The following is a 57,671-nucleotide window of genomic DNA, read 5'->3' as shown; positions in this document are numbered from 1 at the left end:
TCGATGAGCGCATCCAGGCTGGGAAGGCCTAAGACACCAAGCATTTGCCGAATGTCATCAGAGTTAGGCCCAATATGCCTTTGTATAAAATTATTTAAATTATGCTTCCTTTGGTCTAAGATTTGGCGATCGCTAGACTTGGGAATAGGGGCTTGTACCACAAATTGCTCTCCCGATGGAACTATTTAATATTTTGCAATAAATATAAGGTATTGGGCATGGGAAATGGGGCATCAGGCATTTGTCAAGAGGAGCCAGTCACGTGCGGAGGTTCCCTCCGTTGAGTGAACTGGCGTTCAAGGGTCAAGGGTCATTAGTCATTGGTTATTACTTATTTCCCCCTTCTTTCCCCACACTCCCCACACTCCCTCATCCCCCTGCCCCTCTGCTTTCTACTCCCCTTCCACCTGGGCGCGATACTCGTCTGCACTCAAGGCATCCTCGATTTCATCGGGGTCATTGACGCGAACTTTGAGGAACCACGCTTCGCCGTATGGGTCTTCTGCTACTTGTTCTGGAGACTCAATTAATTCCTCATTGCGTTCAATAACTGTACCGGTGACGGGCGAATTCAAGTCTTCAACAGCTTTTACTGATTCAATCGAGCCAAAGGTATCACCTTTAGTAATAGCATCGCCAACTTCTGGCAATTCCAAAAATACAACATCACCTAATTGATCGACAGCAAACTCAGTAATGCCAATGGTCGCAATTTCACCTTCTATGCGCACATATTCATGAGTATCCAGGTATTTCAAATCCTGAGGATATTCAAAAGACATATTATTTTCCTCTCCACATCAAAAAGTTACTGCCTCAAGATTTATCCAAGGCACATCTGGTAATTAACCATACTGTAGATTAATTAATCGGCACAATAAATCAAGGGGTTGTCAAAAGTCCAGAGTCCATTTACTGTTGACTGCTGACTATTGACCTTAGTTAGTTACTCGATTCTTTGAGCGATAAAAAGGTCGTTTAACGACGGATGTTTGGTAAGCTTTACCGCGAATTTCCACTTCTAGTTGCTGACCAACAGAGGCTAGTCCAGAAGGGACGTAAGCTAAGGCAATAGGATAACCGAGAGTAGGTGATAGTGTACCGCTGGTAACTTCTCCTACTACTTTACCTGAAGATAATACTTGATACCCGTGACGGGCAATATTTCTGCCTGGCATTTGCAAACCTACTAGCCGACGCTGCAATCCCTCGGCTTTTTGCTGTTCTAAAACTGCACGCCCAATAAAATCACCTTTGGTATCTAAATGAACTAGCCAACCTAAACCCGCTTCTAAGGGGGTAGTGCTGTCGTCGATATCTTGACCGTAAAGTGCCATTGCTGCTTCTAATCTGAGGGTATCTCTAGCACCCAGACCGCAGGGAATTACACCAGCATCATAAAGACGTTGCCATAATTCTACGCCTACCTCTGGATCTACCATCACCTCAAATCCATCTTCGCCAGTGTAACCTGTGCGGGCGAGGAGGCCTGTTTTTCCTAGTACTGGCGCTTGGAGATGACCAAACGCTTTAATTGGTTGTAAATCTGCTTCTACAAAAGGCTGGAGATAATTAATGGCTTTTGGCCCTTGTACGGCAATTAAAACTTTGTCTTTTGATAAATCTTGAAATTCAACTGTATTTAGGTCAAGGTGTTGCAATAACCAAGCTTTATCTTTAGCTGTGGTTGCGGCATTGACAATAATCGCTACTTGTTGATTACCAGTGCTGTCTTCACCTTGGTAATAAACAATAATGTCGTCAATAATTCCGCCCTGAGGATTTAGCAATACTGTGTATTGTGCTTGACCGGGTTTTAAACGGTTTAAATCGGAGGGAACTAAAACCTGAAGCTGAGAGATCGGGTTTTGACCTTGGAGAGTAAATTTACCCATGTGGGAAATATCGAACATTCCTGCTGCATTTCTCACAGCTTCATGTTCCTTGCCAATACCAATAAACTGCACAGGCATTTCCCAACCACCAAAGCTGGTGAGGCGTGCCCTGAGTTCTACAGCTATTTGATATAAAGGAGTTCGCACCAAAGATTGGGCGATTTCTGATTCTTGATTAGCCACAGCTATTTTTGCTTTTGCGATCGCACTTCAACATCTATCCTACGAGATGAGGGAGTGTGGGGAAGGGAGAAATGCCAATGCCCTATTTCCAAGCCAGTGAGGTTTAATAATTAATGACAGAAGTGTTGAGATTTATTAAGAAAAAATTATGAAGTATGGAAAACTGCTAGCTAGCTTTGTCTTAGCTATGGTTCTTTTTTTGTTCCCCTTATCGGCGCAAGCTGCAAGTTCTTCCAGTATTACCCGTTCTGCTGGCGACGAACTTAAAGGTAAAGATTACTCTGGTCAAAATCTCATCGGCACTGAATTTACCAATGTTAATTTAGAAAACGCTAATTTTAGTAATGCTGACCTCCGCGGTGGCGTGTTTAACGGTACGGTTTTGCAGGGAGTTAATCTACACGGTGTCGATTTTAGTAATGGCATCGCCTATTTAGCAAAGTTTAGGGGTGCTAATTTAAGCGATGCTATCTTCACAGATGCCATGATGTTGCGTTCCACCTTTGATGATGTTGACATCACAGGCGCAGATTTTACCAATGCCGTCTTAGACGGGCCGCAGGTTAAGAAACTTTGCGCAAAAGCCACGGGCGTTAATCCTAAAACTGGCGTAGATACCCGCGAATCTTTAGGTTGTAAGTAAGAAATTATAAAGGCAGAGGGCAGAAGGCAGGAGGCAGAAGGAAAGACAAGACAAAACTTCCTCCTTGTCTCCCCACACTCCCCACACTCCCCACACTCCCTCATCCCCCCTGTTCCCCTCGCAACAGGGGTTTTTACTAAGTACTTTTTCCTACTAATGGGGTGGTTTCGAGGGAAACAATCACCCCAAAAACACAAAAAATCCTGAAATCTATATAAATTAATGGTTTCATATGTTCACATCAGGCTACTACACCTTAGAATGATTCATTGAAAAGTCGAGCCAATGGGATTTGCAGCCATTTTGAGTAAAAATGCTCCCAAAGGATGACTTTTGTATTGAAGCCAACAGAGATTTCCGTAAGGATGTATCAGGGTGCATCTATGAACGGATCTCAAGTAAACCTCAAGGAGTTTGATATGAACAAAGGCGAATTAGTTGATGCTGTAGCTGAAAAGGCTAGTGTAACCAAAAAGCAAGCAGACGCTGTTCTGACTGCGGCTTTGGAAACGATCATTGAAGCTGTTTCCTCTGGCGATAAGGTAACGCTGGTAGGATTTGGTTCTTTTGAATCACGGGAACGTAAAGCCCGTGAAGGTCGTAACCCCAAAACCAATGAGAAGATGGAAATTCCTGCTACCAAGGTTCCTGCGTTCTCTGCTGGTAAGTTGTTTAGGGAGAAGGTTGCACCCCCAAAATCGTAGGTTCTGCTTTTAGGAACCTTGATTTGATGCGGCAAAGAGCACACGGGGGCAATTTAGCTTGGGCAGCAGCACTGGCTGGCTGTCCCCCTGCTGCTATTCTGGATTTTTCTGCCAGTATTAGCCCTTTGGGGCCACCGAATAGCGCGATCGCGGCTATTCAATCCCAAATCGGTAATCTTAGGCACTATCCAGATCCTAATTACAGTGAACTGAGGCTCGCTCTCAGTCACTTCCATCAACTGCCGTTTGAGTGGATTCTGCCGGGCAATGGTTCAGCAGAATTACTTACTTTAGTTGGTCGGGAATTAGCAGAATTAGCCGCAACAGTTGTAATTACTCCAGCCTTTGGCGACTACTACCGGACTCTCTCGGCGTATAACGCTCAATTACTGGAGTTTCCTGTTGATTTGGAATTGGGTAATTTGTCATCTTTCCTTGACAATGCACAAAAGTTAAAGAAGTCAGGGCTACTCCTAAACAATCCCCATAACCCAACAGGAAAACTTTTTTTACGGGAATCGATTCTCCCCTACCTGGATCGATTTGCCTTGGTAGTGGTAGATGAAGCGTTTATGGACTTTTTGCCTCCCGATGAGGAACAAAGTCTGATTTCGCTAGTGCAGGAATATGACAATTTAGTAGTGTTGCGATCGCTTACAAAATTTTACAGTCTGCCTGGTCTGAGACTGGGATATGCGATCGCTCATCCTGACCGCCTATCTAGATGGCAGTTGTGGCGCGACCCCTGGCCTGTCAATACGTTGGCATCAGCGGCGGCGATAGCTGCACTTCAAGATAGGGAATTTCAAGAGCAAACCTGGTTATGGCTACCACCTGCAAGAACTCAACTCCTTCAGGGGTTGGCGGCAATTCCAGGATTAAAACCAGAAAACAGCGCTGCTAACTTTTTACTGGTAGAGTCAAAACAGTCTATTTTGCAGTTGCAGCAGCAATTACTGACGCACCACCAGATTTTAATTCGCGATTGCCTGAGTTTTAAAGAACTAGGCGATCGCTTTTTCCGGGTTGCTGTACGTACTCAAGCAGACAACCAAAGCTTACTCACAGCGCTACACTCAGTGATAAGTGCTGATTGATAAGTTTTGTGTCACTCGTTAGCGGCCAATTTATGTTTGATTTTTTATTGGCCGCTAACTGATGAACAATGACCAATAACCATTGACCAATGACAAATGACCATTGACTACGATGTTGTGATTATTGGTGGCAGTCTTGCTGGACGCTACGCAGCCTTAGTAGCAACCCAATTAGGAGCTAAAGTTGCCTTGGTGGAACCCAAAATTAACTATGGGTTTCTATATCACCATGCGATTAGCGAAATCAGCAACCTAGCGCAGCATCTACGCGATGTAGTTGGTCTAAATATTCATGCCTCACAGGTTGAAACCCCAGGCAAATCTCCCATATCTGTAGTATTGCCAGAGGCGATGCAATATGCTCAAGGCGTTGCCTCCAATGTGGAAGCACAGCATTCTGCCGCTAACCTAGCCGCTTTAGGAGTGGATGTCATTTTTGACAGCGGTCAATTTCAAGCTTCACCCCATTTAGCATTTGCCGTTAGCGATCGCCGACTACGGGCACGTAACTATTTGCTAGCTAGTAGTTCGCGTCCTACCATTCCCGACATCGATGGATTATCAGCCACAGGCTACCTTACCCTATCAAATATTTGGCAATTCCTCTTGTCCGGGCAAGGAAACCCCACTCCAAAATTACCTAAAAATTGGGTAATTCTTGGTGGCGTTCCTCAAAGCATAGAAATAGCTCAAACCTTAGCACGCTTAGGTTGCCATGTGACACTCATCGTTAAGCGTCCCCAAATATTACCCGATCTCGATCCAGAAATATCCCAGTTACTTCAGGCACAATTAGAAGTTGATGGCGTGCGTGTTATCACTCAAACACCAGTCACCCAGGTGATGCGAATTGAAGATAAAAAGTGGATTCAAGCAGGAGATAAAGCCATTGAAACCGATGAAATTTTAGTAGCAACTGGACAGCAGCCTAAGGTTGAATCCCTAAATTTAGCAGCAGTAGACGTGAAATGGTATCGGCGTCATCTAGTGGTGAATGAGAAATTACAAACCACTAATCCTCGCATTTATGCTTGTGGTGATGTGATTGGTGGCTATGACTTTGCCAATGTCGCTAATTATGAAGCGAGAATAGCGTTAAACAATGCCCTCTTTTTTTCAAAGTCGCGAGTTAATTATCGGTGCATACCTTTAGCAATATTTTCTCAGCCAATGTTAGCGCAAGTAGGTCTTACAGAAAACAAGGCCAAGCGCAAGTATAATCGTCATGAAGTTTTAGTAGTGCGACAATATTTTAAAACAGTAGCAGCAGCCCAAATTCGTAGCGAGACTACAGGCATTTGTAAATTAATATTGTTACGTAATGGCGAAATCTTAGGAGCCGAGATATTTGGCGAATCCGCAGGAGAATTAATTAATTTTATTGCTTTGGCAATGTCCCAAAATCTTAAAATACAACAGCTAGAAAACTTATCTCCTGTATATCCTAGTTTCTCAGAAATTTTAGAAAAATCTTTCAGAGAGTGGCATAAACAAAAATTGAATAGCAACCTTTCTAGACAAGAATTTCTAGAAAGTTTCTTCCAGTTCCGCCGCAATTGGAATATATAAACATCTAATTACAAATTACGAATTATTAATTAAAATCCATACTACTGCTGCTGTCACCAAGGGAACGCTGAGGTTATCTGTTCCATGAGGTGAAACTCCCTCAGCTAGCGTCGCCAAAGTCCCACTAACAACAGCAGCCAATAAAGCTTTATTAACTCCATAAGCTATTGCTAACGGACTCAGTAACGAATCAGGTAGTAAAAGTAACACCAAAAAAATCGCTGTCGTACTTGCGAGAAACATGGTTACTGAACCCTCCCAAGAACGGACAGAAGTTCCCACTTGGTATTTATGCTGACCAAAACGCCTCCCAACTAATGCTGCTAGGGCGTCTCCCCAAGTCATAGCCATCACTCCAGCTACAGCAATAGGGACATTATCTACTGGGCCAGAAGGTCGCCACAGCAGTGCAAACAGGAGTGTTACAGAAATCGCAAAATAGACCGTCCCTGGTGAACTATCCTCAGTATCCATTGCACCGACAATTCGGTAACGATAGAGTAAATAGTTAACTGCAATAAACGTAGCAAAAGGCACGATCCCAATTTCCCAGCGGTGAAAAAGCAGAAGTATACCAAATACCCACATTCCCGCACCTACATGGATAATCTTACGAGTAAGATTCGGCTGGACATGAAATACTCTACCTAGCGCTTCACCAAATAGAAGGAGAGCGATCGCATAACCATAAGATGCTGCCAATCCTATAAAATCGCTATAGCCGATCCAGTCATTACTCATTAGCCTGACGCCTTGATTCTATTTTGGTTAAGTAGAGAGTTTAATCAACAAAATACCCGATTACTTACAGGACTTACGCAACTGGCACAATGCGATCGTTAGTTCATAGTACATAGGTATTAATTAAATCTGATTTTGAAAGCTTTGCCTTCGTAATAGAAGTCGCTGTCTTGGAAGTACTATCGAAATATTCGTGAGAAAATAGGTAGAGGTTATATTAGATAAATTTCGCTAAGGGTAATGAGATTTACTAAGCTTAATTACTGCCAATATTTATTAAGTAGTCAAATTAATTATACAATTACCAATTTGGCAGAGCATTTAGAGAGTATTAGTCATGACGCAATTAACTATTATTTGAAAACCGAAAAATTAACACCTCGTTTACTATGGGATAACGTGAAAGAGGTCGTTGAGTCTGATGAAAATGGTTACATCATATTTGATGATAGCGTTTTAGATAAAAAGTATTCTGAAGAAATAGAAATAGTCAGAAGACAATATAGTGGTAATGAGCATGGTGTCCTGAAAGGCATTGGTGTAGTTAGCTGCGTGTATGTCAACCCTACACTTCAAAGATTTTGGGTCATAGATTATCGAATTTTTAATCCTGATGTCGATGGGAAAACCAAGATAGACCATGTGAAAGATATGCTCCAAAACCTTGTGTATCATAAGCTTTTACCATTTGATACTGTTTTGATGGATACATGGTATGCGGTACACAGTTTAATGCTATATATTGATAGCTTAGACAAAATTTATTATTGCCCTTTAAAAAATAATCGTTTAGTTGATGATACATTTGGTCAAGAAAAATATAAACGGATTGAATTATTAGAATGGAACCAAGAAGAATTAGACTGTGGTAAAATCATAAAAATTAAAGGATTCCCAGCTAATAAAAAAGTGAAACTATTCCGGGTTACTGTTTCTACCAACAGAACGGATTATGTCGCCACTAACGATTTATCTCAAAGTTCCACGGATGTTGTACAACAGGTGTGTAAAATTCGTTGGAAAATAGAGGAGTTTCACAGGGAAATTAAACAACTAACTGGCATTGAATCTTGCCAGTGTCGGAAAGCTAGACTCCAAAGAAATCATATTGCTTGTGCAATGTTGGTTTGGGTTAGGTTAAAGAATTTAGCCTATAGAACTGGCAAAACTATCTATCAAATCAAGCATAACTTGCTTTCTAATTATTTAATTCAGCAACTGAAGCGCCCAAGTATTTTTATGTGCTTGGTTTGATTTATATTGTCGCGTGTCAGGGCTTTGCCCTGCCTGCTATTTGTGCCAATTGCGTAAGTCCTAACTTACTCAAAATGCCTTATTGCCTGCTTAAAATGCCTTATTGATTACTTAGAACAGTATATTACTTACTCAAAATACCTTATCGCCTTCTCATTGTGGCGTTTTATGCAAACAAAATGGCTTATTAACTACTCAAAATTTCTTATGACTTACTTGTTGCAGTGAATCAAGCACTCATTATGGTGTTTTCCGCAAGTAAAATAGGTTATTGCTTACTCAAAATAGTTGATTATTTACTTATTTCAGTAAATCGCGCACTCATTGTGGTGTTTTCCGCAAGTCATATAGCAGTCATAAAGGAGTTACGAACAAAAAGATACCCGACTTCTTGAAAAAGTCGGGTATCTGAACCTCTCGATGTTTGCAGTAGCTGAATAACATTAGCCATTGAGGATTTGCACATTCTCTATTCCCTATTTCCTGTACCCTTATTACTTTTGCTTTTGGGATTTTTTTCTGTTAACGAAACACTGCCAATTCCTTGGAGAATTCCACGACCAATTAAGCCCAAACCGCGACCAATGACTTGGGTGAGAATGAAGACAATTCCACTACCAAAAATAGATAATAGCGATTGTATTCGAGGTGCGATCGCATCGCGAAATTCTAAGAGCAATGTCACCACCAACGGTAGATTTGATAGTTGCGCTAACTCCTGACCACGCGGTGCATAAATTGAAGTTTTCGCAATTCCACGCGGTGCAAACACAAATAGCTCATAGCGGCTTTCAAAAATTGCCTTTGGCTCATTTATATAATTATTTAAACGGTATTTCCAAGATAAATTATTTCTAAATCTTTCAATATCTCTCGTTGAAATCAATCTCCGATCGTAATAACTTTGCTTGATCGCTTCTAAATCTGCCAAGGAGTTAAGTAGCGGCTGCACTACTCCATTAGCTACTTGAATCAGCAAATTTTCTAAAATCATTAATGCTTGCGATCGCGCTTCCAAGCTACCTGCTGGATAAGATGTATTATCAACTTGTAAATCGGTTTGAAATAGTACGTGAGAAAATAGCTCTATTATTAAAGGGATTTTATTCAGAATTTCAGTTTGGACTATTTGATAGCTTTGCAGTAATAATTTAACAATTTCTATCTGGCGATCGCCCACTTGCAAGCGCGAGAATTTCCCAAAAAAATCTGTAATGGTGACTTGCCACAAATCGTGTAATATCGTGAATTTTAAATCAGATAATTGATTGATTGTAATTTGAGCAACCCGCAGTTCGTCTAATTGGTGAGCCAGTTTTTGCAGAATTAAGTAAAGTAATTCTCGCTTTTTATCTTCGCGTAGAATATCAATTTCTAAAGGAATATCTGTGACATTCTCTAGAGGTAATTGCAAATTAGTAATACAAGCTGCAAATAAATTAGATTGTAATGCCCTAGGGCTAAGTAAAGGTGGTGAATTTTGGAGTTGTGGCGAATCTAATGGAGCAATGGCACTGTTTTGAGCAGGAATTACCAAAGGTATTTGCACGGAAGATGACACAAATTGTTGCGGCTGTTCCTGTTGGCTTTCTTGTGGTAAAGTCAACGTTCGATTCAGCAGCCAACGCGCTGCTAATAGTTCTCGTCGCCGTCCAGCGAGAATTGCTTTATCCATTAGTGGTAGTCCAGGTACTTGCAATTGTGCTGTCACCGAGTTAAGGGTGGTTTCAATGTAAGTAATTCCTGACAAACGCAAATTATTTCTGAGCCTGGCGAAGGGGAGGGTTGAATGCTGAATGCTAATTTCTGAGTGCTGAGTTTCCTCCTCCCCAAACCAAGCAGAACCACCTTGCGCTACTTCTTGCATAGCCCTTACCAATTCAGAGACGGGAGTTCCTTTAGGACAGTAACCATTTACACCAGCTGCCTTTGCTGCTAAAAGTAACCCTGGTTCTGTCACGGAACTCAGAATTAGTACGGGTAGATGGGGGTATAAAGCTTTCAGTTGCCCGTAGAGTTGTAATCCTTGCTGTTGCAGCTTGGGAGAACGGTAATTCCCTAATTCCAAAACTACCAAATTTACTTGATTAGGGTCTTGTTTGGCTAGTTCTGCTAAAACTTGTAAAGCAGCGGTATCCGTTTCGACTTCCCCTACTATTAGCAAATTAGGAATTTCTGCCAATGCTACCCGCAGTCCTAAACGGAAGATCGGGTCTTGGTCGATTAACAATAATCTTAGAGGGCGATCGCTCATAGTTTGCTCGTAAACACAAACCCTATTCTTTCCCAACTAAACCACAACTTCGATACTCTTGATTGTGGCTTCTTTACGCAACCTCTTGAAAAATGGAGCATAATTGCCATAGGCAGCCATTAACCATGTAATTAAATGAACCTTCATATCCGGCATTGGTTAGCGGAAAATAGTATCGAAATACACAGGCTTCATGAATTGTCAGTCGGGCAAATGGCAGGAGTTGCCTACCGTATTGTTCAGGACATGGAAGTTAAAAGCCTGATGCCATTTGATATTTGTACCCTAACAGAGGTACTAGAACTTCCCCTCAAAGCAGTTTGGGAAGAAATTACTGCTATTGCTCATTTGACTGAAAATCTTTTGCGTAGTCTCAGCCAAAAAAAACCCCTAAAACGTAATGAGGGAACATGGCTGGCATTTCAAATTGCTTATCTTCATAGTTTGCAACAAGTTTTAGCGCAGGAAGTCGGCTTGCAAAAACCTTGGTTAGATCGAGCCACGATCTGGAATCAGGGTTCGCGAGAAAAAATAGAATCTCCACTGCAAGACGGCCACCTGCATGAGTTGCTGGATACTCTCAACCCAGTAAAACTGAGTGATACTCAAGCAGAACAAGCACTTTCTTTAGTAGCAGGTTCGTTACTCGTACAACAAATCAACAATGTAACCATAGCTTGGCTGATTGCGAATGGTGCAGAAGAATTTGAGGCGAAACTTTTAACGCAGCGTTTGTCACACGCACTTCCTGGTTATTTGTTGAAAGTCATTGCTGAAAATCCTGCTCCTCTAGCTCAACTGCAAAAATTTGTGCGTTTGGGAAATTTCTCCCCCTCTAATTCAATCGATTTAGAACCCGAACTCATAGAAAACGCTCCCAGCCCTACAATAGATGACAAAATTGATATTTGTAGAGAAATTTACCGAGCTAGTTTACTCAAAAACCTCAGTCAACCCTTATTTATAGAATCCTTTGCGCTTCCGGATATTTATGTTCCCCTCAAAGGTTTGCCCATAGAAGAAGAAAGTAGTTTTGAGCAAAGTCAAAAAATTGGCTCTTTAATTGATTTACAAACATGGGCGCAACAACAGTTAGCCGATTTAGAGACTATTGCTGTTATAGAATCGGAACCTGGTTGTGGTAAAACTAGTTTCTGTCAAATTTGGGCTGCAAAGATCGCGTGGGAACTTTATCCTAATTGGATGCCGATTATCATTCGGCTGCGAGATATCAAATACAACACAAGTTTAGTAGCAACTCTCAATTCAGCTTTTGGGCTAGATTTACAGCTAAATTTTGCTACTTGGTTAAAGCAAGATTATCCTCGCTGTCTGTTGCTGCTTGATGGTTTAGATGAACTCCCACCAACTAAGCAAGGTGACAGAGCAAAAGAGCTTTTTATTCAAGAGTTACTGAACTTGCAGTTGCAAGGACAACATAAGATTTTTTTGACAAGTCGGATAGGAACTTTACAGCAAATTGCTCCTACATTACCGCAGCAATTTAAAAGAATTACTATCCAGCCTTTAGATGTGGAAGATCTCAGATATTGGTTTCAACAATGGGCTATGGTGCAATCTTTGCCCGTAGCTCAAAACTATTTTACGTTCTTAAAACAGGCAGGATTATTTGCTAAGAAATCAAAGTTACCACAACTGTCTGCTTTAGTCCGCCAACCTCTAATGCTGTATTTGTTGGGCGTGCTACATCGTGACGGATTGTTAGACAATGAAATACTAAAATTAGCTCCTAATAGCGCACCCTTATTATGGGAAATTCACCATCGCCTGAGTCGATGGTTATTGGGTTATCCGCTAACAGGTGGGACAAAAACAATGCTCCTGCGGTCGGGTTCGGCTCATATCCACCGTACACCAGAAGCGATCGCCAATTTACTCTCTCATCGCCATCCCCAAGATTTCCTGGAGCTGATGCAGGCGACGGCTTTAAAGATTTTACACAGCGATCGCGCCCAAATTAATTTATCTGCTGAATTTTCGCTTCCAACTCTACCAAGCTTTTATTTTAGAACTCAGCACTCACTCAGCATTGAATTGACTCACCCCAATTTAGGCGAATACCTCTATGCAGAAGCTATTGTTACCCAATTAAAAATCCTTACCCAGCGTCAAGAACCAGTAGATCGTCAATCGCCATTTATCCTTGACTCTCCCTCTAGCGTTGCCCAACACCTTTACAACTTGCTCGGTTACGGTATTCTTAGTCAGGAAATAGAAACACTTGTCATTGAGGGTTTACGCCATCAACAAAAGTGGCAATTTTCCTTTGAAGTTTTGTTTCAACGTCTTGAGTCTTTCTGGCGTGATTACTGTCAAGGTCGGTGGTTAGATGAAGGGATAGTACACCAAGCCGCGACTAATTTTCACGCTCTGCAAAACCCCATTACTATCGAGCAGGTAAATGCAGCAGTCGGACTCAATGTATTTTTATTACTATGTGCTTGCGATCGCACAGCTAACGTTTCTTTTTCACCTTGTGGCAATCCTAAAAATTTAGCCGAATTCAATCCCCAAGCTCTGTACGTGCTCATTGGGAGAACAGCAGTTTTATCAGCCAATACTTTTGCCAAGCGCGTCAGATTCCAATCTCTATCTGGAATCAACTTATCTGGTGCATTTTTGTTACACGTGATTCTCGCTAGGGTAAATCTCAAACAAACAAACTTCTTAGAAGCAACATTGATGGGTGCGAATTTAGCAGGTGCAAACCTCACGGACGCAAATCTACTTGGTGCAAACCTCATAGGTGCAGATCTTACAGGTGCTAACCTCACAGGCGCAAATCTCACAAGTGCTAACCTCACAGGTGCTAACCTCACAGGTGCTAACCTCACAGGTGCTAACCTCACCTATACCTGCCTGTTTGATGCGCTGTTGTCGGATATCCAGAAAGAAGTTGCAATGTTAAATGGTGCTATCTTCTCTTTAGAAGAGTTTCAACGCCTGAAACGGTTTGTGTCAGAGAACTCTCCCTTAGCTACTTTCAACACAGCAGCAAACACAGATATTTACGGAGAAAATATTCTGAATCTAGGGTTAATTGAAGGACAAGAAGACGATCCAACTGTCCCTGTAGATTTAAATTAACAGTTGTTTGCCATTAGCTGGCTTGGGAGTTGCGATAACCATAAAAATTGATACTGTAATCGGTAATCCGTACTCCTGTTTGCTGTTCGACTTGACGGATAACTTCTTCTGGTAGTTCTATATGAACGTCGAGAATTTGATTGGTATCAACACAGTTAACATGACTATGGGAATCACTGATATTACCGTATAAACGCCCGTCGCAGCGTTCAATACACTCAATAATACCTTGACTGGATAAAGCTTCTAAATTTTGATAAACAGAAGTATGACCAATATCTTTACCTTGCTGGTTCAAGCGATCGTAAATCTCTCTAGCAGAAAGATGTTCGTTTGCTTGCCAAAGTAGTTCTAGAATAAAGCGACGCTGACGGCTGACGCGCATTCCTAACAGTTGACACTGCTCAAGTGCATCTTCTAAAGAACGAATTGGTTTTGTAGTAATTGCTTGTTTTTGCATATTTTTAAGTTTGTTAATTGTTAGGATGATTTTCCCAAATAGAGGGTTAATTGATTATTCTTACTTATATGTGAGATATTACTACTGTGTGTCCTGACCTGTGTTATCTGCGATCGCTACGGCATTTACAGGTCAATAGATTTCTTTGCTGGTTGAGGTCGTTTCGTTACTTCCTAATCTAAAACAAACTCATTACAACTTTAGCTTAAATTGGTTGGTAATGTCCACCTAACAGCAGGTGTGTTCCTTGTCTGAAGGAGTTAGCTAATATCTAGTTCCCAAGGTGGAAACCTTTTTTACAGTCACTTCCATGCGGAGAAAGCGTGTAAGGCGCTACTGATACACTCACAGAGCTAACGCAGTGGCTGTGCTGTACTAGACTTACAGGCTGAATCATCACCACAAAACATTCTCCAGCTTTCTCAATGCTGAATTTCTCTTAGCTGTAGTTCAGTTCGGTTGCTGAAAAAGACAAGTATTAAAGTTCTTAAAATTACAGCTAAACTGATATAAATACGGTTGAGTAAAGTGTGGTTTATTTGAGACTCTTATTATTAAGTAAACCTTAAGAAAAGAATTTAGCGATCGCTCACCGAGCAAAATTATTTTTAACTTTTTTTAATATTTTCCTGAATCGGAAATCCTCTGTGCTATTCATTTGTAGATACTTATCTATTAGCTTGTATAATTCAATCTACGAATATAATTTAATAATCTGCAAAAAGAAAATAAGATTTTTTCGATAGCATTGCCTCACAAAAATTGGAATGTAATTAACACGGAAATCATAGCTAAAATCAGCAAAAATTCAGCATATTCACGTATTAACATAGCGTCCGCAAATTTACATAATGTCTAACAGGTAAATACAAACAGCTGAAACTTAATTTTTGATATTTATCAGAGCCAAAAAATATTGAGTTCAATTTCAGTATTTACTGTCTAATTTTTATGGAGTAAGTAACTAGAGCAAATAAAATTACAAAGGATAACTATATGCAAAGCACAGCGTTTGTACCTTCGGGTATAAACCATGAATGCATCAATGTTAATGGCATATGTTATAGGGAAATACAAAGCAAAGATGGCAAGATGCCATTTTTAGCCGTAGACTACCTATCTTTTCAACAGGAGGTCTAGTGGTGAAATGAATGCCAGTAACTCTTAAGCTAATGAATTTCCTTTAAATTTCGGCAAATAGACAAAGACGTTATAGGGCGCGATTAATAAATATCGCGTCTTTAATTTTGCCCATGAAAATGACAGCAAATTTACCGCAAATCTAGCATCGCTCCCTGAAAGCTGCTACTGTGAATTGTCGAGCCTACAGTTGAGCATAAAATAGTGGCTGCTGAGTCAATGACAATTACAATCGCAATCAATACTGACGCCATTAACAATCTGGATCTGTCGCCCGCCTCAACGGTGATTGAGAAACTCTTACAAGAGGAAGCGATTGCATCCCACGAACAGCAACTGCGTTTTGAAATCAAATATAACCTCGAACCAGGAGATCCAAGGGAACTTTCAGAGGTTCCTGAGATCCGGCTGTGGTTTGTCCGTTTAGATGCTAGATATCCCTGGCTAGCATTTTTATTAGATTGGAAAGCAGGAGAATTCGCCCGTTATACTGCCATGCTTGTACCGCATCAGTTTAGCGCTAAAGAAGGCATTCAATTTAATCCTGAAGCCTTAGAGATATTTTTGATGCACAAAATCTTCATTTTAAGTGATTGGCTAAAACAACAGGGCTTACCCACTCAATCACGACTAAAATCTCTAGCACAAATGCTAGGTTACGAATTAGATGACGCTTTCTTTGAAATGTTTTAAAGATGTCATAGGTAATGGAAATTTTGGGAAATGGATAATTCAAACTTTCCATTACTCATGACCAAACTTATAAATAATTTTTATATCAGTTCAGGCGGCAGATAAAGCTTAAAGCAGCATTAAAAGCAAATTCCACTGCTTTCGATTTGCTGGGTAAGGCAGCCTGCCATATTCGATAATCGTTATAGGCAATAATTAAGTTAGCTATATCATCAATTTGAACTTTATTTAGTACATCATATTGAGCTGATTCAAAATCTTGTAATGTACCATTTTTGACGAAAATATCTCGTGCTGCTTGAATAAATCCATCTAAAGTTGCTTGTATATATTCTTGACCCACATCTTCTGCAAACACAGTAGAAGTTTTGAATCCCTTTACTTCCTCGACCAGCAGATTGGCAATTTCTCTACCTACTTGATGATTCCAATCATAAGGCAGGTGAATATCTAGATATTCACATCCGTTATCTTTATATTTCAGATATTCATGAATATCTACAGCAACTTTAGGTAGTTGATAACCAGCCAATAGTTGTTGTAAGGGATTGGTATTTGTATTAATCAAAGGATCGCGAAATATTTTTTCGTCGCCTTCTCGACATTCATATACAAGATAAGTCCAAATACCTGACTCACAAGTTTCGTCTTGTTTTGCTTGGTAGAAAGTTATAGTTCCATCTGCTTCACACTCATAATAGGCATTATGAACATCGACGAATTCGCAGCGATGTAAGCACTGAAAATTTAAGATTCTTTTAAAAATTGCAGTTATATGGTGAGGCTGACTTTCAATCTGAATGTAACGCTTGGGACTACTAAGAAAGCCATGCAATCGAATTGCCATTGATTTTTCCTTTGGATAGAGCAACATCAGTCACGGTAAATGCACCTGCCCAAAAACAATAGGATATTAAGGAACACTAATTTGAGGTGTTCGATTCACTTGTAGGCTGAACCAATTTGGTGATTTTCATAACTTGCGATCGCCTAAAAGTCGAGTGAGTCTTGCCAGTGATTCAGGCTGAGGTTGTTAGTTTTTGTCTTAACGTAAATCTTTACAACACTATAAATTTCTTGTTGAAAACAAAATATACCTCCAGGCTCAAAAGGTTAAGTAAATTACAGATGTTAGGAATAATCCAAGTTGTATTTTTCCCACAAGTTTAACGAAACTAACAAATTTCCTCAGAAGAAATTTACTTTTTCTAGAAACCTTGTCCTATAAATAAACAGAAATCCGCTAAGTAGCGGATTTAATAGGATACAGGGATGAGTTGTCTATATTTTGAATACTGGCGCAGCGCTCTGAAAATTTAAATATATGGGGGTATAAAAGAGTAAATAATGAAAACTATTACACCCCCAAAACCACGAACTCAGGCTCAAAAAATAAACTTTTTGGGTGCTGTTGGGTTAGCTACCCCAGATTTTATCCAAAACTACCGTTGGAGAAATATCTGCCAATTTGCCTGTGGGGGATTTAATCGCCAGGAATTTCTCGCTTGTGGGCAATAACTGCGCTGGATCTGTGGCTCCAAATAAGCCAATCGTATAAGTTTGGACTGCAACGCTAAGTGGCAAGGCTACCCTGTCAGTAGTTAGCATCAAACTTGCTCCACCAACAAAAGCAGCCAGCTTGCCAATATTATCAGGGGAAGTCACCTTAAGATGATGACAGGTTTCCAAAAGCGATCGCACAATTTGTTCATCCTCAGGTTCTTTGACAATCACCACAGGTAAATCTGGCTGCTTTTGTTGAAAGTCTTGAATGATTTGCCGCCAATTTTTCACAGCATAAATTTGGGATGATGGGCTAGAACCAGGATAAATCAAGACATAACCTGTTTCATTGATTCCTAGGCGCTTTTGTTCGTTTTGCGCCCACTCAAGATCGGGTTTTGGCACATTGACTGCTAATTCTGGGCAAGGAGACTGAATATTTAACAGTTGCAGCAAGTCATGATATAACTCTGGCAAATACTGGGAAGGTTTGAACGGTATAGTTTTGGTGAGAAAAACTGCTCCTTTCCCTTGATAGCCAATACGTGTGGGAATTCCTGTCAGCCAGAGCATCAGACCCACCAACCAACTTTGCCCCACAGCAATGGCGACATCGTACTCGCGATCGCGAATCATGCCCACCAAATTACCCCAATCTGCCAAACTGTTACGGTCTTTGTAATCGAAGGTCAGTACCTCGTTAACTGACTTGCTGACCCGGTAGGCAGCCTTTGACCGGGGTTCCACCACGACATCGATCTGAGCATTGGGATAATAAAGCTTCAGATCGTCTAAAGTCGGAAACAAAAGAATTTGGTCGCCAATTCCGCCTGGTACAAGGGCTACTACTCGCATAATATTTATTGACGCTTACTCGCTCCCTATTTTAGGGGAAAATATATAGCCAAAAGATTGAAGAATTCTGTGTATTTACTAATTCCAGCTGCGGGTATCGGACGAAGAATGGGGAGCGATCGCAATAAACTCCTACTAACAGTGCGATCGCAACCGATTATTACTTGGACTCTCAAAGCCGCAGAAGCGGCAAATAGCATCAGTTGGATTGGGATTATTTCTCAACCCACCGACTGGGAAGATTTAAAGGCAATTCTTGCTGATTTAAAGCTGACTAAACCAGTGGAATTAATTCGTGGTGGCTCCACCAGACAAGAATCTGTTTACAATGGCTTGCAGGCGCTACCAGCCGTCGCAGAGCAAGTTTTAATTCACGATGGCGCTAGATGCCTCGCCACACCAGATTTACTCAATTCCTGTGCCCAAGCTATCCGCCACTGTCCTGGTTTGATTGCTGCCGTTCCCGTCAAAGACACGATCAAAGTCGTTGATGAACATGGCATAATCCAAAGTACGCCTGACCGACGCCAATTATGGGCAGCACAAACTCCGCAAGGATTTGATGTGAAATTATTAAAACAGTGTCATGCCGAAGGTTTGCGTCAAGGTTGGGAAGTAACTGACGATGCGGCTTTGTTTGAAAAGTGTGGTATCGAAGTCCGAATTGTCCAAGGAGAGGAGACAAATCTGAAAGTGACCACTCCCCAAGATTTGGCGATCGCAGAATTTATCCTCAAAAGTAGGGAATGAGGAAGCAGGGAAGGGAGCGTGGGGAGTGTGGGGAGTGTGGGGAGTGTGGGGGGACAAAGGAGAAATGCCCAATGCCCCATGCCCTAATATTGACAAATTATGTAAATTATGATATTATCCCACACACTTGCAACTCGTCTGTCGTCACTTGTCAGTTGCTATTGACTCTTGACTATTGACTATTGACTCTTGACTCATGAACACAGCCACAGCGACTAAGATAGAAGCAATTCTCTATTTAAAGGGTAAGCCCTTGTCGCTCGGTGAAATCGCCGAGTATGCCGCGTGCGATCGCGCTACGGTTGAGGAAGGCATAATTGAACTCATTGACGACTATGCCCGCCGGGATAGCGCCCTAGAAGTCGTAGAGACACCAAATGGTTATAGTTTGCAACTGCGGTCTGATTTTCATGACTTAGTGCAAACATTAATCCCCGTAGAATTGGGTTTAGGAGCATTGCGGACTTTAGCAGCGATCGCCCTTAATAGCCCAATACTCCAAAGCGACTTGATTAACCTCCGGGGTTCGGGAGTGTATCAACACGTTCCCGAACTTGTGGAACTTGGTTTTGTGAAGAAACGCCGAGACAGCGACTCTCGCTCTTACTCGCTACAAGTAACACCGAAATTTCATCAGTATTTTCAAATCGAGCAACTCCCTCAGATATTAGCCACAAATCAAAAAGAACAACAATTAGAGCTAGACCTAGATCTAGAACTCAAAGAAGAAGTAGCAGCAGAATAAAATCCCTACCTTGATGGGGATGAAGCTGGCGGACAGGGGACAGAGGGAAAAGAAATACTTGACTCTTGACTCTTGACAAATAAACTAGCAACCTTCCCCCAGATAGAGTTAATTGGTTATACCAGTGGGGAATGCATTACCCTTGTACTATGGTTTAGAGTAGAATCAGCAACTAAGCTACAAAAAACTGCCAATGGAGTTTAATCCTGACTTTCTAAATGACAACTCTGAGGAACAAGCCAACCAGCTTCTAAACGACTACTTTGAGGACAACCCCAATCAGTTGCTGAAATATCTACAGCATCAGTCGCCTGAAGTTTTAGCCCGCGTTGCCCAGTCCGTCAGCCCCGAAATTAAGCAAATTATTTCGCAAAACGTTCAAGGGCTAGTGGGAATGCTGCCTCCAGAAAATTTCAACGTGCAAATCACAACAGATAGGGAAAATCTAGCGGGTCTTTTAGCATCAGCGATGATGACGGGCTATTTCCTGCGCCAGATGGAACAGAGGATGCAGTTAGATCATTTGTCTGGGCAATAGGCAATAGGCAAGAGGAGCCAGTGCGTAGCTCAGAAGGGTTTCCCACAAGTTAGCAACTGGCGTTCAAGAGTCAATAGGCAATAAGCAAGAAAAAATGACAAATGTCCATTTTTTTCTCTGCTACTGTGCCCCTTGTTTCCCTTGCCTCATGTTCTCCCGGCTACTTCTTCTGAGGATAAGTCCCTGATTGTACTTTAAAAATTTGGGTTTTACCGCTGCGGCTGACTTCGATTTCTAATATGTCCCCAACTGAACTGGACTCGACTAACCTTTGCACTTGGGCTGAGGTTTTAACTGGCCTGCGATTGATTTTTTGAATCACATCTCCAGCAAGCAGTCCTGCCTTTTTTGCTGGGGAATTATCCAGAATACCCTTAATCACAACACCAGCATCCTGTTGGATATTGAGATTATTTTCTTGATTAATCTGCTGCTTTTTAGTGGGAGAAAGATCTGTCATCTCTACACCCAAAAAAGGATGTTCTACGCGCCCTTTGGTAAATAGTTGATTCGCAATCCGAGCAGCAGTTTCTATGGGAATTGCAAAACCCAGACCTTGAGCATCAGCACGAATCGCAGTATTAACACCAATCACCTCTCCTTGGGCGTTTAACAAAGGCCCGCCAGAGTTACCAGGGTTGATTGCAGCATCAGTTTGGATAAAACTAACTCGCTTTTCTGGAACACCAACTTGAGCGCTAGTGCGATCGGTAGCGCTGATAATACCAATTGTCACAGTATTATCTAAACCCAAGGGATTGCCAATAGCGATCGCCCACTGCCCTGGGATCAAGTTTTGCGAATTGCCCAGCTTGACTGTAGGCAATTTATCTGCGGGAATTTTCACTACTGCCACATCTGTAACAGCATCAACTCCCAAAACTTTCCCTTCAAAAGATCGACCATCCTTGAGGGTTACTTGTACTGTGTCTGTATCTGCGACTACATGAGCGTTAGTCAGTAATTCGCCATTAGCGCTTAATATAAATCCCGACCCTGTACCGCGTTCAATTCGTTCTTCCGGCATTGGTTGCTCATCTTCACCAAAGAAGCGCCGCAATAGGGGATTTTTTAAGGCGTCAGAAATGGGATTTGCAACTTTGCGAGTAGCATTAATTCGCACTACAGCTGGGCCAACTTTTTGCACTGCTGTGGCGATAAAATTCACATTGTCACCCCCAGTCGCCCCAATTGGCCCGCTAACAGGATTAGGAGCTACCGATTCTGGAGGCAAAGCTGCCGTTACATTTTTGAGTTCTTGAAAAGAGTACCGTTTTGGCAGGAGATAGCGACTACCTAACAAACCTGCACCACCGCCGATTATCAGTAAAGATATATAGACGGCCAGTTGCTTTAAAGATAACTTCATAATAATTCCGGTTTATTGACAGCAATGCAGTTGCTAATTTCTAAGTTTAGTCAAGCAAATAGCAAGTGGACAGATCAATTTGAAAGAACAGTAAAGAAAAAGTGAAAAATCCTTAAATATACTTACAGGGAACTACTTGTCGCTTGTCCGCTTCTACTTTCCCAATACCAATTTAAAATTTAAAATTAACGTTACTGATACACATGACTCGTCCCTACTGTCTAGTGTTTATCTGTGGTTTAATCAGCACTTTAGGGCTGGGATTCATACTCCCAGACTTACAAAGTGCCAGCGTTGCCGTAGAGAGTTGCCCCACTCCGCCAGCCCTATCTCGTTTCCGGCGTCATATAGTTACCCGTGGCGAAACCCTAGAGAGTATAGCCAAACTCTATAATCTCAATCCTGCAACTATTATTAGCATGAATCCAGTTGCTAAAAACGGCGCAGTGGCTGTGGGCAGCGAACTTCAGATTCCTCCCTACAATGGAATTGTGGTAGAAGTACCTCAAGGTCAAACGTGGCGACAAGTAGCAGCTAAGTATAAAGTTCGGCCTGATGCCATGTTTGAAATCAATGGCTGTCAACAAAACCCCAGAGTTGTGTTTGTTCCTGGGGTGAATGGTGTGGCAAATCGTCCTGTAACTGCGCCTCCTACATCGGCTACATCTCCTAGCCCAATAAGTGGCTATCCTTTGCCAGAAGCGACTACCGTGGCGTTGCCTTATGGTTGGCAAATTCATCCCACTACAGGCGAAGTATTCTTTCATAGCGGAGTAGATTTATTAGCAGCTGTAGGCACATCAGTACAAGCGATCGCCCCTGGAACTGTCGCCTTTGCTAGCGAACAGGGTACTTACGGCAAATTAGTCATCATTAATCATAGTGGCGGACTCCAAAGCCGCTACGCCCATCTTGACACTATCAAGGTGAGCGTCGGTCAGCAAGTAAAAAAAGGAGACTTGCTCGGAACCGTTGGTACTACTGGACAACCTGCTGCCAAACAACCCCATCTTCATTTTGAAGTGCGTTCTAGCTCATCTCTGGGTTGGGCAGCTCAAGATCCAAAAAGTTATCTCAATAAATGAGAATTATTTTTTGCGTTCCTCTGCGTTAAAAAAAGCCTGAGATAACATCAGTTGATTTGATAATATTCATTCCCGCTGCGGCAAATCTCGCAAAGGCTGCATCTGCTTGTTCTGTGTAGTCAACAACCCCTGGAACAACAACAGGAGATGTGCAATCTTCTAACAAATAAACTTTTTTGGTCAAGTTAGCATCTACTTGCTTAATTTCTGTTAATAAATCATCAATTGTCCAAGCAACACAATGACTTTTAGCTTGACCACCAATAATTACTGCATCAAATTCTAAAAGCTGCTGAATTAAGCGTGTGTTCTTTTGAGCTAAGGGATTTCGATCGAACCCTATTAATACTTCTGGGCGTAAAACAGAATAGTTTTCAGTTAATGGATTATCGCCTTTAATTTCAAATTGTGTTTGGCTCTGACGCGCAATACAATGGAAAAATATTGCTTCTTCTACTGAAGAAACTAAAGCATGACCAATACCGCCAAGCATTGAATGGTAAGGCCAAACTGTTAGCGGATATTTACCATCTTGACTTAGCTGTTTAACATAATGATAAGCGTGTTTTTCTAATAATTCATAATCGCTCTTAGTAATACTATGAGCAACAGATGGATTAACTTTCCAGATACCTTGTTCTATATCTATTGGCTTAATGTTAGTAGCTGCTGGTATTGGATGTTCTCCAGCAGAATTTATCCAAAAAATAGGATGAAAAATCTGCATGGCTGTATGAGTATCCATTGTGGGCGCAATTGTTGTAATTACACCTAAATTGCGATAAATAAATTCACACAAACGTTGATTATCTTCTACTGCTCCTCTACCCGATTTTCCACCTACAAATAATTCAAATTCAGGAATACAAAAAGTATTTTGAACATCAATTAAAAGTAGACAAATGCGGCACTTATCAGAAGATGCTGGTTGGATGTTATGTTGTTTTGCCCATACTTCAGCTTCTGCTGCAAGTTTTTGGTAAGGTACGCGCCAGAATTCAGCTACTTTTTCGGATGTGAAGTGTGGAGGAATTGGAAGTTGAGTTATTGTTTGGTTATTCATATAAAATTATGAGCTAGATTTGCTAATTATATTTACTATATTTTAATCTTCATAATAATCTAAAGTTAATAACAATATTTCTTCTTCGTACAAGTCACTATTAGTAACAAATTTAAATAAAAGCCGAGTAGTATAATTAATGGAACATGACCATTTGCCTGAAAAATCATCTTTAAGCTGATGACTACCTAAAATTGGTTGAAATGGGTCTTCTAACATTTGTTGCAAAACTTCCTCAACTTGACAACGTAATTCAGGATTGTCCTTAACCAAGCTTTTAAAAGCGCGAATAAATGTTGGACTCCAAACCAAAGTTTTCACTTGTCCAACTCCCCCATTAAATCTGCAACTGAACCACGCCGGACATTACCTTGAGCGTAATCGCTTTCTGCTTGCGCAATTTGTTTTAATAAATTATGCAGTCTTTGCTGTTTAAGACGCTGTTGAATAATATCTACAAGCATAACCTGAGCTTCTGGATCTAGGGCTTCTACGGCTTCCAAAGCTTTCTGGAACGTTGTTTTTTGTTCTAGCATCGGTATCAGAAAATTTGCTCACAAATATAATGTAGCTGCTTGTATGAGCGATCGCTTCTCTTTTGTTTTTTCGATACATTATGTTAATAGTATATTTGTATTACATTCTAGAGCGATCGCACTAATGAACCGGGATGAGTTACTCAGGCTTTACACAGCAGGTGAAAGAGATTTTTCTGGTTTTGACCTCAGAGGCGTCAAACTCAAGGGTATTGAGTTAATTGGTGTCAATTTCCGCAATGCGAATTTAAGTAATACGAAATTAGCCTATGCTGATATTCTCCAAAGCAACTTGCAAGGAGCAAATCTGAGTGAAGCTAATCTAGACCATACTCGAATTGATGAATGCGATTTAACAGGTGCTAACTTAAAAAACATCGATGCATTTCAGTCATCTTTAGAAGGTTCCAACTTAACTGGCGCTAATTTGAGTCAAGCTTTATTAAGAGGAGTCTGTTTGGTCGCTGTTAATCTAAGCGATACCAATTGGGAAAAAGCAAATATTGATAATTGGTTTGTTGTCGCTTTTAAGAATTACTTCAAAAAAGTTTATCTTAGACGTACTGTTTTATATGTTAACGATCCGACTGAAGTAAATCAGTGTGGTGCAGATTTAACTGATGCTATCTACTATAATTATCATCCTTTTAAAGACACAGCAGTAAATGACCCACCAGGCGTGATTCGTATGTATCCCGGTGCTGACTTGCGTGGATTAGATTTTAGTGGTTGTAATCTCAGAAATCTTGACTTAAGCGGTGTCGATCTGAGTGGGAGTAACTTGAAAGGTGCTAACCTAATCCACACAGATTTGAGGAATGCTAATCTCACAAATACAGACTTGCAAGATACCTATTTAAAATATACAGATCTGGCTGATGCTATTTTCTGTAATACCATCATGCCAGAAAATAAAGTTGAAGAGATTGCTGACTATCAAGACGAAGAGGAAGAAGAGATTATTGATTTCCTACCACAATATGATGCATCTATATTAGATGAGATAGATGTTGATATTTTCACTATTGATGAATAATAATTTATTTCTCCATCAGCTAGAGAGCGAGTTAATTATATACTACGGAAATAGCGTTGTAATGAAAGCTGCGCATTGATGCATATCATAGATAAAAATTATAAAAGCTGATTTATTAAAATAATTGGCATTCGTGATAGCATTTATAACTCAGTAAGAGAGCGATCGCTACCCAACTGCAAAAGCTAGTAAATCGTCTATTTTCGGTAAAGAGAAAAATCAATCAATCTCCTTTATTTCGTCTACTTTCTCAATTTCTTTTTTTTTTACTACCTCATTGACTAAAATCGCCCCAGCTGTGGCAATCTGAGAAACAGAGATTTTGAAATTTGATATTTTCGCTACAGCAAATTTACCTAATGAGGTTATGCAAACTCTGCCCACAGTTACAACTGTAAACTCCACATCTAGCGAACCTACCTTTGATACAACAATTAAGCGGCGTAAAACCCGTCCGGTAAAGGTGGGAGATGTCACTATTGGCGGTGGCTATCCTGTGGTAGTGCAGTCAATGATTAATGAAGACACGCTAGATATTGATGGTTCTGTGGCAGCTATTCGTCGTCTGCACGAGATTGGCTGCGAAATTGTCCGCGTCACTGTGCCTAGTATGGCTCATGCCAAAGCTTTAGCGGAAATTAAACAAAAACTCATCCAAACCTATCGAGATGTGCCTATTGTTGCTGATGTGCATCACAACGGCATGAGAATTGCTTTAGAAGTTGCCCAGCACATTGAGAAAGTACGGATTAATCCCGGTTTATATGTCTTTGAAAAACCAAATTCTCATCGAAGTGAATACACCAAAGCAGAATTTGATGAAATTGGGGAAAAAATCCGCGAAACCCTAGAACCTTTGGTCGTCTCTTTAAGAGATCAAGGTAAAGCTATGCGCATCGGGGTAAATCATGGTTCTCTGGCCGAGAGAATGCTATTTACCTACGGCGATACTCCAGAAGGCATGGTGGAATCTGCTTTAGAATTCATTCGGATTTGTGAATCGCTCAACTTCCACAATTTAGTAATTTCGATGAAGGCCTCGCGAGTACCTGTCATGGTAGCCGCCTATCGTCTCATGGCCAAGCGTATGGATGAGTTGGGCATGGATTATCCCCTGCATTTGGGCGTCACAGAAGCCGGAGACGGGGAATACGGACGAATTAAATCTACGGCTGGCATTGCCCCATTATTAGCTGATGGCATTGGCGATACAATTCGCGTCTCCCTGACAGAAGCACCAGAAAAAGAAATTCCCGTCTGCTACAGCATTCTGCAAGCTTTGGGATTGCGGAAAACTATGGTGGAGTACGTCGCCTGTCCTTCCTGCGGACGCACTTTATTTAACTTAGAAGAAGTGCTGCACAAAGTTCGAGAAGCCACTAAACATTTAACAGGGCTGGACATAGCAGTCATGGGTTGTATTGTAAATGGCCCTGGTGAAATGGCAGATGCTGACTATGGCTATGTAGGCAAAACTCCTGGTTATATTTCTTTATATCGTGGCAGAGAAGAAATTAAAAAAGTCCCAGAAGATAAAGGCGTAGAGGAATTGATTAACCTCATTAAGTCCGATGGACGCTGGGTAGAACCGTAAAATTTTCGTAACGGCGACCATTGTGGTCGCCGGATCGCCAAGTATTTTGCTGTAATAAGAATACATGCTCGTCTGTTACAGTGATACCCTGTGTTAGATTGAGCATACTGACTATACAAAATTTTTCCTCTGGCGCAGCTGTCATTATGGTGATTACAAAAAGTAAGCTGGTTTTGGGTGCTACGGCAGTGACGCTCTCAACTATTGCTATTACGAGCCTTGGCATTCACTCACGAGGTCAGGCCTTAAATAACAGTCCCAAGGAACTGATAGACGAAGTTTGGCAAGTTGTGCAGCGCCAATACGTAGACGGTACTTTTAATCAAGTAGATTGGCAGGCTGTACGGAAGGAGTACTTAAGTAAGTCCTACAGTAGTAAAAAAGAAGCTTATAAGTCCATCCGGGAAATGCTGAAAAAGCTAGATGACCCTTATACCCGGTTCATGGACCCAGAGGAATTTAAAAATATGCAAGTTGATACCTCTGGTGAGTTAACAGGTATTGGTATCACAATCAGTCAGGATGAAAAAACAAAGCAGCTTGTTGTGATCGCCCCGATTGAGGATACTCCAGCATTTAAGGCTGGTATTTTAGCCAAGGATGAAATTCTCAAAATCGACGGTAAAAGTACTGAGGGGATGGATACAAACCAGGCAGTGTCCCTCATTCGCGGTGAAGCAGGCTCTAAGGTAAAACTAACTATTAGGCGTAGCGGTCAAACTAAGGATTTTGAAATTACACGGGCACGAATTGAAATCCATCCAGTGAAGTTTTCACAAAAACAAACTCCAGCTGGAAATATAGGTTACATTCGCCTAAACCAGTTCAGCGCCAATGCTGGCAAAGAAATGCGAAATGCCATTAAAGACTTAGAAACCAAACAAGTAGTTGGTTATGTCATGGATCTGCGTGGCAATCCTGGTGGTTTACTCTTCTCAAGTGTGGAAATTGCTCGGATGTGGCTGAATAAAGGCACAATTGTCTCCACAATTGATCGTCAAGGTGAGCAAGAGCGAGAAATAGCCAATGGACGTGCTTTGACAGATAAGCCGTTGGTCGTTTTGGTAGATAAAGGTTCAGCTAGTGCCAGCGAAATCCTCTCTGGAGCTTTGCAAGACAACAAACGTGCTACCTTGGTAGGCAGTCAAACCTTTGGCAAGGGCTTGGTACAATCTGTACGCCCGCTAGAAGATGGCTCCGGATTAGCGGTGACGATCGCTAAATACCATACCCCAAGTGGTAAAGATATTAATAAGCATGGTATCGATCCCGATGTGAAGGTGGATTTGACCGATGCCCAAAGGAAAGATTTGTGGCTCAACGAACGGGACAAATTTGCCACCCTCCAAGATCCACAATTCGCTAAGGCAGTAGAAGTGCTAGGCAAGCAAATTGCTGCTAGGGGCACCACTAGTGTAGGGAAAAATTAAAAATTGTAAATTATTTCTTGAATTTATTGGGGTTGGCACTTGCCAGCCCTAATTAATCCGACACGACGGGCGATCGCTTCTCCTTGAGAAGTAAATGGCCCCCAATGTTCTATAATCTCTAGATTATCTTCTTCAGCAATTAAGTTGCAGACGATCTCGCAAGAACCAGCAGGACGCTTAACAACATACCAAACTTCTGTTGACTCAGTCATAGAAATATAAGTAAATTCAACTGTTTACTATACTTTTTCACATCAGCCATCAGAGTTTCAACAATCTGCTAGGCGATTTTCAGTCAATGGTTGAAGTGCTGAACGCCTAAGTAAACTGTCTATCGTATCATAAAATTTTATTAAATAAAAAAATTAAGACTGCTGCATCCCAATGCCAGCCTCATCAGCTAGACTTTGAACCTTGAAGCATGTTGTAAAATAGACTTATAGAAGGATTCGGGGGACCATTTTACTGGTCAGAAACGCCTATAGAGACTATCTACGGAAATCTCCAAGGTTTAAAATCTAGCCAGCTGAAGCAGCTACAGCGGCTATATCACCAGCGCATACCGGGCGATCGCATAACTACGTCCGAATTTGCCCAGCGTCTGGCAGCAATTAGCACAGAAATCAATCAGCCTGTGTGTGCCTACCTCAACCGTCGCGGACAAGTGATTCGCGTAGGGGTAGGCACACCGCGTCAAACGCAAATTCCACCGTTAGAACTGCCCCGTTATGCTGCAGAACGACTTAGCGGTATTCGTTGCATTGCCACTCATCTGAAGTCAGAACCGCCAAATGAAGCGGCGCTGACGGCTATGGCCTTGCAACGCTTAGATGCTTTAGCAGTACTCAATATTACCGGAACAGGATTTACCCGCCGAGGCGGAGGCGCTGCTGGGTATGTCAAAGAAGCTTATTTGGCTCACCTGACACCCCAAGAGTCTCAGCCTATGCTAGCCAGTGCAACTTTATCTAAAGTCGGGTCGAGTGCTGTCCAATCTCCTAGCTGGAGTGTGTCACCACCTCTGAGTTTGGATGAGTTGACACAGCAAGATTTGATAGATTTAGTAGAAAATCTGGAAGCAGAATTTCAGCGCGAATTTGTTGCCCAGCAAGTAGATATTGACCACGATCGCGTGTTAATTGTGGGAGTGATGACAGATGAGATGACTCCTCTAGCATTCCACGATACCTTAGCGGAATTAGCACGCTTGGTAGATACAGCTGGGGGCGATGTATTGCAGACAGTACAGCAAAAGCGATCGCGTATTCATCCTCAAACAGTAGTCGGTGAGGGCAAAGTCCAAGAAGTCGCCCTGACTGCTCAAACTTTGGGGGCAAATCTAGTAGTATTTGACCGCGACCTCTCACCCGCCCAAGTCCGTAATTTAGAAGCGCAGATTGGTGTGCGGGTAGTTGACCGTACCGAAGTAATTTTGGATATATTTGCCCAACGCGCTCAGTCCCGTGCTGGTAAGTTACAAGTAGAACTGGCACAGCTTGAATATATGCTGCCGCGGCTGACTGGTAGAGGGCAAGCAATGTCCCGGTTAGGAGGTGGTATTGGTACTCGTGGCCCTGGTGAAACAAAACTAGAAACTGAACGCCGTGCTATTCAACGGCGCATTTCGCGTTTGCAACAAGAAGTTAACCAGCTGCAAGCACATCGTTCCCGCTTACGCCAGCGCCGACAGCATCGGGAAGTACCCTCAGTAGCTTTAGTTGGTTATACGAATGCTGGTAAATCCACCTTGCTAAATGCCCTCACCAATGCCGAAGTATATACAGCAGACCAGCTGTTTGCCACTCTTGACCCCACCACACGCCGCCTGGTGATTCCTCATGCCGAAACAGGTGAATCTCAAGAAATACTACTGACAGATACGGTAGGATTTATACACGAATTACCTGTCTCATTAATGGATGCTTTTCGGGCTACCTTAGAGGAAGTCACAGAAGCAGATGCTTTACTACACTTAGTCGATTTATCTCATCCAGCTTGGTTGAGTCATATTCGCTCAGTTAGAGAAATCTTAGCTCAAATGCCAGTGACTCCAGGCCCAGCATTGGTTGCTTTTAACAAGATCGATCGAGTCAATAGCGAAACCTTAGCTTTAGCTAGGGAAGAATTTCCTCTAGCAGTATTTATTTCTGCTAGCCAGCGCTTAGGATTAGAAACCTTACGCCATCGCTTAACCCAGCTAATTCAATACGCTGTTGACTCTCGGTAAATACTAAAAAATAACTTTTGTGTTTCAGTTAAAATGCCGTAGTGAATCTCACTATGGCATTTGCTTTTAAAGATAAAGTGGAAACCAATATGACTACAGAACCCGAAATTTCAGTACAGGCGATAGAAACAGTTCAACTAGTAAATGTTAATGCTTTGTCTTCTGAATATCTCCAAATAGAAAACTTTTTAACACCAGATGAACATCAGCAACTACTCAAATATGTTCTAGAAAAGAAAGCAGATTTTGTACCTACCAGTACTTCCACTAACGCTATGAATTATCGGGAATCATTGGTTCTCTACTCCTTTCCCGAATTTTCCGAACTCATCTTACAGAAAATAGACGCGATTATACCTGATGTAATCACCAAATTAGGACTACAATCATTTGCCATCAATTATATTGAAAGCCAACTCACCGCACATAATGATGGTCATTATTACAAAATCCATAATGATAACGGTAGTCCAGAAACTTTTCTCAGAGAACTTACTTACGTTTATTACTTTTATCGAGAACCTAAACCTTTCTCTGGTGGAGAGTTACTGATCTATGATAGTCAAATCTCTAATAAATTTTATGTAAATTCTGATTTATTTAACACAGTTGAGCCTCGTAACAATAGTATTGTCTTCTTCCTCAGCCGCTATATGCACGAAGTACGGCCTGTTAGTTGCCCATCTCAAGCTTTTGCAGATAGCCGCTTTACTATTAACGGTTGGATTAATCGCACCGCAAACTAAGTGTAAATGCTATAGATGAATATTTAAGTATTTCACTAGCAAATACTAAACTCTAGTTTGATAAGAATATATTTGTCAATAAATGTATAAGATCAAAATTAATCTGAGCAAAAATAATAGTAACTATTACGGATGTTGGCTATATCTATAGTCACCGTAAAGCTACTATACTCATGGCAATCAACTATAAAAAATAATATTCAACGCTCAAGTAAATTTTAAATGAAGTTAGAGAACAACCGTAGACTAGCTCAATTTTTTGTGCCAATTTATATTCATATTTCCTTGTGCAATCCCGATAGATTTGAAATACTCTTCTAGCCCTAAACTAAAACCGAGGGTTTTAATCCGCATGTCTCAAGCATATTCCAAGCAATTATTGGGTTATCTAACCTACTTTGTATCAGCATTAGCTGTGGTTACGGCTGCGCACATACCTAAAGCAAATGCTGCTACTATGACTTTTTCAGCCACAGGAACTAACTCAGCATCGGGTGGTGCTACTAATGCTCTGGGCGCAAAAGTTGTCTTTGATGACTCACTTATCAGTCAAGGTAAATTACAAGTCACCTTAACTAACATAGGGCCAGGTGCTACAGTGCCTTCTGATATTCTGACAGCCTTTTTCTGGGATATTACAGGTAATCCCACAGGTTTATCTTTGTCTTCAGCAATAGCACCAAAAGTGGTTGCTAACAATGGTGCTAGCACCACAAATAATGTCGATCTTAAGGCTCTTAATGAATGGAAATTGCCAAACACAGGCAATGGCTCAACAGATCTTCCTGGGATAACCCAAAATTACGGTATAGGTACTGCTGGCTTAGGTATTTTCCAAGGAGGTGGGGGACAGCAATTTAATTACGGTATTATCAGCGGTTACGATAGTCCAAATCCAGCCGTAAAAGCAGGCACTTTTGTCAAAGATTCTGCTACATTCGTTTTATCAGGTCTGGCTACTAATTTTGATATCAAAAAGATTAACAATGTTCGTTTCCAGTACGGTACAAGTTTAAGTGAACCTAGTCTTATACAAAACCAAGGCACTTATTATACTCCACCGCCACCTCCACCTAAAAAAGTACCTGAACCGAGTACAACCGCTGCGCTTGGATTATTGGCATTGAGTACGCTGAAAGTGCTGAAAAAAAAGCCTCTAGTACAAGTTTAAATTCTAGCTTTTAGCGTCTGATAGGTGAGTACCGGATACACAATGTTACTTAACATACATAAAGATTAAAACCAGAACATATGGTCGCACCGTATCCGGTGCATCTTCACTCATTTCTCTGGAAATAACCCATTAGCGCGATCAAACTAATTTTTGAAGAAGTGATAATTTAGAATTTACGCTGTATTAGTAAATTAGAAATTACTTTACGCATAGCTTTTACTATTATTGAACTACAAACTGAGTAGCGGTTAATACTTAATTCAAATTAAACCACAAAAATAAACACCGTATAGTTGCTGAGGTTACTCGTATTTAAACTGGAATACCATTCAGTTAATTAACAAACCTGGTGCAAAAATAACATTAGTCAAGAGTCTATAGCTAATAGCCTATCGACTATTGACTAACCTTTATTTGTATAAATCTATTGGGTCACTTTTGAAATTTAACCCAAACTTAAATAAAGCAGCTACAGCTAGTGCCAACGTTCTAAAATTAAGAATATTAAATCAAGTTGAGGACGTTATGGCTGCTAAGGTAGAAATCTATACCTGGAGAACTTGCCCATTTTGCATCCGGGCGAAAAATTTGCTGAATAATAAAGGGGTAGAATTTATCGAATATAAGATTGATGGAGACGAGACAGCACGGGCTAAAATGGCTCAAAGAGCAAATGGAAGACGCTCTTTACCACAAATTTTCATCAATGACAATCATGTTGGTGGTTGTGATGATATTTATGTTTTAGAAAATCAAGGCAAGCTAGACGATCTACTAACTTCTAGCAATAGCGTATAGCAGGACAAATGACTAGAATGAGGCTTGCTAGCAACAAAACTGGGTGTAAATCAGCTTAAACATCAGGAGATAATCTAAATTGAATAAAGTTAATTTTCCTGGTGATTGAGGCAAAAAGCGTGAAACTAGCTTTTATCATTGATCCCATCCATCAGCTCGATCCATGCCATGATACTAGTGTTGCTCTGATGGAAGCAGCGCAAATCCTAGGACACGAAGTTTGGGTAACACAAGCTAATCTCTTGAGTGTAGTAGAAGGCAAAGCCTGGGCTATCTTACAGCGTGTAGAACTCATACCAGTGCAGTTGGTGGAAGGACGCTATTTTGCAGTCAATCCTTGGTACAAGTTGAGCGAAGCTCAACCTGCTTTCACTTGCCTGGACACAATGGATGCTGTATTTATGCGGACAGATCCACCAGTCAACGATTCCTACCTCTATGCAACCTATATTCTGGATTACATTAACCAAGACAAAACCTTAATAATAAACAGTCCTAAGGGTATCAGAGGCGCAAACGAAAAAATGTACGCGCTTCAGTTTACCAATGTAATTCCAGAAACCATAGTGAGTGCTGATAAGCACGTTATCCGTAAATTTGTAGAAGCAAAAGGGGCAACTGTTCTCAAACCACTAGGCAACAAAGCTGGAGAAGGAATTTTATTTTTACAATCAAGCGATCGCAATTTCAACTCAATTGTTGAACTTAGTACTTTTCAAGGTCGAGTACCAGTCATGGTACAAACTTACTTACCACAGGCAAAAGACGGAGATAAAAGAATTATCCTCCTGAATGGCGAACCGATTGGTGCCCTCAATCGTCTATCTAGTGGCAGTGACTTTCGCAACAATATGGCGACTGGCGGTACAGTTGCTCAAACTGAAATTACCTCAAGAGAGCATGAAATTTGTACCCAAATTGCTGAAAAATTACGCCAAGATGGCTTAATTTTTGTAGGTATTGACGTGATCGGCGGTTACTTGACCGAAGTCAACGTCACCAGTCCGACTGGAGTGCGCGAGATTGACAGATTCAATGGTACTAGCCTTGGTCGTCTTGTCATTCTCTGGGTTGAGCAGACTCTACAACGTAAAAAATAGAATTTATTTACCTTTTCTAGTTTCTTCGCATTTTTAAATTCCGGGAAGCCTACACCTATTTAATTTTCCTGACAGCCAAGCAAACTTACATAAGCGAGTGCAGTCTTAGTTAAATTAGTCTTCCCGCTTTTCAGAAATATGCTGATGGTAGCAAAGAAAGTAATAATATTTTTCAAAACTCTTCATCCTGACAGTTTTATTCCCAACTTACTTGAGGACATCTAAGTTCAAAAGACCCATGCCCAAGTTCATTAGATTTTGTGTTTAGTGTTGAAGAGTTTCGTTGGCAATTGGCTATATCAGGGATAAATAAGGAATTGCTGTTCCTGCCCTGAAGCAACTCAATAGCCAGCAATTTATATATAGCGCTCAACCCGACTTGAAAATTCCAATTTCATCTTCAATCTGAATTCTTACAAACTCAATTCTTTGGTGGGTTACGCCGCCGTTGGAGAAAATCAGGAATATCTAATACAGGTTTTTCTTTTGGCTCTGCAATTGGTGTTGGGGGACTAGCAGCAGGTGGCTGTGACATAGGACGCTTCGGGGGAGGGGTTGCAACCCTTGTGTTTGCTACAGTTTGTTGTGGTGCTGCTTGTAGTTCGCCAGTAAAACCAGTTGCAATTACAGTAATACGTACTTCACCTTGGAGCCTGTCATCAATCACAGCACCAAAAATAATATTGGCGTTGGGATCAACTACTTCATAGATTGTTTCTGCGGCAGCGTTCACTTCATGCAAGGTGAGGTCGCTACCACCAGTAATGTTAAAAACAACTCCTCTAGCTCCTTCAATAGAACATTCTAGTAAAGGTGAGGAAATAGCAGCGATCGCAGCTTCTCTAGCTCTTGATTTCCCAGAGCTAACTCCTATACCCATCAATGCCGATCCCGCATCGGCCATCACAGCCCGAACATCAGCAAAGTCAACATTTACCAACCCAGGGATGGTGATGATATCCGAAATTCCTTGCACCCCTTGACGTAGCACATCATCCGCATAGCGAAACGCTTCTTGCACGGGAGTTTGCTCAGGTATCACTTCCAACAGCTTATTGTTAGGGATAATAATCAGCGTATCTACCCTACTTTTTAGCCCTTCAATGCCCTGCTCTGCTTGACTAGTACGACGGCGTCCTTCAAAAACAAATGGACGTGTCACAACCCCTACAGTGAGAGCACCCATTTCTTTTGCTACTTCCGCAACAATTGGAGCTGCACCAGTTCCTGTACCACCTCCCATTCCAGCGGTAATAAATACCAGGTCAGCACCTTCCAAAGCTGTAGCAATTTCATCCCGCGATTCCTCAGCTGCCTTTTGACCAATAGCAGGATTACCACCTGCGCCTAAACCACGGGTCAATTTCTGTCCTATTTGTAACCTACTAGGCGCACCTGCTAAAGTCAAAGCTTGAGCATCAGTATTAATTGACCAAAACTCCACTCCACTGACATCAGACTCTATCATGCGGTTAACGGCATTACCACCACCGCCACCTACACCAATCACTTTGATGTTCGCAACCCGACCCGGAACAATCTCACCAATTCTGTTGCTTTCAGCAGTAATCTTTTTACTGTCATGATTCTGTCCGAAGTTAAGCCCAGAGTGATTAAAGGGATTATTCGAGTTAACAGCCAGTGAGAATCCTGACTGTCCCACAGATTGGGAGTTTTTATAGGTAAGCCCTTGGTTATTATCAAGTGTCATTAGATTTGTGAAAGGTAGATAAACGACTTTTTCAGGTGTAATTCACCTAAGAGTCAACTATAGTGTCACATTGCCATAGATAATGACAGTGTTCTTTATTGTTCTCACTACTTCCAACCCTAACAGGATTGTCAGTGCGAAATTTCGCTACGGCATCAGCCAAGAACGCAGCCGATCGCACAACCAGTTCTAGAGAAGTATACCTATATTTACTTAAAAATGATCTGTATAACCTCAACCAAATATTAATATCTTCACTATTAGGCTGGCGATTTAGCTTGGGTTTTATTTGCAATTTCCAATGTGCTTCCTCTTTTATTACTAATGATTTAGATGGGTCACTAATTTTACAACTTACAGTATTGATTTTTTTTGCTTTTCCCGCCACTCTTACAATGTTAATTCTGTATATTTTATAATCTCCTTCCAAATAAAAATACTGGACATAAAAATTATTGGTAATGTTAAATGTGGCTCTTTTACGGGTAACTAAGTAGCTAAAAGTACATCTGACTACAGTATAGGTAACTCCACACCCAAAATTACACTCAGATAGCACAACTTGTAAAGACACATCGTACAGCGTCTTGTTTGCTTTCAGAATATGGTTAATAAGTTTCACTACTGAGCCAGATTGCACCTTATTACACAAAATTTGCCCTCTACTTACCTATATTTAGGTTTGGGGTCAGGAAGAATTTGCTTGTCAATTTAGAAAAAATCCTAATTGATTAGTTGTTTGGTGTACCTTAACAGGCATTGGTTGGAAAAATATTCTACCTCATAGAAATAGTTCCTGGTATCACCGTAAAACAGAGCGGGGTGACACTAAAGAGACAATTAGTGCCAACTTACCAAGAGCAAAACTGATGAAATATACAACGAAGTTTCTCATTACACCCAGGAAATTTGTCTACCCATCTTTGAAACGATCTCCGACACACGATTGATGGCAGTTCCAACCTTGGATCCTATGGTCAGCGGTAATTTAAGTATCTAAACCAGTATCCTTTTTTATAAACTAACTTAGATGTTGTTTTACAATCTAGGTTGGGTTGAAAACTGCTTCAGCAAAGGGCGCTTCTACACCAGATGCCATGATGATGCTTTTTCAAAGCTTGCACCCTATCACTAAATGTTAGGGTAAAAACTGGGCTTGTTTGAGTCACTATTAGGAAGTTTTGCAAATACAAGCTTGATATTAGGGAGAAGTGAACAAGGATTCTAGTCTTAGTTACTAAAAAACTGAAAAAATAATAAATATATTTACCAGCATAAAATTCTTAATTGGCTAAGACTTTTGTATACATGTAGGTATTCTAGATATTTCTAGGGAATTGGGAAATTCTCTTTCATTTTTTTTGGTTCAATTGTACTAATGGATTTGCCGGATTTTGAAGATCGATGTATTCGATTTGACTAGAATTCAACTTGCTAGGTAAATGGCGCATCTGAGCCAAAATCGTAATTTGTTCCGATAGTTGAGAACTTGGTGGGCCGAGATGCACAGTACCTAGTTCAGTTTTTAAAATTAAATTTGTTGGATCTTGGCAATCAATTTCCGTAACTTTTACGGAACTTTGGCTCACAGAGGAATACAGTTGAGTCCAATAAGGAAGATATTGTTCGGACGATCCAATTACTTTTAGACTAGGCAATTTCCCTGTAGGATTCAATGATGTGTATTTTTCTAGAGGCATCCAAACTCCGCTTGCATCTATTAAGCCCACAGATCCTTGCTTATTAGCACTGGCAGCATTTCCTCTCTGAGGAGTTTGAACCATAGCTACAGGTACTCGTTCTTGGATTTCAATCATTAATCCAGGAGGAAATAAACGACGACTAACACTCACTTGTGCAATGGTTGGTTGTCGTTTTAAAGAGTCAGCGATCGCTGATGGCTGAATTCGCCATAAAGATTGGGGATAGGATAGCATCAACAGTGACTGAATGGTCTTATCTGGCAGTAATTGATTACCGGATTTCATTACAATTTGTTTAGGAGCATTTAGCACCCACATTGGTTGGATTGCTATCCACAGCAAGCATCCGGCCAGACTACTAATAGCAAAGGTGCGCCAAAGAGCCTGAATAATTTTCATCTGCTGCTGTCTCCGTAATTTTTTACGGCGTTGGGCTAAATCTGTACGGGAAACTGATAATAGTCCAGCCATTTCAACCTCTTTCTGTCTGGTTTCAGTCAAAATTGGTACTACCCTTGGAGCGTCAATTAATTTTAGTAAACTCTGCCAAGATCGTTTAGCCGATCTTCTCAATATTTTTTTCACTTTTTAGTAACACTTTACAGCAACCATATCAGGATTGAGGTGCAAGGAAATGGCAATAGAAGAATGAACGGTACCTATTGTAGACTTCATGTAACCTTTTTTCTGTAGGGTAACAGCCATTATTAACCAAAAAGCTCGCATCACAAGGCTTGCAGTATTGAGGTATGTACGTAGATTAATTTTAAATACATCACAGTAGTTATAAGGCTAATTCCTTAGAGCGACAATTGCAGTTTTTTGAGATCTGAATCATAGCAAAATTGTCTATTTTGCCTAGAATTAAACCTGACTACAGATAATTCTCCCAAGATGGAATACCCTTTTGGTAGTTCCTTTGCCTTGGAGGAGAACAGGTCAATTGCTACCCAGTGAGAACGCTAGAGAGCGAACAAGTAGGGAAACCCTTTTGGCAGTTGCTCTTTAAGACCAGATTACCGATACTCTAACGTTGCTACTGTTAAGCTAAAGCTACATTGTTGACTTCTTTACTCCCTGCTCCATTTGTACCTTGTTTTGGAGTCTGGGTATATTCAGCGCCATTTACGATTTAATGAAGTATATTTCTTCAATCCTATTTAGAACATACCTTTATCTAAGTCTTAGTCTACGGATAATTACAAAATATTAATTTCAATCTAAAATATTATTTTGTTTTGTTGACAAAAATAAATATAAATGCTATGGATAGCATCTGTGACTAAATACTACACTGGACGAAATAGTATTTTTTTTTACAAAATAAAATTAGTCTAAGGGTTTTTGCTACATCAAGTAAAGGCCATAGATTGTCAAAAGCTTAACAGCAGCTGTAAAAAGGACAGATACAATTAACGTATAAGGAATAACACACACTTTAGCGATATTGTGACAGTTGTGAGCAGCAACACTCCTTCGAGGGCTTGCTTTGGTAAGCAAAATTGTAAATGAGTCAATTGTGCAGATCTCTATATTAAATAGAGAGGTTTGCATAGCAAAAGATACAAACAAAACAGCATCTAAATTTACATCTGCATCTACATGAGAACGACACTAAATTTGTCACGCTTTTATAAAGCATGTAACCCTAGCTACACATTAAATATGAGTGAGGTACTGGATAAGCAGTACTATATAGATTTTTCTGATGTACGTGGTTGTAAGATTGTGGAAGAATTACAGCGTACTATCAGTCGTATTTCTCCCGATGAGCCGACTTGCCAGTTATTTACAGGTCATATTGGTTGCGGTAAATCCACAGAGTTACAACGTCTTAAAGCAGAGCTCGAAGTAGCAGGATTTCATGTAGTTTATTTTGAATCCAGCCAAGACCTAGATATGGCGGATATTGATGTCAGTGATATTTTGCTGAGTGTAGCTCGTCAAGTCAGTGTCAGTTTAGAAGGGATCGGTATAAAACTTAAACCGGGTTACTTTAGCAATTTGTTCAAAGAAATAGGGGATTTTTTGCAGACCCCCATAGAATTATCAGGACAAGCAGAATTATCCTTAGGTATTGCTAAAATTACCGCCAAAACCAAAGATAGTGCGCAGATGCGCAATCAATTAAGGCAATATCTTGAACCACGTACCAACAGCATTTTGCAAGCCATTAATGAGGAAATATTAGAAAAAGCTATTGAACAGCTCAAACAACGCGGTCAAAAAGGATTGGTAGTAATTGTAGATAACTTAGATAGAGTTGATATGCGGCCTGTAGCATCTGGGCGCACACAGCCAGAATATCTTTTTATCGACCGAGGTGAACAGCTACGTCGGCTTAAATGCCATTTAGTTTACACCATACCTTTAGCCTTAATTTTTTCCAATGAGTACGAGACTTTGAAAAATCGCTTAGGAGGAGGAATTGCCCCCAAAGTCTTACCGATGGTATTAGTGCGGCAAAGAGATGGTGAGGACTACGAACCGGGGATGTCTCTGTTGCGCCAGTTAGTCTTAGCAAGAGCTTTTCCAGAAATCCCTTGGAATGAAAGAGCATCGTTAATTACAGATTTATTTGACCATCCTGACACCTTAGGTCGTATATGTCGTGTTAGTGGTGGTCACATTCGTAATTTATTGGGCTTGCTTTATAGTTGCTTACAACGTCAAGATCCTCCTTTTTCTAGAGAATGCTTAGAAGCCGTCATCAAAGACTATCGGGATGACCTGTTATTAGCTATTGATGAGTACCAATGGAAATTATTATTTGAAGTAGTGCAGCAGCAAAGTGTGAAAGGTGAATCTGACTACCAAAGCTTACTCAGAAGTATGTATCTGTTTGAATATCGCGATCCTCAAGGACGATGGTTTGGCATTAGTCCAGCATTAGCAGAAACAGAAAAAGTCCTGACTTGGCAACAAAATAAATAAGTAATTTTAAATGTTTTTAAAGGGTTTATAAACAGGAAAATTTCACCACTTGCCATCCTTTATATTATCTCAAGAACTACAGGTTGGCAGATTTTGTTCTTCCCAATAGCTGACAGGGAAAGCCTATAAACTCTTAAAGCTAACGCCATTCACCAAAATACTGGACTCTCTGCGAAACTTTTAGCAAAATGCAAAACCCTGTATCAGCAATTATTCTCATTGCTACTTGATCTGTAATTTTTTATTCTTCTTTTCTAGCCCGGTTTTTATTTATGACAAAGTGGCAATTTACAGCAGCTATCGTCAATGACAATCAACATGCTCTGCAAAGGATGATACGGGCAATCAAGCTTTCAAAAGGACAATTTGCCCTAATTTTAGTTCGGTGTAACTATGGGCAATTGCGCGAGCAAATGTTGGGTAATCTCCGGTTACTTACCAAAGATATAAATATCCGAGAGATAATTCTCCAACCATCAACTAATGCGTTACATACTCAAATAATCACAGAACTATTTTTAGATCACCCTGTGGTTGTTAAAGATACCTTGCCATCAGCTGTGATGGTTTTTGGGCTAGAGTCAATTATTGCTCTCGATAATTTTCTTGCTGGTGTAAATCAAGCCAGAGATATCTATGCTGCTACTTTTCCTTTCCCCCTGATCTTTTGGCTACAAGATGATGTAGCATCAATGCTGTCTAGGTTGGCTCCAGATTTTAAAAGTTGGGCAGCAACTACAATCAAATTTGAGCTAGCAAAAGAATATTTAATTGCTTTGATTCGGCAAGAAACAGAATCTTTATTTGCTAAGGTTTTAGAGGCTGGCGCCGATCGATTTTTATCTAATGATGCTCTTGATTTAGCTCCAAAGTCGCAAAATCGCCGTGAAATTGAGTCAGCAAGGAATGATTTACTGCGTCTATATGGTGTCAAATTAGAGCCAGAATTAGAAGCAAGTTTAGAGTTTGTACTAGGGCGTGATGAATATGCCAACGATCAAATTAATGATGCTTTAGTTCATTATCAAAGAAGCTTAGAACTTTGGCAGCAGGTGGGTTCAGAGGACAGTGGTTTCACAGGTTTAGAGGAGAATTTGGAAGTATATTCCCCTCATCCTCCAATGTTGCCATCTCCACCACTTTTAAGACAGGCAGTAGTGATATTTCATTTGGGACTGTGCTATCGCCGCATGGCAGATTTATACCAAGGTACTGATAGCAAGTACTGGCAAGATGCTCTTTTTTGGTTTAGAAAATGCTTAGATATCTTAGAGGATGCACAAAGACAAGACTTAGTTGCCAAATTTATATTGCCTGCTTGTGAAATGCTGCAACGCTTACAAGAATGGGAAGAATTGGAAGAATTAGCACAAAAGTCTTTGAAGTTGCATGAAACTTACGGTAAACCCGCGCAAGTTGCTCAAGATTATAGCTTTCTGGCAGATGTGGCAGCTTCTGAGTCAAATTGGTTATTAGCACATGAATTAGCGAATACAGCACTGTCTATTGCGGAACTGGCTACAGAAGTTTCCCGGCGACAGGAAAGTTGGTATCTTTTACTACTAGCACGGACACAAAGGCATCTGGGTGAGTGTGAAGAAGCCATCAATAACTTGGAATGGGCAAAAGTAGTTTGTGAGCTACAGTATGAACCATCACTATATTTGGAAATTTTAGAAGAGTTGCGATCGCTTTATTTTGTTGAGCGTCGTAACTATACAGAAGCCTTTAGCCTGAAGCAAGAAAAAATTCAAATAGAGCATCAATACGGCTTTCGCGCCTTCATAGGCCCTAATCAATTGCAGCCACAACGCTACAGAATTAACCCAGTACTAGAGCAGCAGAAAAATCCCTTTATTCCTGAGGAAGTTGCTCAAGAAATAGCAGCTTCTGGACGCCAACAAGATGTCAACCGTTTGATTGAACGTATTACTCGTGCTGACTACAAACTGACAGTAATTCACGGCCCATCAGGTGTAGGTAAAAGTTCAATTCTCAAAGCCGGTTTAGTACCAGCTTTGAAAGGAAAAGTAATTGGCGAACGCATTCCTTTACCTATTGTTTTATCTGTTTATACAGATTGGGTTACAGCTTTGGGGCGCAATGTCAATCAATTACTAACTCAGACAGAGATATCCGCTGCTGTAGACATTACCCCAACTATACTGATTGACAAACTCCGTTTAGCATCGGAACGCAATCACACAATAATAATTATTTTTGATCAGTTTGAAGAATTCTTCTTTATCAGCACATCTCCTGAGAAAAAAAGCCAATTTTATAAATTTTTTAGCCAATGTTTAAATATTCCCTATGTAAAAATTATTTTAGCAATTCGTGAAGATTATTTACATTATTTACTAGAATTTGAGCGATTGAGTAAAGAGACTAGTGATGGTTTATACGATTTAGGAATAATTAATAAAAACATCTTAGATAAAGATATTCGCTATTATTTAGGTAATTTTGACAAGATTGATGCAATAAATATTATTAAAAGTCTGACTCAACGTTCCCATTATGAAATTACTAATGAGTTAATTAACCAACTAGTCAGCGATTTAGCCGGGGAACTCAATGAAGTACATCCAATTGAACTACAGATAGTTGGTGCTCAACTGCAAGCAGAAAATATTACTACTCTGGCACAATACAAGCTGTGCGGTGGCTCGACAAAACTAGTAGAGCGCTGGTTGGAGGAAGCGATCAAAGATTGTGGTCAAGAAAACGAAGAGCGTAGTTGGAAGTTATTGTTTGAATTAACTGATGAAAAAGGTACAAGGCCGCTAAAAACAAAAGCTGATTTGGCAGTTGTTCTAGGGAATAATTTCACTGCGATATCTGATTTTGACTCGTCTTGGGAATTTATTTTAGAAATTTTGGTGGGATCGGGGTTAGTACTGCGAGAACCTGAAGAATTAGGCGATCGCTACCAGCTGGTTCACGATTACTTGGTTGAGCCGATTCGCCAAAAAAACAGCTATGGTATGGTTGCTGAACTCGAAAAAGTCAGATTTGAAAAAGATAGAGCGGAAGTAGCTCAAAAGCTATCTCAAGAGCAACTAAATTTGGTTTTGCAACGGCGACTGCGAGAAGCACGCATAGCTGGTGGAGCACTGGCAATGATGGCAGGAGCAATAGGAGTATTATGGTGGCAAGCTGACTTACAAAGAAGAGCCGCAATTCTCCAAACTCGTAGGGCAGAACGTAGTGAAACTAACTTTAAAATCAGTGCTATTACTGCTTCTAGCGAAGCTTTGTTTGCCTCAAATAAAGAGTTTGATGCACTACTAGAAAGTTTGCGGGCTTGGAAAAGACTCAAGCAAGCAGATGGAGTGCAAGCAGAAACCAAAATGCGGGTGGTCACAGCCCTCCAGCAAGCCGTTTATGGTGTCAAAGAGCAAAATCGTCTAGAAGGACATAAAGATATTGTCTGGGGCGTCACTTTCAGTCCTGATGGTCAGTTATTGGCCTCAGGTAGCACAGATCGGACAGTAAAACTTTGGCGTCCTGACGGGACTTTGCTACAAACGCTCAAAGGTCATAGTGATGCTGTCACCAGTGTAAGTTTTAGTCCAGATGGCCAAACTTTAGCTTCTGCCAGCCTAGATAAAAGCGTGCAAATCTGGCAGAGAAATGCGACTAGTGGTGAATTTGACCCACAACCATACAAAACTCTCGAAGGGCATGGAGATTGGGTTTATAGCGTCAGTTTCAGCCCAGACGGCAAATTGTTGGCTACTGGGAGTAAGGATGCAACTATTAAACTCTGGCGTAAAGACGGTAGTTTAGTCAAAGTCCTCAAGGGGCATCAAGGATGGGTTAATTGGGTCACTTTTAGCCCGGATGGACAATTTATTGCCTCAGCTGGTGAAGATAAAACCGTGAAAATTTGGCGACGAGATGGCACTTTAGTGACCACCTTGCAGGGACATCGGCAAGGTGTAACAGCTGTAGCTTTTAGCCCAAATGGTCAAATTCTGGCATCTGGAGGTAGAGATAAAACAATCAAACTTTGGCGCAGAGAACGCAATAGTAGTAAAGGCGGCTTGGATTTTCGTCTCAGCAAAACTTTACAGCAACATAGTCGTAATATTTGGAGCCTGAACTTCAGTTCTGATGGTCAAAAGTTAGCTTCTGGCAGTGATGATAATACCATTAATCTCTGGAGCGTCAACGGCACTTTACTGAACACTTTTAAAGGACACAGCGATGCTGTATCCAGTGTAGCTTTCAGTCCAGATAACAGAATCTTGGCATCAGCAAGTTATGACAAAAGCGTCAAATTGTGGCGTCTAGATGCCCCCATACTACCCATCCTCAAAGGGCATAAGAGCCGAGTTTTGAGCGTGGCTTGGAGTGCCGATGGTCAGATATTGGCTTCAGGCAGTAAAGATAAAACAGTCAAACTCTGGCGGCGAGATCCCAGCAGTGGCGATCTGGAAACTCATCTTTACAAAACTCTGCTGGGTCATCTAGATAAAGTCCCAAGTGTGAGTTTCGATCCCCAAGGTGAAATGCTAGCCTCGGCCAGTTATGACAAAACAGTCAAACTGTGGCGGCGAGATGGCACTTTACTCAAAACACTCCAGGGGCATAGCGATAGCGTCATGAGCGTGACTTTCAGCCCGGATGGACAATTTATTGCCTCAGCTAGTAAAGATAAAACAGTCAAACTGTGGAACCGTGATGGTCGCTTGCTTACAACTTTGGTTGGGCATCATGGTTGGGTCAACAGTGTGAATTTCAGTCCCGATGCTCAACTTTTAGCTTCTGCGAGCGACGATCAAACGATCAAACTGTGGCGGCGGGATGGTACTTTGCTGAAAACTTTCTCACCTCAAGACGGTTGGGTATTAGGAGTGAGTTTTAGTCCCACCGATCAGTTGTTGGCTTCTGCTAGTTGGGATAATACTGTGAAGTTATGGCGACGGGACGGTACGTTGTTAAAAACCTTGTTAAAAGGTTATAGCGATAGTGTTAACGCTGTCACCTTCAGCCCTAACGGTGAATTGCTTGCAGCTGCTAGTTGGGATAGGACAGTCAAACTCTGGAGCCGTGAGGGCAAACTGATTAAAACCCTCACTGGGCATCAGGGAGCAGTATTAAGTGTCAGTTTTAGTCCTGATGGTCAAACGCTGGCTTCGGCTGGTGATGATAACAAGATCGTGCTATGGAACTTGGATATTGACGATCTACTGCTGCGTGGTTGCAACTGGGTAGATAATTACCTCAAACACAACCGTAATGTGGAACAGCACGATCGCTCTCTTTGTGAGAATATTCCCCAGAAACCCTAGTACAGCAGCAAATAATTTCAAATTCGGCAATCATTGAGTTAGGAAAGTGAGTCGCGAAGAGCGATCGATATCAATCTCAACACTTATTCCTAACTCACCAGCTACAAGAGCGATCGCTTTTAACTCCATCTTCACTACCGGCACTATTTTCCTCAGTAGCATCTTGTATCCATTGTGCTAAAAAGGCTTGTAACTTCATCCGCTCAATATAAGGCCAGCCACCCTCAGACTCAATATCTTTAAGTAGTGAGTAAAGTTTCTGACGGTTATCAGGTAAAGTTTCTTGAAAATATCCATCGCGAATGTCCCGGTGTAACTGCTCTAATTTCCTGAGTAGAGCCAAAAGAGCGATTGAATCTCCTTGAAAGCTCTGTGCTACATCATTTACTGTAGTTGCGATCGTTTCTAATTTAGAAGCTAACTTCTCAGATTCCCAGCTTCTGTCGTTGTTCATGCCAGCTTTTCCGTATTAAAGTAAGGTCTACTCAAATTTACCCAAGATTTTTAGCTTTACTCTCTTCTGAAAGCTTCTATGCCCTTATTTAGGCAGAATATAGCCTGATTTGTATATTCTGCGAAAAAAATTGCGATCGCGCCCAAAACACAGTAGTGAGGTTTAGTAAAGCCTAGACGGGAGCTAAAGGGATCGAGGTATTCTGGGTTAAGAATAGAGTGCTTTGATTTTGAGTTTCAAAAAATCGTATGATCTGGCTGATTTCCTTTTTAAAACAAAGGGCTGTATGTAGTGGGGACACATACATAATACAGAATGTCTGAGGCGATGCCACTTTTGCCATACGCTAGAGGAAAGTACGAAGGGAATCTCGCTCTTCGTTTCCTTTAAGGTAAGGGCTGATGCGGCTCTCTGTTAGGGCACACTCATCTATGCGTCCAGACTCTACCAAATGCTGACAATAGTAAAACTGCTAGTTTTTGCCCTTCGCGGGCCACACATCCAAAGCGGATGCGTGTACTGGCTAGCCTGGGGTTTCAACCCAGACTTAAACAAAGCGACACGTTTAAATACGTTTAGCAAAGATCGGTTTGAGCAGTAGCTACCCTAGCCTGTAGCAAGGCGCTATGCGTATCTACAGGAACGCTAAAGGCTAACGGCAACCCTTTTGGGGAAACTTAAAGGCAAACGCCTTAGATGCCCTAAAACTAGGGCTGCTTCTGATCAGAGATCAAAACTTTGGTGCAGTTTTACAACGTTAGATATTAATTTTTGAAATTGAGGTTGACCATGAGGTATCGCGCTTTAATTGTTGCATTTTTGGCTTTGTGCTTGGGGCTAATAACTGCTTGTAGTGATGGTTCATCTGCTAGCAGTAAAGATATACTTACATACGAACAAATTCGCGGCACTGGCTTGGCTAACAAATGCCCCCAATTGGCAGAAACAAGCCGAGGTTCGATTCCCTTAAATTCTAGCCAGTCCTACACCATTAAAGAACTTTGCTTAGAACCAACTAATTTCTTCGTCAAAGAAGAACCCGCTAATAAACGGCAAGAAGCAGAATTTGTTGCTGGTAAGTTGTTAACCAGGTACACCTCCACAATCGACCAAGTGCAAGGCGATTTGAAAATTAATTCAGATAATAGCCTGACATTTGTGGAAAAAGATGGTCTTGACTTCCAAGCTATCACTGTGCAACTTCCTGGTGGTGAGCGAGTACCTTTCCTCTTCACTATCAAAAACTTAGTTGCTCAAACACAACCTGGTTTAAATAGCGTTAATACTTCCACAGATTTTGAAGGCACATTTAAAGTACCTTCCTATCGTGGTGCGGCTTTCTTAGATCCTAAAGGTCGCGGTGTTGTTACTGGCTATGATAATGCTGTGGCTCTCCCTGCCCAAGCGGATGATGAAGAACTTACCCGCACTAATGTTAAGCGTGCTGAAAGTCTAAGCGGTAAAATTTCGCTACAAATAGCAAAAGTAGATAGTGCTAGTGGTGAAATTGCAGGTACTTTCGAGAGCGAACAGCCATCTGATACCGATTTAGGTGCTGGCGAACCTAAGGAAGTCAAGATTCGTGGTCTGTTCTACGCTCGAGTTGAACCAACTCAGAGCTAACTTCTCTTGAGTACCGCAACTTACGGACACTCATATAGACACAACAATACTGGATGCATTACGCTTGAATGCAAAATATAATTCACATACACCATTTATTGAGAGGTGTATGTGTTTTTTTATCAGTAGAACAAAAGAGGTTCAATCTTTTGTATGAGCTTGTTTAAATATTCTCAAGATTATTATTTCTTCTCGATCGCTAATAAATTTATCTAAGTAAAATCTTATACCTGTTGCCATTCACGTCTCTTTAAATTAAGCAGTAAGACCAATGTGAAAAAAGATGACGATAGATGGGTTTACTCCAAGCCACACCCACAAGGCAATTTTCGATACCACAAATTGACGTTATTTTTCTGAAGATTGTATAAGAATGTAGGATTACTGGCAAGCATAAATTCTAGTTGTGAATCAGGCAATAGGTATTACTTATTTGATTGTATGAAGATAGTTAATACTATTACTAATAGAAATATTATAATTTTGAAATTTAAATTTTGACTGATTGAGTGCCAGCTATAAATTAATAACTATATCTTACTTAAGAGAGTTAGTTTTAAGGCTGTATATGCTAAAAATCACTGAATAAGAGAAGTTAGATCCGTATATATAAGGCAATATATTTATTAATTTTAAAATTTTTATAAACTTGTAGTAACTAATGCCGTATTTTTACTGATTACAAAAACTTTTTATCATTTAGCATTTTTTGTAAAAAGGCAAGTTTTTATTCTAGTATTTCACTCATAAATAATAAAACAAATTAAGTACAATCTCGGTTTCAAATTGAGTAATAAATTTTATATTTTGGCTCTATAGAGTTTTTTGGCTTCAGGTAATACCAAAGCTAAATAACAAACAAAATACTAGTTTCGCTTGTTTAAACTCGGTTCGATTACCAAAATACTATGGTTGTTTTAAGTTAGATTCCATAGGTTTTATTAGGTAATTTAGGGTGATATTTACTGAGATATTGCCCAGATGCACTGTAGTTGACCAACGATTACTTAATGCTTTATTTGCTCTGCTTAATAAACGCGGTGCTATGCCTACCACAGCCACCAATGAACTGAAGCATGAAACTTGGCAGTTATTGCGAGAATATCAGCAATCACGCTCAGAAACCGTTCGCAATCAACTGGTTAAACTTAATTTTGGACTGGTGAGAAGAGAAGCTCACTACTGGATGAATCAATGCCATGAAAACTACGAAGACTTGTTGCAAGTCGGCTGTTTGGGTCTAATCAGGGCTATCGAAAAATTTGAAATTTCTAAAGGATATGCCTTTAGTTCTTTTACTATTCCCTATATTCGTGGTGAAATTCAGCACTACTTGCGAGATAAAGGTGTCACCGTACGCATTCCCCGACGCTACTTAGCATTGCAACAGCAAGCAATAGGAGTTTCGCGTTCTTTACGCGCACAATATAACCGTCAACCTACGGACTCTGAAGTAGCAGCAGCATTAGAAATTTCTCCTGATGAATGGCAAGAAATCAAATTAGCTTGGATTAATCGTGCACCTTTAAGCCTAGATGTACCAATACAAGATGGAGAAGAAGGCGCTACAAGTCTAGGAGAATTAGTTCCAGATCCTCACTACCGGAGTTTTCAATTAGCCCAAGAAGATCAAATTCGCTTACAACAAGCATTGGTACAGTTAGAACAGCGTACCCGTGAAGTTTTGGAATGCGTATTTTTACATGATTTGACACAGAAACAAGTAGCAGACCATTTAGGAATTAGTGTAGTTACGGTTTCTCGTAGGGTCAAGAAAGGGTTAGATTTGTTGAAAAATCTGATGGGTGTAGTTGAAGATTAACCTCTACTACTCCACTCCGCAGTTATGCTGTATTTGCAGTGTTAAAAATAACCATTGCAATACAAAAAATTAGGTTATAAAGGAACAGACTTAGCCTTAAATCCAAATTTTCGGCATGTTAATTTCCCAAACAAATTTTCCTATGGCTTTTGAGAACGGCTAATGGGTAGAAGAAATTTCACAATTGCAGGTGCAGCAATTTTAATTTTAGCGATCGCTGGATGTAGCTCAGAAGAAACACCGCAAGCTAGTACTCCTAGTCCTACTGCGGCTAATCTTCCCCCTACGGCAACACCAGCAAAGTCACCACCAGTTACTCAATCTTTTAAGAATCCAGTAGTTCCTGGTAAACAAGTCTCAAAAGTTGCTGCTGCAACTTACAGTCCGTCATCTAATTTAATTCAACAAACCAATACTACAGAACGGTTAATTTTGGTATCAAAAGGGCGAACTGACCCATTTGCAGAAATTATCGGGCAGACGATTCCTGGAGTTCCTAAAAATACTAATGCCAAACCTGTTCCGCTGTTACCTTCTTTACCAATTGCTAAACCAGCAACGGTGCCCGCAGTAGTAAAAGTACCAGTGCGGAGTGCAGTAAAAGCAGCTAGCTTAATCCCTGCAAAAACCAACATTCACAAAGTTGCAACTGCTCCTCCTAAGTTGACTCCGGTTTTGCCTAAAGTTTTGCCTCCAGTGGTTCCCAGCCCAAATTTAGTCTCTGTATTACCACAACCACCACAACCTGAGTTAGCAAGGTCAGTTCTTGTAACTGGTGTAGTTTTAATTGGTAAACAACTCCAGGCCATTATCAAAGTTCCGAATGAGCCGACAAGTCGCTATGTACAAGCGGGACAGAGGCTGGCAAACGGTCTTTTAATTAAACGTATTGAAATGAATGAAGGCTCCAATCCTATTGTTATTGTGGAACAATATGGTATTGAAGTTGCCAGAATGGTAGGGGATAATCCTGCCAACTCAGCAACACCAACTACAAACCCTGGCGGAAATCCTGTTTCTGGAATAACGCCATCTCAAAATCTTGTTGCTGTCGGAGCTTCATAAAAGATGGAGACAAAGGAGAAAATTGAATTTGTTGGTTTGCCTTTAGCAGTCTATCGAGAGATAGCGGCCCATTTACGTCAAGTTGAGGGGTTAGAGGTAGGCTTGATTCCCCAGTCATCCCAACAGTTTGATTATCATCAAAGTCAAATTGAAGGCTTGTGGATTAGCTGGATATCGAACCCGACATCAGCAGTTCGACAACGCGTTCAGCAAATTTTGGCTTACTACCAAAATCGCTATGGTATCTAACACTTGAGTTAATCCCAAGTAGCATGACTATACTTCCAGGTGAGATATTACGTATTAATACTGGATATCACACTGAAGTTTAGTTAAATTTAAAAACCTTTGATACCTTTGGTTGAGATGTTTTCTACACATCATTCCTCCAACAGCCCCAATTAACACGGGCAGTTGGAGGTATTTTAATAATCGAGTAGCCGTTAAAATTTGTTTTATTTACCTCAATAGCCTTAGTTAAGTAATACTTCAGCCTAATTTTGCTAATTTTGCCATTAAATCATTGTCTAAAATTATGCAATTGTAAATTGCTGAGGTAAACTTGCAAGCAAGTAATGCAAAATATTACTCAGCTGGTCTTCGGTCTGGGCATCACTCACAATGGAACATTGGCAATTTCTGATACAAAGACAGGGCGATCGCGCTTGGCATACCCTGGAATCGCCAAAAGTCGAAATAATAGAAGGTCGGTATAGAGTTTTAGCTCGTTCTAACCGTCCTAATATCGATGTGGAAGTACGGGTAACTCATTCCTCTACCCAAGAGGTACCACCAAAGCGGCGAGTTCAGAAGCGATCGCGCCGCACTAATTCAGAAGGCTTAATGGCGGTAATTCCCTATACCTACTTCAAACCAGGAATTTGGGAGTTGCAATGCTCTGGTGATTTGATGTCTGATATTTTCGGTAAATCTTGGCAATACAATGTCTATCTGCGTGTTTTACCTCAGTATGCAGAGAAAGAGGTAGATACATCGGGAGATGGGAACTATTTAGAATCAGATTCGCCTGATGACACAAATACTATTTCTGATGGTGGTTTAGTCACTTCCTCAATAGAAATCACGCCAGCATTAGAAACCAATATTACTGAGAATCCAGAACTAGCAATTGTAGAGCGCAGTAGCTCAATTACGACTACAGCAGTAGTTGATGCTTTAGAAGAAGAGATTATCGATCTGCCTGTCAGCCCAGTATGGGTTAAAGGTGAAACGGCAGAACAGATTTTACAAAATTTAATAGATTTAGCTTTACCTACTTCTGAACCTCTGTTGGATGAGGAAATGCTGGAAAATCCTGCGATCGCCCCAGCATTACCACCACTATTGCTCAACCTAGATAGGGAAACCTATGTTGCGAAATGGGGACAAGCGCTGATTGTTAATGGGCGAGTGGAACTACAACCAAAAGCGAATGCCGATTTAGAAGTTGAGATACCTTACTTAGAAGGTCTTTATTCTCTAGAATTAAGAATCGATCTGCGATCGCCTCTAGAATCAGACATTTTGAACCAGGTAAGGCAACCCCTAGCAAATGAAGTGCTACCTTTTACGATCGGTGCCACAATTGAGATTCCTGCTAATTGTGAATCTAAGTTAATTTTGGCAGAGATTAGTTTGTATGGAGCGATCGCTGATGGGGGGGAAGTAGCGCTCTTAGCTAGCCAAGCTTTCACAATTACAGCAGATGTCAGCGAATTACTGGCAATCAAAGCCGCAGTCACATCAATTGCCGCAGAAAAGGTAGATAACCAGAATACAAAAATAGCTTCAGATACACCTCCAGCATCTGGGTCATCGGGTGGTCTCGATTTATCACTATTAAATTTCGTCAAAGCCGTTCAACCAGATCAGTCTCTGCTTCTGAGTGCATCGGAAAATAAATTCTTACCGCCAGAGATTAAACCGCGATCGCGCAAAAAATCATTAGAAAGTCATCGGGCGCTGGACTTGCCGAATATGCCACCTCTGCCACCAGTGAAGCCAGCTGCTGCTACAGCGCTTTTGCTAGAATCTTCCAAACTAGAGCCTGCTACAACAGAACTGGCTACACAGGAAGAGAGTGTAGAGAAGGTTGATACTTTAGCCGCCATCGACATGGATCAACTTGTGATCAAAAATCGGCGAGTATCGATGATTAGCAGCACATTTCCCTACTTAAAACCGTTAACGGAGTTGCCAAGCGATCGCCAAGCAATAAACAGCGATGTTGTAGATGCATGTGAATTTCATCCTCCAGAAAGCTCAAAGGTGGTGGATGTCAATTTAGGTGGTAGTGACAATGCAACTGAATTGCCAATTGACTATCAACAATATGAGGATGAGTCTGCTGCTGAAGTAACTATCTCTCAGCGTTCAAAATTAATAGATGCTTTTGTTGCAGAAGTAGCTACCCCGCCAAGACCGGAATTAATAGATGAGTTTGCTACACCAACAGCTACTCCACCTAGACCAGAATTAATTGATGAGCCTGTTGCATCAAAAGCTACTTCGCCCAGTCCGGAATTAATTGATGAGCCTGTTGCATCAAAAGCTACTTCGCCCAGTCCGGAATTAATTAATGAGCCTGTTACACCAACAACTTCTCCACCTCCGCCAAAATTAATAGTAGAAGGAAACCCATACTCATCGCCCCTGATTACAAAATGGTTGCAGAATCAAGGATTCAATTTACCTGAACCCATCCATGTGCAAGAGCAGGATGACGATAGCGAGGTTGTAGAGCCTCAGACAGTTGCAAATCAGCAGACTCCTAATGCTGAATTTGAGATGGAGATACCGACAGATTGGTTAGCCATCGCCCAAGAGGAGTTAGAGACAGCAGAGAATCTATCCAAAGAATATTCCACCCCATCACTTCCAGAACCGCCACCCCCGCCGCCTCCGCGTTATCCGAAAATCCCACTACCTAGGTTGACAGAAGAAATTGTTGTAGATGATATCTATATTGAACCTGAGGTAGAAGTACCGGAAAGCATTCCTGTAGAAGAGGAAGTACCAGAAGTGCCACTGGTTGCAGAACCATCGCCTTTACTGCGTTTGAGTGCAGCGATTGTTGAGCCTTTGCCAACTCCACAACTATTTGTACCAGAAGGCGAACTAATTGCAGGTACATCTGTGAGGGTACGTGTGGAACTGCCTCAGGTATCCTCAGAAGTGGTCATCAAGCTATGGATTGAAGATTGTCAAACACGCTGGTTGATGGATGGCCCGCATTTGCTGAAAGATTTGCGGTCTAATTCATCGGGAGACTTAGAAATGACGACGCAATTACATATTCCTTTTGGCTGCTTAGAAATGCGAGTAGAGGCGATCGCACTCAATCCTCAAACCCAACAAGAAAGTCACAAAGTTACGATTACGCGCACTGTAGTTCCTCCAGATTTGCCCACTTTGCAGCTAGATGAACTCTTAGGTATTTAAACATCCCTAACAACTGCTGCTGTGTTAAAAATCTTTAGAATTTAAAAAATGAGGCAGAATTTGCAGTAAGCTCATCTTGAATTGTAGTGTGATTTAACAGGAATATTTTCTATGGCAACTGAATTATTTCCTTCCATCTTGGCTAGTACTTCCTACTTGCCTGCTCTCTTCGTTCCTATCATTGGTTGGGGTGTACCGATCGCAGTATTTGCGTTTTTGTTTCTATACATTGAACGCGAAGATATTGCCTAATTTGGTAATTAGTCATTTAACTAATAACTGATGACTAATTAATAATTAATACCGCCTATCTCAGTGAGACAGGCGGTTTTTTAATAATGTTGATTTCTAAACGAGTGCTAGATAATCTACACTACTTATGCTATTCGGCTCTAGCTATTCTTAAATTGAAGAACCGAGTCCGGCATAGGCTCCGTAAAAGAAAATGCCTAAAACAGTAATTACGCCTAATCCTGCGATCGTAGCGACGACCCACAGAGGAATTCTCCCACTTCCAGACACAGTTTTTCTCCTCCCTTAACAACAAATCAACACAAGTTCAATAAACAAATGATTAACAAAAGTCGTTCCAGTTAGTTAAAGAAGTAACTGGAAAATAGGATACCCAGAACAAAAATCAGTAGTAAACCCAGGTACAGGGAAGTCCGGTTTAGTTCAACGGGCTGATTATTGGGATTGGGCGTTCTTTCCATGAGTTGCTCCTAGCGTTGAATAAACTGCATTGCGGCGATCGCGCCCAAGAAGAAGACGGTTGGCACACCTAAGGTGTGAACTGCCAGCCATCTAACTGTAAAAATTGGATAGGTAACTGGTTGATTGATGTTGTTGCCGCTAGTCATGATTTCAAACTACTTTCCGATATAAGTTTCTACTTGCTTTTTCGCTTCAAAACGGTTATTCACAATGGGTACTTCTTGACGCACTTCGGTGAAATACTCATTGGGGCGGGGTGTACCAAAAACATCATAAGCCAGTCCGGTGCTGACGAATAACCAACCAGCAATAAATAATGCTGGGATGGTGATGCTGTGAATTACCCAGTAACGAACGCTGGTAATAATGTCCGAAAACGGACGTTCTCCAGTGGTACCTGACATTTAACTTCCTACCTTCACAAAGACTGTTATTGAGTTTATTATCCTACAAAGTTTAGAAAGAGTTACAACTTGCAACGTCCTTCTCAGAAATCTGGATAATTACAGAGACTAGTGTTGCCTTAAGCTGGCTCTGACTGGGGAGTTTTGGCAACATTGGGGTTATATTTCAGGAGTATGCCGCGATCGCCAATGATAAATCCTTGGTCGGGCTGGAAAAATACAATTTTGTAAAAGTTAGCAGCGACTGTTTCTACATCCCGGTCTTTTTCCCAATTTTTACCACCATCTGCACTGTGCAGTAAATTACCGCTACCGCCACCTACCCAAATATCATCAGGCGTGCGATAGGCTAAATCCAGTAAACCCCAGCTGGTAGATAATTCGGGATTTTGTGCTTCTTGCCACTCTTCAGGTTTGCTTGGGTCGCTAAATTGCACCTGACCCCCCCGTGCGAGCATCCACATTTGCCCATTGTCAGCAAAACCCATGTTCTCTACGCGACGGGAACTATTACGGTTATGGGGAACCCAAGCATTTTGTCCTGGTTCCCAAGTGGAGTAGAAGCTACCTTTAGCGGAAACAGCAACATACTTCCCATCGGGCGATCTTTCTAAGTTACGTACCACGCCAACTGCTGCTTCGACTTGGGCTTTCCAGTTTTTACCGCCATCTTTGGTTTGATAGATTGCTCCTACATCAGTAGCCATCTCCGCTGCATCTGGCCCTAACGCACTGATACTGATGGGATTACCAGGTAGTTTTTCACTTAGAGGAATGCGCGACCAAGAACGACCTTCATCAGTAGTATGCAGTAGCAAACCAGGCTCTCCAGCAATCCACCCTTCTTTACCAGCAAAACTAATAGCATCAAAGCGATACCTAGCGTCATCCAGTGCTAGGTTTAAGGGTTTCCAAGTATCACCACCGTCATTGGTTTCTAAAATGGTGGCATTGCTACCGACTATGTAGCCATGCTGAGGATTTTCTGTAAAAGCAATATCAAACAGCTTTGCTTCTGTGGGGACAGAAATAACTGCCCAGGGGTTATAGCTGGTAGAGGGGACTTTGCTACAACCTATACACATCAGGACAACTATCAATACGGCAAATATTCGTTGCCAACTTTTCAAAATTGCGTGCATCAGTATTTTTTATTTCTTAGTTGTTTCTAAATTTGTGTACGGGTTTGGGAAAAAGATTTACCAACCTCAAAATAGAGTGGTGGCTGCTAAATACCGAGACTGGGCAACAAATAGTATCTATTGTAACCCGTAGAGACTGAGAAAAAATAAGAAAGCAAGTGCCAAAGCGCCGAAAATCAGGAGGTTTTTTTGGGTTGGTGTCAAGGTGTTGACACCTAAGCCGTAACCAAGATTTTCTCGAAAGCCCGATGCTTGGCCTGCTGGGCCGATGTTAGTGAAAGCTTGCTTCTTTGCACTACACACTGGACAGCGCCAATTTAAGGGCAGTTCTGCGAAAGATCTTCCAGGGGGAATATCATATTTGTCATCTCCCTTCTCAGGTTCATAAATGTAACCGCAGGAGCGACACTCGTAGCGGTCTAACACTTGAGTCTCAACAGCTGGTTCGCTTTGTTCGCTCATCGCTTAGGCCTCGCAGAGGGGCAAATATTAAATATACGTTACAAATTATGACATAACTGTTAGACTTTTCTATCACAACTAAAAACGAATCAAATACCTTCAGTGCATCTGTTTCCCAGATTTCAGAAAAGCCTAAAAGATATAATGTAAAAGAAAGTTACAGCGTTATTTACACCATAAGCGGTAGATATCCATTGTGTTTGTTCTCAGCGGTTACGAGTACCTTCTAGGCTTTCTCATTATCTGTAGCCTAGTGCCTGCCCTGGCGCTCTCAGCGTCCAAGCTCCTACGACCCAGCGGCAAAAGTGCGGAACGGCGCACCACATACGAATCCGGGATGGAACCCATTGGCGGAGCCTGGATTCAGTTCAACATTCGCTACTATATGTTTGCGCTGGTCTTTGTCGTCTTTGATGTGGAGACTGTGTTTTTGTATCCTTGGGCGGTAGCTTTCCACCGTCTAGGGCTATTGGCATTCATTGAAGCGCTAATTTTTATTGCAATTCTTGTAATCGCCTTAGTTTACGCATGGCGTAAAGGAGCTTTGGAATGGTCTTGAATTCTAATTTAACAACCCAGGACAAAGAACGCATCATCAACCCGATT

The 57,671-nt window shown here is 41.1% G+C and carries 53 protein-coding genes (2 of these 53 only partly in view); 29 read left to right on the top strand and 24 right to left on the bottom strand.

The genetic code is table 11. The features are described 5' to 3' along the window. The 3 genes from gcvP to gcvT all read right to left on the bottom strand — a co-directional run. Window positions 1-161, bottom strand: the start of a protein-coding gene (gcvP, locus tag AACU33_RS25490) for an aminomethyl-transferring glycine dehydrogenase (protein WP_096591843.1). Its footprint begins 2,764 nt before the window's first position; 161 of the gene's 2,925 nt are visible here — the first part of the coding sequence; it begins with the start codon at window positions 159-161; the stop codon falls past the left edge of the window. A 231-nt stretch (window positions 162-392) separates the two neighbouring features. Further along, the gene (gcvH, locus tag AACU33_RS25485; RefSeq protein ID WP_096591840.1) at window positions 393-782 is read right to left on the bottom strand and encodes a glycine cleavage system protein GcvH; all 390 of its coding nucleotides are present in this window, start codon (window positions 780-782) and stop codon (window positions 393-395) included. Between the two features lie 156 nt (window positions 783-938). Beyond that, the gene (gcvT, locus tag AACU33_RS25480) at window positions 939-2,078 is read right to left on the bottom strand and encodes a glycine cleavage system aminomethyltransferase GcvT (protein WP_096591837.1); all 1,140 of its coding nucleotides are present in this window, start codon (window positions 2,076-2,078) and stop codon (window positions 939-941) included. 148 nt (window positions 2,079-2,226) lie between these two features. On the opposite strand from gcvT, the gene AACU33_RS25475 reads away from it, so the two are divergent. The 4 genes from AACU33_RS25475 (at window position 2,227) to AACU33_RS25460 (ending at window position 6,091) form a co-directional block, all read left to right on the top strand. After that, on the top strand, window positions 2,227-2,721 hold the full coding sequence (locus AACU33_RS25475; protein ID WP_096591835.1) for a pentapeptide repeat-containing protein: 495 nt from the start codon (window positions 2,227-2,229) through the stop codon (window positions 2,719-2,721). Between the two features lie 419 nt (window positions 2,722-3,140). After that, complete coding sequence (locus AACU33_RS25470) at window positions 3,141-3,425, top strand: HU family DNA-binding protein (protein ID WP_009457351.1); 285 nt, start codon at window positions 3,141-3,143, stop codon at window positions 3,423-3,425. Between the two features lie 26 nt (window positions 3,426-3,451). Then, entirely contained in the window at window positions 3,452-4,522 is a 1,071-nt protein-coding gene (cobD, locus tag AACU33_RS25465; RefSeq protein ID WP_096591832.1) for a threonine-phosphate decarboxylase CobD, read from the top strand. Window positions 4,523-4,618: 96 nt separating this feature from the next. Next, complete coding sequence (locus AACU33_RS25460; RefSeq protein ID WP_096591830.1) at window positions 4,619-6,091, top strand: dihydrolipoyl dehydrogenase family protein; 1,473 nt, start codon at window positions 4,619-4,621, stop codon at window positions 6,089-6,091. Window positions 6,092-6,106: 15 nt separating this feature from the next. On the opposite strand, the gene AACU33_RS25455 is transcribed toward AACU33_RS25460, so the two are convergent. Then, window positions 6,107-6,832 (bottom strand): diacylglycerol/polyprenol kinase family protein, encoded by a 726-nt coding sequence (locus AACU33_RS25455; protein ID WP_096591827.1) that lies wholly within the window; start codon window positions 6,830-6,832, stop codon window positions 6,107-6,109. Between the two features lie 240 nt (window positions 6,833-7,072). On the opposite strand from AACU33_RS25455, the gene AACU33_RS25450 reads away from it, so the two are divergent. Then, window positions 7,073-8,086 carry an IS701 family transposase gene (locus tag AACU33_RS25450; RefSeq protein WP_096586464.1) on the top strand — a complete coding sequence of 338 codons (1,014 nt, stop codon included), beginning with the start codon at window positions 7,073-7,075 and terminating at the stop codon, window positions 8,084-8,086. Window positions 8,087-8,555: 469 nt separating this feature from the next. On the opposite strand, the gene AACU33_RS25445 is transcribed toward AACU33_RS25450, so the two are convergent. After that, complete coding sequence (locus AACU33_RS25445) at window positions 8,556-10,340, bottom strand: DUF3685 domain-containing protein (RefSeq protein ID WP_096591824.1); 1,785 nt, start codon at window positions 10,338-10,340, stop codon at window positions 8,556-8,558. 135 nt (window positions 10,341-10,475) lie between these two features. On the opposite strand from AACU33_RS25445, the gene AACU33_RS25440 reads away from it, so the two are divergent. Further along, window positions 10,476-13,448, top strand: coding sequence for a pentapeptide repeat-containing protein (locus AACU33_RS25440; protein WP_096591822.1), 2,973 nt, complete (start codon window positions 10,476-10,478; stop codon window positions 13,446-13,448). A gap of 13 nt (window positions 13,449-13,461) precedes the next feature. On the opposite strand, the gene AACU33_RS25435 is transcribed toward AACU33_RS25440, so the two are convergent. Further along, the gene (locus AACU33_RS25435) at window positions 13,462-13,908 is read right to left on the bottom strand and encodes a Fur family transcriptional regulator (RefSeq protein ID WP_096591819.1); all 447 of its coding nucleotides are present in this window, start codon (window positions 13,906-13,908) and stop codon (window positions 13,462-13,464) included. 1,359 nt (window positions 13,909-15,267) lie between these two features. Here AACU33_RS25435 and AACU33_RS25430 point away from each other — a divergent pair. Further along, a complete protein-coding gene (locus tag AACU33_RS25430) occupies window positions 15,268-15,741 on the top strand; it encodes a CRR6 family NdhI maturation factor (RefSeq protein ID WP_096591817.1) in 474 nt (157 codons plus the stop codon). An 85-nt stretch (window positions 15,742-15,826) separates the two neighbouring features. Here the strand turns inward: AACU33_RS25430 and AACU33_RS25425 are convergent, their stop codons facing one another. Both AACU33_RS25425 and AACU33_RS25420 read right to left on the bottom strand, forming a co-directional pair. Next, window positions 15,827-16,588 (bottom strand): hypothetical protein, encoded by a 762-nt coding sequence (locus tag AACU33_RS25425; RefSeq protein WP_096591814.1) that lies wholly within the window; start codon window positions 16,586-16,588, stop codon window positions 15,827-15,829. 569 nt (window positions 16,589-17,157) lie between these two features. Further along, a complete protein-coding gene (locus AACU33_RS25420; protein ID WP_096591811.1) occupies window positions 17,158-18,099 on the bottom strand; it encodes a glycosyltransferase family 9 protein in 942 nt (313 codons plus the stop codon). Window positions 18,100-18,168: 69 nt separating this feature from the next. Here AACU33_RS25420 and ispD point away from each other — a divergent pair, with 69 nt between their 5' ends. The 3 genes from ispD (at window position 18,169) to AACU33_RS25405 (ending at window position 20,132) form a co-directional block, all read left to right on the top strand. After that, entirely contained in the window at window positions 18,169-18,849 is a 681-nt protein-coding gene (gene ispD, locus AACU33_RS25415; RefSeq protein ID WP_096591809.1) for a 2-C-methyl-D-erythritol 4-phosphate cytidylyltransferase, read from the top strand. Window positions 18,850-19,045: 196 nt separating this feature from the next. Beyond that, the gene (scpB, locus tag AACU33_RS25410; RefSeq protein WP_096591806.1) at window positions 19,046-19,594 is read left to right on the top strand and encodes an SMC-Scp complex subunit ScpB; all 549 of its coding nucleotides are present in this window, start codon (window positions 19,046-19,048) and stop codon (window positions 19,592-19,594) included. Window positions 19,595-19,787: 193 nt separating this feature from the next. Further along, complete coding sequence (locus tag AACU33_RS25405) at window positions 19,788-20,132, top strand: DUF760 domain-containing protein (RefSeq protein ID WP_096591804.1); 345 nt, start codon at window positions 19,788-19,790, stop codon at window positions 20,130-20,132. 160 nt (window positions 20,133-20,292) lie between these two features. On the opposite strand, the gene AACU33_RS25400 is transcribed toward AACU33_RS25405, so the two are convergent. Further along, complete coding sequence (locus tag AACU33_RS25400; RefSeq protein ID WP_096591801.1) at window positions 20,293-21,501, bottom strand: HhoA/HhoB/HtrA family serine endopeptidase; 1,209 nt, start codon at window positions 21,499-21,501, stop codon at window positions 20,293-20,295. Window positions 21,502-21,704: 203 nt separating this feature from the next. Between AACU33_RS25400 and AACU33_RS25395 the strand changes: the two genes are divergently transcribed. Continuing rightward, window positions 21,705-22,586, top strand: a complete 882-nt coding sequence (locus AACU33_RS25395; RefSeq protein ID WP_096591799.1) for a peptidoglycan DD-metalloendopeptidase family protein — start codon at window positions 21,705-21,707, stop codon at window positions 22,584-22,586. A 25-nt stretch (window positions 22,587-22,611) separates the two neighbouring features. Here AACU33_RS25395 and AACU33_RS25390 read toward each other — a convergent pair whose 3' ends face one another. The 3 genes from AACU33_RS25390 to AACU33_RS25380 are packed head-to-tail and all read right to left on the bottom strand — an operon-like array spanning window position 22,612 to window position 24,185. Next, window positions 22,612-23,649, bottom strand: a complete 1,038-nt coding sequence (locus AACU33_RS25390) for an isochorismatase (protein ID WP_096591796.1) — start codon at window positions 23,647-23,649, stop codon at window positions 22,612-22,614. 42 nt (window positions 23,650-23,691) lie between these two features. Next, complete coding sequence (locus AACU33_RS25385) at window positions 23,692-23,970, bottom strand: type II toxin-antitoxin system RelE/ParE family toxin (RefSeq protein ID WP_339376281.1); 279 nt, start codon at window positions 23,968-23,970, stop codon at window positions 23,692-23,694. Then, window positions 23,967-24,185: a hypothetical protein gene (locus tag AACU33_RS25380; RefSeq protein WP_096591794.1), complete on the bottom strand. Its 219-nt coding sequence runs from the start codon at window positions 24,183-24,185 to the stop codon at window positions 23,967-23,969. The genes AACU33_RS25385 and AACU33_RS25380 overlap by 4 nt, the downstream gene beginning before the upstream one ends. Before the next feature lie 43 nt (window positions 24,186-24,228). On the opposite strand from AACU33_RS25380, the gene AACU33_RS25375 reads away from it, so the two are divergent. Together AACU33_RS25375 and ispG are read left to right on the top strand one after the other, a co-directional pair. Next, a complete protein-coding gene (locus tag AACU33_RS25375) occupies window positions 24,229-25,221 on the top strand; it encodes a pentapeptide repeat-containing protein (protein ID WP_096591791.1) in 993 nt (330 codons plus the stop codon). A gap of 367 nt (window positions 25,222-25,588) precedes the next feature. After that, window positions 25,589-26,815, top strand: a complete 1,227-nt coding sequence (ispG, locus tag AACU33_RS25370) for a (E)-4-hydroxy-3-methylbut-2-enyl-diphosphate synthase (RefSeq protein ID WP_096591789.1) — start codon at window positions 25,589-25,591, stop codon at window positions 26,813-26,815. Here the strand turns inward: ispG and AACU33_RS25365 are convergent. Next, a complete protein-coding gene (locus tag AACU33_RS25365; protein ID WP_339376280.1) occupies window positions 26,784-26,960 on the bottom strand; it encodes a hypothetical protein in 177 nt (58 codons plus the stop codon). The two genes, ispG and AACU33_RS25365, sit on opposite strands and share 32 nt — an antisense overlap. Before the next feature lies 1 nt (window position 26,961). On the opposite strand from AACU33_RS25365, the gene ctpC reads away from it, so the two are divergent. Then, the gene (gene ctpC, locus AACU33_RS25360; protein ID WP_096591786.1) at window positions 26,962-28,245 is read left to right on the top strand and encodes a carboxyl-terminal processing protease CtpC; all 1,284 of its coding nucleotides are present in this window, start codon (window positions 26,962-26,964) and stop codon (window positions 28,243-28,245) included. A gap of 23 nt (window positions 28,246-28,268) precedes the next feature. Here the strand turns inward: ctpC and AACU33_RS25355 are convergent, their stop codons facing one another. Continuing rightward, window positions 28,269-28,457 (bottom strand): DDE transposase family protein, encoded by a 189-nt coding sequence (locus AACU33_RS25355; RefSeq protein ID WP_096591784.1) that lies wholly within the window; start codon window positions 28,455-28,457, stop codon window positions 28,269-28,271. A gap of 269 nt (window positions 28,458-28,726) precedes the next feature. Here AACU33_RS25355 and hflX point away from each other — a divergent pair, with 269 nt between their 5' ends. The 5 genes from hflX to gshB all read left to right on the top strand — a co-directional run bounded on the left by hflX (window position 28,727) and on the right by gshB (window position 34,290). Beyond that, window positions 28,727-30,472: a GTPase HflX gene (gene hflX / locus AACU33_RS25350; RefSeq protein WP_339376518.1), complete on the top strand. Its 1,746-nt coding sequence runs from the start codon at window positions 28,727-28,729 to the stop codon at window positions 30,470-30,472. 89 nt (window positions 30,473-30,561) lie between these two features. Then, a complete protein-coding gene (locus AACU33_RS25345; RefSeq protein ID WP_339376279.1) occupies window positions 30,562-31,218 on the top strand; it encodes a 2OG-Fe(II) oxygenase in 657 nt (218 codons plus the stop codon). A gap of 352 nt (window positions 31,219-31,570) precedes the next feature. Next, on the top strand, window positions 31,571-32,389 hold the full coding sequence (locus tag AACU33_RS25340; RefSeq protein WP_339376278.1) for an XDD4 family exosortase-dependent surface protein: 819 nt from the start codon (window positions 31,571-31,573) through the stop codon (window positions 32,387-32,389). Window positions 32,390-32,917: 528 nt separating this feature from the next. Then, a complete protein-coding gene (gene grxC, locus AACU33_RS25335) occupies window positions 32,918-33,190 on the top strand; it encodes a glutaredoxin 3 (RefSeq protein WP_096591776.1) in 273 nt (90 codons plus the stop codon). A 119-nt stretch (window positions 33,191-33,309) separates the two neighbouring features. After that, window positions 33,310-34,290 (top strand): glutathione synthase, encoded by a 981-nt coding sequence (gshB, locus tag AACU33_RS25330; RefSeq protein WP_096595378.1) that lies wholly within the window; start codon window positions 33,310-33,312, stop codon window positions 34,288-34,290. 421 nt (window positions 34,291-34,711) lie between these two features. On the opposite strand, the gene ftsZ is transcribed toward gshB, so the two are convergent. The 3 genes from ftsZ to AACU33_RS25315 form a co-directional block, all read right to left on the bottom strand. Then, window positions 34,712-36,001, bottom strand: coding sequence for a cell division protein FtsZ (gene ftsZ / locus AACU33_RS25325; protein ID WP_096591773.1), 1,290 nt, complete (start codon window positions 35,999-36,001; stop codon window positions 34,712-34,714). A gap of 46 nt (window positions 36,002-36,047) precedes the next feature. Then, window positions 36,048-36,641 carry a hypothetical protein gene (locus AACU33_RS25320; protein ID WP_339376277.1) on the bottom strand — a complete coding sequence of 198 codons (594 nt, stop codon included), beginning with the start codon at window positions 36,639-36,641 and terminating at the stop codon, window positions 36,048-36,050. Between the two features lie 712 nt (window positions 36,642-37,353). Next, window positions 37,354-38,175 carry a cell division protein FtsQ/DivIB gene (locus AACU33_RS25315; RefSeq protein ID WP_096595377.1) on the bottom strand — a complete coding sequence of 274 codons (822 nt, stop codon included), beginning with the start codon at window positions 38,173-38,175 and terminating at the stop codon, window positions 37,354-37,356. Between the two features lie 1,131 nt (window positions 38,176-39,306). Between AACU33_RS25315 and AACU33_RS25310 the strand changes: the two genes are divergently transcribed. After that, complete coding sequence (locus AACU33_RS25310) at window positions 39,307-40,638, top strand: P-loop NTPase fold protein (protein WP_096591770.1); 1,332 nt, start codon at window positions 39,307-39,309, stop codon at window positions 40,636-40,638. A gap of 272 nt (window positions 40,639-40,910) precedes the next feature. Beyond that, complete coding sequence (locus tag AACU33_RS25305; protein ID WP_096591768.1) at window positions 40,911-45,938, top strand: nSTAND1 domain-containing NTPase; 5,028 nt, start codon at window positions 40,911-40,913, stop codon at window positions 45,936-45,938. A 94-nt stretch (window positions 45,939-46,032) separates the two neighbouring features. Here the strand turns inward: AACU33_RS25305 and AACU33_RS25300 are convergent, their stop codons facing one another. After that, window positions 46,033-46,392: a hypothetical protein gene (locus tag AACU33_RS25300; RefSeq protein WP_096591765.1), complete on the bottom strand. Its 360-nt coding sequence runs from the start codon at window positions 46,390-46,392 to the stop codon at window positions 46,033-46,035. Between the two features lie 789 nt (window positions 46,393-47,181). Between AACU33_RS25300 and AACU33_RS25295 the strand changes: the two genes are divergently transcribed. The 6 genes from AACU33_RS25295 to AACU33_RS25270 all read left to right on the top strand — a co-directional run bounded on the left by AACU33_RS25295 (window position 47,182) and on the right by AACU33_RS25270 (window position 54,595). Further along, entirely contained in the window at window positions 47,182-48,015 is an 834-nt protein-coding gene (locus AACU33_RS25295; protein ID WP_096591763.1) for a photosystem II manganese-stabilizing polypeptide, read from the top strand. A 1,045-nt stretch (window positions 48,016-49,060) separates the two neighbouring features. Then, on the top strand, window positions 49,061-49,837 hold the full coding sequence (locus AACU33_RS25290; RefSeq protein ID WP_096595376.1) for an RNA polymerase sigma factor SigF: 777 nt from the start codon (window positions 49,061-49,063) through the stop codon (window positions 49,835-49,837). Between the two features lie 162 nt (window positions 49,838-49,999). Next, a complete protein-coding gene (locus AACU33_RS25285; protein ID WP_096591760.1) occupies window positions 50,000-50,902 on the top strand; it encodes a hypothetical protein in 903 nt (300 codons plus the stop codon). Between the two features lie 3 nt (window positions 50,903-50,905). After that, the gene (locus AACU33_RS25280; RefSeq protein WP_096591757.1) at window positions 50,906-51,151 is read left to right on the top strand and encodes a hypothetical protein; all 246 of its coding nucleotides are present in this window, start codon (window positions 50,906-50,908) and stop codon (window positions 51,149-51,151) included. A 372-nt stretch (window positions 51,152-51,523) separates the two neighbouring features. Beyond that, window positions 51,524-54,343, top strand: coding sequence for a hypothetical protein (locus AACU33_RS25275; RefSeq protein ID WP_096591755.1), 2,820 nt, complete (start codon window positions 51,524-51,526; stop codon window positions 54,341-54,343). A 111-nt stretch (window positions 54,344-54,454) separates the two neighbouring features. Beyond that, a complete protein-coding gene (locus tag AACU33_RS25270; RefSeq protein WP_096591753.1) occupies window positions 54,455-54,595 on the top strand; it encodes a photosystem I reaction center subunit VIII in 141 nt (46 codons plus the stop codon). Window positions 54,596-54,745: 150 nt separating this feature from the next. Here AACU33_RS25270 and AACU33_RS25265 read toward each other — a convergent pair whose 3' ends face one another. The 6 genes from AACU33_RS25265 to AACU33_RS25240 all read right to left on the bottom strand — a co-directional run bounded on the left by AACU33_RS25265 (window position 54,746) and on the right by AACU33_RS25240 (window position 57,065). After that, on the bottom strand, window positions 54,746-54,865 hold the full coding sequence (locus AACU33_RS25265; protein ID WP_096591750.1) for a photosystem II reaction center protein J: 120 nt from the start codon (window positions 54,863-54,865) through the stop codon (window positions 54,746-54,748). A 71-nt stretch (window positions 54,866-54,936) separates the two neighbouring features. Then, the gene (locus AACU33_RS25260) at window positions 54,937-55,056 is read right to left on the bottom strand and encodes a photosystem II reaction center protein L (RefSeq protein WP_071989460.1); all 120 of its coding nucleotides are present in this window, start codon (window positions 55,054-55,056) and stop codon (window positions 54,937-54,939) included. Window positions 55,057-55,065: 9 nt separating this feature from the next. Then, a complete protein-coding gene (gene psbF / locus AACU33_RS25255) occupies window positions 55,066-55,203 on the bottom strand; it encodes a cytochrome b559 subunit beta (RefSeq protein WP_015115279.1) in 138 nt (45 codons plus the stop codon). Between the two features lie 9 nt (window positions 55,204-55,212). Further along, window positions 55,213-55,461, bottom strand: a complete 249-nt coding sequence (gene psbE, locus AACU33_RS25250) for a cytochrome b559 subunit alpha (protein ID WP_096591748.1) — start codon at window positions 55,459-55,461, stop codon at window positions 55,213-55,215. A gap of 119 nt (window positions 55,462-55,580) precedes the next feature. After that, the gene (locus tag AACU33_RS25245; RefSeq protein ID WP_096591745.1) at window positions 55,581-56,603 is read right to left on the bottom strand and encodes a photosynthesis system II assembly factor Ycf48; all 1,023 of its coding nucleotides are present in this window, start codon (window positions 56,601-56,603) and stop codon (window positions 55,581-55,583) included. A 117-nt stretch (window positions 56,604-56,720) separates the two neighbouring features. After that, complete coding sequence (locus AACU33_RS25240; RefSeq protein ID WP_096591743.1) at window positions 56,721-57,065, bottom strand: rubredoxin; 345 nt, start codon at window positions 57,063-57,065, stop codon at window positions 56,721-56,723. A gap of 196 nt (window positions 57,066-57,261) precedes the next feature. Between AACU33_RS25240 and ndhC the strand changes: the two genes are divergently transcribed. Together ndhC and ndhK are read left to right on the top strand one after the other, a co-directional pair. Beyond that, window positions 57,262-57,624 carry a photosynthetic/respiratory NAD(P)H-quinone oxidoreductase subunit C gene (gene ndhC / locus AACU33_RS25235; protein WP_045872960.1) on the top strand — a complete coding sequence of 121 codons (363 nt, stop codon included), beginning with the start codon at window positions 57,262-57,264 and terminating at the stop codon, window positions 57,622-57,624. Then, window positions 57,615-57,671 carry the start of a photosynthetic/respiratory NAD(P)H-quinone oxidoreductase subunit K gene (gene ndhK, locus AACU33_RS25230; RefSeq protein ID WP_096591740.1) on the top strand. It continues 681 nt past the right edge of the window, so 57 of the gene's 738 nt are visible here — the first part of the coding sequence; it begins with the start codon at window positions 57,615-57,617; the stop codon falls past the right edge of the window. The genes ndhC and ndhK overlap by 10 nt, the downstream gene beginning before the upstream one ends.

This window comes from Calothrix sp. NIES-2098, from assembly GCF_963875125.1.
In the GTDB taxonomy this organism is placed as follows: domain Bacteria; phylum Cyanobacteriota; class Cyanobacteriia; order Cyanobacteriales; family Nostocaceae; genus Aulosira.
Note: the sequence above shows the minus strand (reverse complement) of the source record. Positions and strands in the feature narration are given on the sequence as shown.

Excerpts from the sequence above, each read along its gene's own strand:
- gcvH (WP_096591840.1), bottom strand. The coding sequence starts at position 782 with ATGTCTTTTGAATATCCTCAGGATTTGAAATACCTGGATACTCATGAA.
- AACU33_RS25475 (WP_096591835.1), top strand. The coding sequence starts at position 2,227 with ATGAAGTATGGAAAACTGCTAGCTAGCTTTGTCTTAGCTATGGTTCTT.
- AACU33_RS25470 (WP_009457351.1), top strand. The coding sequence starts at position 3,141 with ATGAACAAAGGCGAATTAGTTGATGCTGTAGCTGAAAAGGCTAGTGTA.
- cobD (WP_096591832.1), top strand. The coding sequence starts at position 3,452 with ATGCGGCAAAGAGCACACGGGGGCAATTTAGCTTGGGCAGCAGCACTG.
- AACU33_RS25460 (WP_096591830.1), top strand. The coding sequence starts at position 4,619 with ATGACCATTGACTACGATGTTGTGATTATTGGTGGCAGTCTTGCTGGA.
- AACU33_RS25455 (WP_096591827.1), bottom strand. The coding sequence starts at position 6,832 with ATGAGTAATGACTGGATCGGCTATAGCGATTTTATAGGATTGGCAGCA.
- AACU33_RS25450 (WP_096586464.1), top strand. The coding sequence starts at position 7,073 with ATGAGATTTACTAAGCTTAATTACTGCCAATATTTATTAAGTAGTCAA.
- AACU33_RS25445 (WP_096591824.1), bottom strand. The coding sequence starts at position 10,340 with ATGAGCGATCGCCCTCTAAGATTATTGTTAATCGACCAAGACCCGATC.
- AACU33_RS25440 (WP_096591822.1), top strand. The coding sequence starts at position 10,476 with ATGAACCTTCATATCCGGCATTGGTTAGCGGAAAATAGTATCGAAATA.
- AACU33_RS25435 (WP_096591819.1), bottom strand. The coding sequence starts at position 13,908 with ATGCAAAAACAAGCAATTACTACAAAACCAATTCGTTCTTTAGAAGAT.
- AACU33_RS25430 (WP_096591817.1), top strand. The coding sequence starts at position 15,268 with ATGACAATTACAATCGCAATCAATACTGACGCCATTAACAATCTGGAT.
- AACU33_RS25425 (WP_096591814.1), bottom strand. The coding sequence starts at position 16,588 with ATGGCAATTCGATTGCATGGCTTTCTTAGTAGTCCCAAGCGTTACATT.
- AACU33_RS25420 (WP_096591811.1), bottom strand. The coding sequence starts at position 18,099 with ATGCGAGTAGTAGCCCTTGTACCAGGCGGAATTGGCGACCAAATTCTT.
- scpB (WP_096591806.1), top strand. The coding sequence starts at position 19,046 with ATGAACACAGCCACAGCGACTAAGATAGAAGCAATTCTCTATTTAAAG.
- AACU33_RS25405 (WP_096591804.1), top strand. The coding sequence starts at position 19,788 with ATGGAGTTTAATCCTGACTTTCTAAATGACAACTCTGAGGAACAAGCC.
- AACU33_RS25400 (WP_096591801.1), bottom strand. The coding sequence starts at position 21,501 with ATGAAGTTATCTTTAAAGCAACTGGCCGTCTATATATCTTTACTGATA.
- AACU33_RS25395 (WP_096591799.1), top strand. The coding sequence starts at position 21,705 with ATGACTCGTCCCTACTGTCTAGTGTTTATCTGTGGTTTAATCAGCACT.
- AACU33_RS25390 (WP_096591796.1), bottom strand. The coding sequence starts at position 23,649 with ATGAATAACCAAACAATAACTCAACTTCCAATTCCTCCACACTTCACA.
- AACU33_RS25380 (WP_096591794.1), bottom strand. The coding sequence starts at position 24,185 with ATGCTAGAACAAAAAACAACGTTCCAGAAAGCTTTGGAAGCCGTAGAA.
- AACU33_RS25375 (WP_096591791.1), top strand. The coding sequence starts at position 24,229 with ATGAGCGATCGCTTCTCTTTTGTTTTTTCGATACATTATGTTAATAGT.
- ispG (WP_096591789.1), top strand. The coding sequence starts at position 25,589 with ATGCAAACTCTGCCCACAGTTACAACTGTAAACTCCACATCTAGCGAA.
- AACU33_RS25365 (WP_339376280.1), bottom strand. The coding sequence starts at position 26,960 with ATGACAGCTGCGCCAGAGGAAAAATTTTGTATAGTCAGTATGCTCAAT.
- ctpC (WP_096591786.1), top strand. The coding sequence starts at position 26,962 with ATGGTGATTACAAAAAGTAAGCTGGTTTTGGGTGCTACGGCAGTGACG.
- AACU33_RS25355 (WP_096591784.1), bottom strand. The coding sequence starts at position 28,457 with ATGACTGAGTCAACAGAAGTTTGGTATGTTGTTAAGCGTCCTGCTGGT.
- AACU33_RS25345 (WP_339376279.1), top strand. The coding sequence starts at position 30,562 with ATGACTACAGAACCCGAAATTTCAGTACAGGCGATAGAAACAGTTCAA.
- AACU33_RS25340 (WP_339376278.1), top strand. The coding sequence starts at position 31,571 with ATGTCTCAAGCATATTCCAAGCAATTATTGGGTTATCTAACCTACTTT.
- grxC (WP_096591776.1), top strand. The coding sequence starts at position 32,918 with ATGGCTGCTAAGGTAGAAATCTATACCTGGAGAACTTGCCCATTTTGC.
- ftsZ (WP_096591773.1), bottom strand. The coding sequence starts at position 36,001 with ATGACACTTGATAATAACCAAGGGCTTACCTATAAAAACTCCCAATCT.
- AACU33_RS25315 (WP_096595377.1), bottom strand. The coding sequence starts at position 38,175 with ATGGCTGGACTATTATCAGTTTCCCGTACAGATTTAGCCCAACGCCGT.
- AACU33_RS25310 (WP_096591770.1), top strand. The coding sequence starts at position 39,307 with ATGAGAACGACACTAAATTTGTCACGCTTTTATAAAGCATGTAACCCT.
- AACU33_RS25305 (WP_096591768.1), top strand. The coding sequence starts at position 40,911 with ATGACAAAGTGGCAATTTACAGCAGCTATCGTCAATGACAATCAACAT.
- AACU33_RS25300 (WP_096591765.1), bottom strand. The coding sequence starts at position 46,392 with ATGAACAACGACAGAAGCTGGGAATCTGAGAAGTTAGCTTCTAAATTA.
- AACU33_RS25295 (WP_096591763.1), top strand. The coding sequence starts at position 47,182 with ATGAGGTATCGCGCTTTAATTGTTGCATTTTTGGCTTTGTGCTTGGGG.
- AACU33_RS25290 (WP_096595376.1), top strand. The coding sequence starts at position 49,061 with ATGCCTACCACAGCCACCAATGAACTGAAGCATGAAACTTGGCAGTTA.
- AACU33_RS25285 (WP_096591760.1), top strand. The coding sequence starts at position 50,000 with ATGGGTAGAAGAAATTTCACAATTGCAGGTGCAGCAATTTTAATTTTA.
- AACU33_RS25280 (WP_096591757.1), top strand. The coding sequence starts at position 50,906 with ATGGAGACAAAGGAGAAAATTGAATTTGTTGGTTTGCCTTTAGCAGTC.
- AACU33_RS25275 (WP_096591755.1), top strand. The coding sequence starts at position 51,524 with ATGGAACATTGGCAATTTCTGATACAAAGACAGGGCGATCGCGCTTGG.
- AACU33_RS25270 (WP_096591753.1), top strand. The coding sequence starts at position 54,455 with ATGGCAACTGAATTATTTCCTTCCATCTTGGCTAGTACTTCCTACTTG.
- AACU33_RS25260 (WP_071989460.1), bottom strand. The coding sequence starts at position 55,056 with ATGGAAAGAACGCCCAATCCCAATAATCAGCCCGTTGAACTAAACCGG.
- psbF (WP_015115279.1), bottom strand. The coding sequence starts at position 55,203 with ATGACTAGCGGCAACAACATCAATCAACCAGTTACCTATCCAATTTTT.
- psbE (WP_096591748.1), bottom strand. The coding sequence starts at position 55,461 with ATGTCAGGTACCACTGGAGAACGTCCGTTTTCGGACATTATTACCAGC.
- AACU33_RS25245 (WP_096591745.1), bottom strand. The coding sequence starts at position 56,603 with ATGCACGCAATTTTGAAAAGTTGGCAACGAATATTTGCCGTATTGATA.
- AACU33_RS25240 (WP_096591743.1), bottom strand. The coding sequence starts at position 57,065 with ATGAGCGAACAAAGCGAACCAGCTGTTGAGACTCAAGTGTTAGACCGC.